41 protein-coding genes and 10 pseudogenes (1 of these 51 running past the window's edge) are annotated in these 45,898 nt (G+C 41.8%); 18 read left to right on the top strand and 33 right to left on the bottom strand.

Translation table 11 applies throughout. The features are described from left to right. The 3 genes in view from ACFVQB_RS06830 to ACFVQB_RS06840 are tightly spaced (at most 29 nt apart) and all read left to right on the top strand, a layout consistent with a single transcriptional unit that may run on beyond the window. A protein-coding gene (locus ACFVQB_RS06830; RefSeq protein WP_379435960.1) for a glycosyl hydrolase family 28-related protein crosses the window boundary here: on the top strand, window positions 1–157 show its end. Its footprint begins 1,178 nt before the window's first position; only the last 157 of its 1,335 coding nucleotides appear in the window; the start codon falls outside the window, past its left edge; the stop codon is at window positions 155–157. Between the two features lie 6 nt (window positions 158–163). Next, on the top strand, window positions 164–1,039 hold the full coding sequence (locus ACFVQB_RS06835) for a hypothetical protein (RefSeq protein ID WP_379435962.1): 876 nt from the start codon (window positions 164–166) through the stop codon (window positions 1,037–1,039). Between the two features lie 29 nt (window positions 1,040–1,068). Continuing rightward, the gene (locus ACFVQB_RS06840; protein ID WP_379435965.1) at window positions 1,069–1,224 is read left to right on the top strand and encodes a hypothetical protein; all 156 of its coding nucleotides are present in this window, start codon (window positions 1,069–1,071) and stop codon (window positions 1,222–1,224) included. A 340-nt stretch (window positions 1,225–1,564) separates the two neighbouring features. Here ACFVQB_RS06840 and ACFVQB_RS06845 read toward each other — a convergent pair whose 3' ends face one another. The 3 genes from ACFVQB_RS06845 to ACFVQB_RS06855 all read right to left on the bottom strand — a co-directional run bounded on the left by ACFVQB_RS06845 (window position 1,565) and on the right by ACFVQB_RS06855 (window position 7,734). Next, window positions 1,565–1,939: a DUF2750 domain-containing protein gene (locus ACFVQB_RS06845; RefSeq protein ID WP_379435968.1), complete on the bottom strand. Its 375-nt coding sequence runs from the start codon at window positions 1,937–1,939 to the stop codon at window positions 1,565–1,567. 19 nt (window positions 1,940–1,958) lie between these two features. Beyond that, window positions 1,959–6,863: a polymorphic toxin type 8 domain-containing protein gene (locus ACFVQB_RS06850; RefSeq protein ID WP_379435971.1), complete on the bottom strand. Its 4,905-nt coding sequence runs from the start codon at window positions 6,861–6,863 to the stop codon at window positions 1,959–1,961. Between the two features lie 310 nt (window positions 6,864–7,173). Beyond that, a complete protein-coding gene (locus ACFVQB_RS06855; protein ID WP_379435974.1) occupies window positions 7,174–7,734 on the bottom strand; it encodes a D-alanyl-D-alanine carboxypeptidase family protein in 561 nt (186 codons plus the stop codon). A 38-nt stretch (window positions 7,735–7,772) separates the two neighbouring features. On the opposite strand from ACFVQB_RS06855, the gene ACFVQB_RS06860 reads away from it, so the two are divergent. Continuing rightward, complete coding sequence (locus ACFVQB_RS06860; protein WP_379435977.1) at window positions 7,773–8,063, top strand: transposase; 291 nt, start codon at window positions 7,773–7,775, stop codon at window positions 8,061–8,063. Window positions 8,064–8,137: 74 nt separating this feature from the next. Here the strand turns inward: ACFVQB_RS06860 and ACFVQB_RS06865 are convergent, their stop codons facing one another. The 4 genes from ACFVQB_RS06865 to ACFVQB_RS06880 all read right to left on the bottom strand — a co-directional run bounded on the left by ACFVQB_RS06865 (window position 8,138) and on the right by ACFVQB_RS06880 (window position 12,108). Continuing rightward, on the bottom strand, window positions 8,138–8,350 hold the full coding sequence (locus ACFVQB_RS06865; protein WP_379435980.1) for a hypothetical protein: 213 nt from the start codon (window positions 8,348–8,350) through the stop codon (window positions 8,138–8,140). A gap of 72 nt (window positions 8,351–8,422) precedes the next feature. Next, a complete protein-coding gene (locus ACFVQB_RS06870) occupies window positions 8,423–10,147 on the bottom strand; it encodes a M28 family peptidase (RefSeq protein ID WP_379435984.1) in 1,725 nt (574 codons plus the stop codon). Window positions 10,148–10,256: 109 nt separating this feature from the next. Next, a complete protein-coding gene (locus ACFVQB_RS06875; RefSeq protein ID WP_379435987.1) occupies window positions 10,257–11,429 on the bottom strand; it encodes a sensor histidine kinase in 1,173 nt (390 codons plus the stop codon). Next, entirely contained in the window at window positions 11,419–12,108 is a 690-nt protein-coding gene (locus tag ACFVQB_RS06880) for a response regulator transcription factor (RefSeq protein ID WP_379435990.1), read from the bottom strand. Before ACFVQB_RS06880 ends, ACFVQB_RS06875 begins: the two co-directional genes overlap by 11 nt. 266 nt (window positions 12,109–12,374) lie before the next feature. On the opposite strand from ACFVQB_RS06880, the pseudogene ACFVQB_RS34535 reads away from it, so the two are divergent. Next, window positions 12,375–12,494: pseudogene (locus ACFVQB_RS34535) on the top strand (MFS transporter); the annotation flags it as partial. A 123-nt stretch (window positions 12,495–12,617) separates the two neighbouring features. Here ACFVQB_RS34535 and ACFVQB_RS06885 read toward each other — a convergent pair. The 11 genes and pseudogenes from ACFVQB_RS06885 to gap form a co-directional block, all read right to left on the bottom strand. Continuing rightward, window positions 12,618–13,478: a hypothetical protein gene (locus ACFVQB_RS06885; protein ID WP_379435992.1), complete on the bottom strand. Its 861-nt coding sequence runs from the start codon at window positions 13,476–13,478 to the stop codon at window positions 12,618–12,620. A 599-nt stretch (window positions 13,479–14,077) separates the two neighbouring features. Beyond that, a complete protein-coding gene (locus tag ACFVQB_RS06890) occupies window positions 14,078–14,710 on the bottom strand; it encodes a copper amine oxidase N-terminal domain-containing protein (protein ID WP_379435994.1) in 633 nt (210 codons plus the stop codon). A 299-nt stretch (window positions 14,711–15,009) separates the two neighbouring features. Next, a pseudogene (locus ACFVQB_RS06895) lies at window positions 15,010–16,184 on the bottom strand (IS3 family transposase). 113 nt (window positions 16,185–16,297) lie between these two features. Then, window positions 16,298–17,266, bottom strand: a complete 969-nt coding sequence (locus ACFVQB_RS06900; RefSeq protein WP_379435996.1) for a hypothetical protein — start codon at window positions 17,264–17,266, stop codon at window positions 16,298–16,300. Between the two features lie 347 nt (window positions 17,267–17,613). Next, window positions 17,614–18,534 carry a bacteriophage abortive infection AbiH family protein gene (locus ACFVQB_RS06905; RefSeq protein ID WP_379435999.1) on the bottom strand — a complete coding sequence of 307 codons (921 nt, stop codon included), beginning with the start codon at window positions 18,532–18,534 and terminating at the stop codon, window positions 17,614–17,616. Between the two features lie 401 nt (window positions 18,535–18,935). Then, window positions 18,936–19,283 carry a metallophosphoesterase gene (locus ACFVQB_RS06910; protein ID WP_379436002.1) on the bottom strand — a complete coding sequence of 116 codons (348 nt, stop codon included), beginning with the start codon at window positions 19,281–19,283 and terminating at the stop codon, window positions 18,936–18,938. After that, window positions 19,174–19,737 carry a hypothetical protein gene (locus tag ACFVQB_RS06915; RefSeq protein ID WP_379436385.1) on the bottom strand — a complete coding sequence of 188 codons (564 nt, stop codon included), beginning with the start codon at window positions 19,735–19,737 and terminating at the stop codon, window positions 19,174–19,176. The genes ACFVQB_RS06910 and ACFVQB_RS06915 overlap by 110 nt, the downstream gene beginning before the upstream one ends. A gap of 957 nt (window positions 19,738–20,694) precedes the next feature. After that, window positions 20,695–20,803, bottom strand: a pseudogene (locus ACFVQB_RS06920) (hydrogen peroxide-dependent heme synthase); the annotation flags it as partial. 227 nt (window positions 20,804–21,030) lie between these two features. Further along, the gene (locus tag ACFVQB_RS06925; RefSeq protein ID WP_379436004.1) at window positions 21,031–21,270 is read right to left on the bottom strand and encodes a NifU family protein; all 240 of its coding nucleotides are present in this window, start codon (window positions 21,268–21,270) and stop codon (window positions 21,031–21,033) included. A gap of 98 nt (window positions 21,271–21,368) precedes the next feature. Next, complete coding sequence (locus ACFVQB_RS06930; RefSeq protein WP_379436007.1) at window positions 21,369–21,731, bottom strand: MarR family transcriptional regulator; 363 nt, start codon at window positions 21,729–21,731, stop codon at window positions 21,369–21,371. 27 nt (window positions 21,732–21,758) lie between these two features. Next, entirely contained in the window at window positions 21,759–22,769 is a 1,011-nt protein-coding gene (gene gap, locus ACFVQB_RS06935; RefSeq protein WP_379436010.1) for a type I glyceraldehyde-3-phosphate dehydrogenase, read from the bottom strand. A 232-nt stretch (window positions 22,770–23,001) separates the two neighbouring features. On the opposite strand from gap, the gene ACFVQB_RS06940 reads away from it, so the two are divergent. After that, window positions 23,002–23,601: a TetR/AcrR family transcriptional regulator gene (locus ACFVQB_RS06940; RefSeq protein ID WP_379436013.1), complete on the top strand. Its 600-nt coding sequence runs from the start codon at window positions 23,002–23,004 to the stop codon at window positions 23,599–23,601. Between the two features lie 149 nt (window positions 23,602–23,750). Here ACFVQB_RS06940 and ACFVQB_RS06945 read toward each other — a convergent pair whose 3' ends face one another. From ACFVQB_RS06945 to ACFVQB_RS06960, 4 genes and pseudogenes are all read right to left on the bottom strand, one after another. Further along, complete coding sequence (locus ACFVQB_RS06945) at window positions 23,751–24,299, bottom strand: DUF420 domain-containing protein (protein WP_379436016.1); 549 nt, start codon at window positions 24,297–24,299, stop codon at window positions 23,751–23,753. Between the two features lie 88 nt (window positions 24,300–24,387). Further along, window positions 24,388–24,981 carry a response regulator gene (locus ACFVQB_RS06950; RefSeq protein ID WP_379436019.1) on the bottom strand — a complete coding sequence of 198 codons (594 nt, stop codon included), beginning with the start codon at window positions 24,979–24,981 and terminating at the stop codon, window positions 24,388–24,390. 133 nt (window positions 24,982–25,114) lie between these two features. Next, a pseudogene (locus ACFVQB_RS06955) lies at window positions 25,115–25,959 on the bottom strand (amino acid ABC transporter ATP-binding/permease protein); the annotation flags it as partial. An 8-nt stretch (window positions 25,960–25,967) separates the two neighbouring features. Next, window positions 25,968–26,096 (bottom strand): annotated as a pseudogene (locus tag ACFVQB_RS06960) (glyceraldehyde 3-phosphate dehydrogenase NAD-binding domain-containing protein); the annotation flags it as partial. 524 nt (window positions 26,097–26,620) lie between these two features. Here ACFVQB_RS06960 and ACFVQB_RS06965 point away from each other — a divergent pair. The 4 genes and pseudogenes from ACFVQB_RS06965 to ACFVQB_RS06980 form a co-directional block, all read left to right on the top strand. After that, the gene (locus ACFVQB_RS06965) at window positions 26,621–27,064 is read left to right on the top strand and encodes a DUF2306 domain-containing protein (RefSeq protein WP_379436036.1); all 444 of its coding nucleotides are present in this window, start codon (window positions 26,621–26,623) and stop codon (window positions 27,062–27,064) included. A gap of 172 nt (window positions 27,065–27,236) precedes the next feature. Then, window positions 27,237–27,329, top strand: a pseudogene (locus ACFVQB_RS06970) (sugar ABC transporter permease); the annotation flags it as partial. Window positions 27,330–27,413: 84 nt separating this feature from the next. After that, window positions 27,414–28,604, top strand: a complete 1,191-nt coding sequence (locus ACFVQB_RS06975) for an MFS transporter (protein WP_379436039.1) — start codon at window positions 27,414–27,416, stop codon at window positions 28,602–28,604. Window positions 28,605–29,267: 663 nt separating this feature from the next. After that, window positions 29,268–29,695 (top strand): annotated as a pseudogene (locus ACFVQB_RS06980) (IS110 family transposase); the annotation flags it as partial. A 31-nt stretch (window positions 29,696–29,726) separates the two neighbouring features. On the opposite strand, the gene ACFVQB_RS06985 reads toward ACFVQB_RS06980, so the two are convergent. Together ACFVQB_RS06985 and ACFVQB_RS06990 are read right to left on the bottom strand one after the other, a co-directional pair. Then, a complete protein-coding gene (locus ACFVQB_RS06985; protein ID WP_379436042.1) occupies window positions 29,727–29,966 on the bottom strand; it encodes a NifU family protein in 240 nt (79 codons plus the stop codon). A gap of 664 nt (window positions 29,967–30,630) precedes the next feature. Next, a complete protein-coding gene (locus ACFVQB_RS06990; RefSeq protein ID WP_379436045.1) occupies window positions 30,631–31,230 on the bottom strand; it encodes a TetR/AcrR family transcriptional regulator in 600 nt (199 codons plus the stop codon). A 412-nt stretch (window positions 31,231–31,642) separates the two neighbouring features. On the opposite strand from ACFVQB_RS06990, the gene ACFVQB_RS06995 reads away from it, so the two are divergent. The 4 genes from ACFVQB_RS06995 (at window position 31,643) to ACFVQB_RS07010 (ending at window position 34,003) form a co-directional block, all read left to right on the top strand. Next, window positions 31,643–31,840 (top strand): response regulator, encoded by a 198-nt coding sequence (locus ACFVQB_RS06995; protein WP_379436048.1) that lies wholly within the window; start codon window positions 31,643–31,645, stop codon window positions 31,838–31,840. Then, a complete protein-coding gene (locus ACFVQB_RS07000) occupies window positions 31,806–31,955 on the top strand; it encodes a hypothetical protein (RefSeq protein WP_379436387.1) in 150 nt (49 codons plus the stop codon). The genes ACFVQB_RS06995 and ACFVQB_RS07000 overlap by 35 nt, the downstream gene beginning before the upstream one ends. Continuing rightward, the gene (locus ACFVQB_RS07005) at window positions 31,945–32,592 is read left to right on the top strand and encodes a DUF2306 domain-containing protein (RefSeq protein ID WP_379436050.1); all 648 of its coding nucleotides are present in this window, start codon (window positions 31,945–31,947) and stop codon (window positions 32,590–32,592) included. The genes ACFVQB_RS07000 and ACFVQB_RS07005 overlap by 11 nt, the downstream gene beginning before the upstream one ends. 211 nt (window positions 32,593–32,803) lie before the next feature. Next, window positions 32,804–34,003 carry an MFS transporter gene (locus ACFVQB_RS07010; RefSeq protein WP_379436053.1) on the top strand — a complete coding sequence of 400 codons (1,200 nt, stop codon included), beginning with the start codon at window positions 32,804–32,806 and terminating at the stop codon, window positions 34,001–34,003. Window positions 34,004–34,159: 156 nt separating this feature from the next. Here ACFVQB_RS07010 and ACFVQB_RS07015 read toward each other — a convergent pair. After that, a pseudogene (locus ACFVQB_RS07015) lies at window positions 34,160–34,393 on the bottom strand (DUF420 domain-containing protein); the annotation flags it as partial. Between ACFVQB_RS07015 and ACFVQB_RS07020 the strand changes: the two are divergent. Next, window positions 34,372–34,791 (top strand): annotated as a pseudogene (locus ACFVQB_RS07020) (SDR family oxidoreductase); the annotation flags it as partial. The pseudogenes ACFVQB_RS07015 and ACFVQB_RS07020 overlap by 22 nt on opposite strands. 253 nt (window positions 34,792–35,044) lie before the next feature. On the opposite strand, the pseudogene ACFVQB_RS07025 reads toward ACFVQB_RS07020, so the two are convergent. Both ACFVQB_RS07025 and ACFVQB_RS07030 read right to left on the bottom strand, forming a co-directional pair. Next, window positions 35,045–35,455, bottom strand: a pseudogene (locus tag ACFVQB_RS07025) (TetR family transcriptional regulator C-terminal domain-containing protein). 496 nt (window positions 35,456–35,951) lie between these two features. Next, on the bottom strand, window positions 35,952–36,110 hold the full coding sequence (locus tag ACFVQB_RS07030) for a hypothetical protein (RefSeq protein ID WP_379436056.1): 159 nt from the start codon (window positions 36,108–36,110) through the stop codon (window positions 35,952–35,954). A 267-nt stretch (window positions 36,111–36,377) separates the two neighbouring features. On the opposite strand from ACFVQB_RS07030, the gene ACFVQB_RS07035 reads away from it, so the two are divergent. Next, window positions 36,378–37,154 carry a MerR family transcriptional regulator gene (locus ACFVQB_RS07035; protein ID WP_379436058.1) on the top strand — a complete coding sequence of 259 codons (777 nt, stop codon included), beginning with the start codon at window positions 36,378–36,380 and terminating at the stop codon, window positions 37,152–37,154. Between the two features lie 100 nt (window positions 37,155–37,254). Then, window positions 37,255–38,055, top strand: coding sequence for a CPBP family intramembrane glutamic endopeptidase (locus ACFVQB_RS07040; protein ID WP_379436060.1), 801 nt, complete (start codon window positions 37,255–37,257; stop codon window positions 38,053–38,055). 371 nt (window positions 38,056–38,426) lie between these two features. Here ACFVQB_RS07040 and ACFVQB_RS07045 read toward each other — a convergent pair whose 3' ends face one another. From ACFVQB_RS07045 to ACFVQB_RS07055, 3 genes are all read right to left on the bottom strand, one after another. Then, on the bottom strand, window positions 38,427–38,780 hold the full coding sequence (locus ACFVQB_RS07045; RefSeq protein WP_379436062.1) for an AbiH family protein: 354 nt from the start codon (window positions 38,778–38,780) through the stop codon (window positions 38,427–38,429). Window positions 38,781–38,877: 97 nt separating this feature from the next. Continuing rightward, a complete protein-coding gene (locus ACFVQB_RS07050) occupies window positions 38,878–40,062 on the bottom strand; it encodes an RES family NAD+ phosphorylase (protein ID WP_379436065.1) in 1,185 nt (394 codons plus the stop codon). A gap of 978 nt (window positions 40,063–41,040) precedes the next feature. Continuing rightward, window positions 41,041–41,322, bottom strand: coding sequence for a DoxX family protein (locus ACFVQB_RS07055; protein WP_379436068.1), 282 nt, complete (start codon window positions 41,320–41,322; stop codon window positions 41,041–41,043). 292 nt (window positions 41,323–41,614) lie between these two features. On the opposite strand from ACFVQB_RS07055, the gene ACFVQB_RS07060 reads away from it, so the two are divergent. Continuing rightward, on the top strand, window positions 41,615–42,454 hold the full coding sequence (locus ACFVQB_RS07060) for a methyltransferase domain-containing protein (RefSeq protein ID WP_379436071.1): 840 nt from the start codon (window positions 41,615–41,617) through the stop codon (window positions 42,452–42,454). Between the two features lie 249 nt (window positions 42,455–42,703). On the opposite strand, the gene ACFVQB_RS07065 is transcribed toward ACFVQB_RS07060, so the two are convergent. The 3 genes from ACFVQB_RS07065 to ACFVQB_RS07075 all read right to left on the bottom strand — a co-directional run. Next, window positions 42,704–43,765, bottom strand: a complete 1,062-nt coding sequence (locus tag ACFVQB_RS07065; RefSeq protein ID WP_379436074.1) for a hypothetical protein — start codon at window positions 43,763–43,765, stop codon at window positions 42,704–42,706. Window positions 43,766–43,811: 46 nt separating this feature from the next. Continuing rightward, on the bottom strand, window positions 43,812–45,095 hold the full coding sequence (locus tag ACFVQB_RS07070) for a vWA domain-containing protein (protein WP_379436076.1): 1,284 nt from the start codon (window positions 45,093–45,095) through the stop codon (window positions 43,812–43,814). A gap of 529 nt (window positions 45,096–45,624) precedes the next feature. Next, window positions 45,625–45,898 (bottom strand): hypothetical protein (locus ACFVQB_RS07075; RefSeq protein ID WP_379436079.1); only part of this gene is annotated, 274 nt, incomplete at its 5' end.

Consider the following 45,898-nt stretch of genomic DNA (forward strand, 5'->3'; position numbering starts at 1 on the left):
TTTATATCAATTTATTGGCAATGATAATCTCATTAAGAATAGTAAGGCAATAGGAGCTAGACATAGCTTCACATATGCCAACTTCTCTGCGAACGGGAATGTGCTGCAAGGTTCGTATTCTGAGAAGCCTTCATTATTGACTGATTTTCATATGTAATTGAGCATGGCGAACCTGATCGATAACCTGGTCGTTAACGGGGACGGGATCTCTGCCATTACACGGGATTATGGATCATCCGAAACGAATCGTCATGGGGTGGTGACCACTGAAAGTGTGTTCTGGAATACGACCGGTCAGGCGGTACACCCTAGTAAATCCGGCATTATTGTAGAATCAGAACAATTCGGGAATGGATATGTCATTGGAACAAAAGGAAAGGACACCAGCGTGAACGTCAACATTGTGGGTTCCATTCCGGATGCGAATACGCAGCCATTTGATATGGCGGAAGGCATTGGGGAAGGAGATCGCTTATCCCCGCAAAGTTTATATCAGGATCAGAGCAAGAAGCGCATCAAAGATATTCATCTGGGGCTTCAATCCCTATTGGTGAATGGTGAAGCTATAGCGGGTATGCAGTTCTTAAGAACGGATTACGTTCACACTTTGTCTTATGGTACAACCGAAACGCCGATCATCTCTGCAAAACCTTTTGAGAAGGATGCGAAGGTTAAAATTAAGCAACCGCAAGGAACAAGTGGAACTGGAGAGGTCACTGTATCGTATCGGGGTCATACCCAGAACGTGCAAGTGAAGTTTAAGGTAGCTGATACACCGATACTTCCAGAGAATATCTCCATAAGTCCCAATAAAGCAGTACCCGGCTGGAGAGTCGCAGGTAATGCGATCAGCGCAGGCGGAAGTGGAGAATTAACCTCGTTTCTAACATTAGATAATGGTGAGATCCTAAACATTACAGAATTGAATGTTCCTGTCACGTATACGTCAAGTGATGAGACGATTGGATATACGGAGGGAACTACATTCCATGCGGAAAAAAGCGGGAATTGTGGACGTCATGGTGAGCTGCGTCTTTAACGGAGTAACAGTCGAGGCACGGGAGAAATTTGAAGTCAATAGTCAAAAAACAGGCTGCCTATGAAACATTTGAATTTGAACCGGTTCAGGCTAAATTCATTGGTTATGTCGGACAAGGGAACGCATCCAATACCTGGAACAGCATTATTGAATTTTTGGGTGCACGGGAATTAAAAATGACTTAGGATAAAATCAAAAGAATTCAATATCAAATATAATATGTGCTCAGTCTAAAGAGCTCGAATGAGTGCATATTATATTTGGATAGCATATTTATCCATACGAAATTAAAAGTATCTCGGGGGTTATAAAAAGAAAAAGCCACATTTATCCATGGGATGGATCAGCAATGTGCAATGTTCGCTGACCAAAATTATAACAACTGTTTCACAAAACTCGTATTTTGTACATATGTATATTTCTGAGGACAAGAACATTGTTACATATTCTTTCTCGACAGCAAACTTATGCTTCTGAGATAAACGACCGTCCCCGGTATTATGGGGACGGTCGTTTCAAATCTTGTTAGTATTTTTCAAGTTCTGTCTTTAAATCCTCAATTAGTATATCGACATCTAATACAGCAGAATCAGCATTATTAAAGAATATTGAAGGTTTAATACCCTCTTGTTTTAAATTGGGTAAAAACTCATCTATAAGCTCGTACAAATCCATACTTTTACTTGAATAAATTTCCCAATCATCAGTTGCACAGTATTCCGCGAATTCTTTCTTAGGCCAAAATGGAAGTAATTTATTACCTTTATTATCTTCGGTAACTGACCACCCATTCTCATAAAGGCCCCACACTTCTTCTGAATCTACTACTTTTTTGATGAAGTATTCATAACGAATATTTGCAGGGAGATTGATGACAGATTCAAATTCTTTTTGATTCATATTTCCTCCTAATAATGTTTTATCTTATTTTCCCATTATTATCGTATCTATGTTGTGTCTTATGGTTTTTTGTAATATTTAAAACACTGTGTTCGTAACCGTAACCCTTCCTTGCCTCGTAACCACGTTTGTGCTGCATTTGGTAACCCTGAGGGACTCTTACGTTTTTACGTTTCTTTCTTTTAATTTCGTTTAGATCACGTTTGATTTCTCCTCGCAATGAAGTTGAAACCTTAACATCATTTGCTATTTCTTTGAGTCTAGCTTGTTTTCCTGACCTCCCTGTCTTCTTTGCTACTGCAGATGATGTTCCCTTTTTGATTGCCTTTACTGTAGCTTTTTTCGCAGCCTTCTTGACTCCTGTTTTGACTACTTCCTTAACGGCAACTTTAACAACAAAAATAATGAGATATATTATATACGGATTGTTTCCATTATCATCTACATATGCAACTGGATTATTTAGTCCGTAGCTATATCCATTTCGATTCAGCGGGTTATCTAGATCCAAATCTTGTTCCGAGTCCAACGAGGTAAAGAAACCAAGTTGCGGATTGTAGTTTCTTGACAGAAGGTAATACAATCCGGTCTCTGCATTGTATCTATAACTAGCATAACGGTATGGGTTTTCATCCGCAAGCGAGCCACTTTGATTTACAATATTCCCCCATGCGTCATATTCATACCGAGCTACTTCATTGCCGTCTACGTTTGTTAAGCTAACGACATCTCCGTGGCCATTTAAATGATAGTAAAATGTTTGACCATCTTTGGTCAAGGCTACCGGACTTCCACTATCGTCCCACGTGTACTCTCGAAGTGTTTTGTTATTTCCGTCCGTTTCATAAATGACTTCATCGCCTTCATAGAAGAAATTCGTTGTTCCGGACTGACCAATCGACTGAATACGTCTTCCCTGTTCATCATAACTGTATTGCTGTATTCTCTGCCCAGATTGGTTTTTCACTTCAATTAATTGATCTAACGCATCATAAATATACGTTTGTTTGCCGTCATTTAACAGATTACCATTGTTATCATACTGATATTCTTGTCCGTTTACAGATGTCAGTTGATTGGCACTATTATGCGAATACGTTGTGGTTTGCTCTTGACCACTGCTAACGACCACCTTCTGCGTACGATTACCTACCTCGTCATAACTGTAACGAATAGTTGTTCCATCCGGTAGTGTTTCTTGTGTCAATTGGTCGAGTGTGTCGTACACATAGGCTGTACTACCAGCATCCGTTTGAATTGTTTTTACATTCCCATTGCTATCATACGTATAGTTGTACTCACGCAGTGCACTACCTGCGCTAGAGTAATCACCGTAAGTAAGCAACTGATCCCCTTGATCGTAAGTAGCTTTAGTTATAATTCCGTTGGCTCGATCGGCTTGTTGCATGGCGCCCGTATCATTGTATTGATATGAAATGAGGCTTTGATTATCTTTTGCAATACTTTTGACTTGATCTAACCCAGTGTATTCATAATTCACTTTAGACGAAACTGTACCAGTTGTATATGCGAGTTCCTGAAGGCCACTATTCGCATTATACGTGTACGTTTTCGTATGTCCTCGATCTACCTCTGTGGCAGGCAACCCATCAGGTTTGTACGTAAAGGAACGCATACCATTGTTTACTTGGAGAAGTAATCCATTGGAATCATATTGATAAGCCCACTTTTGTTGCCCATCTATGGTTATCGTTTTAAGTTGATCCAAAGCAGTGAAGCTACTAGAGATCATATGGCCATTAGGAGTTTTCGTCTGAATCAGGTTGCCATTAGAATCAAATGTATTCTCGGTAGCATTCCCCGTGGCATCCGTCTTTTTCGTTAACTGATTTTGCCCATTGTATTCATACTGAACTGTAATCTGTTTTGGGTTGGTGGTTTGCGTCAAGTTTCCGGCTGTATCATACGTATAAGTTGTCTTTTGACGATTAGCATCAATCACAGCTTTCAGACGATTCAACTGATCATATTGATACTCTGTGAGATTATTGTTTCCATCGGTATCTGCAATGATATTACCTACCGCATCTGTCGTCACGGTTGTTGTGTTACCTACTGCATCTTTTACCGATTTGATATCATTGCCTTTATCGTCGTAGCTGTACGTTTCAATGGACTGATCTGGATACGTCGTCTTTTTTAAATTACCATAGATATCATATTCATAACGGGTAACCTTTTGTTTGGCATCCACGATGGTTTCCAAATCACCTTCGGCAGTATACGTATAATTGGTGATATTTTGTTTAGGGTCAATTTCTTGAACCACGTGATTCAAATCATTGTATTTATACGTAGTGACATTTCCAACTTCATCCGTTTGAGTCAGAACATTTCCTTTACTATCATACGTCTGCTGAGCAGTTGTTCCATCTGGATTGGTTACCTTCGTTACATTATAATTGGCATCCAAAACATTCTGGGTAACCTCTCCTGTGGCATCTTGGATTTTCTCAGCCACGAAGTTAGAGTTAAGCGTATAGAACGTCTTACCGCCATTGGGATTGGTCACTTCTGCTGTACGAGCAACAATATCATACTTGTACTGTGTTGCCGGCCGGTCACTTGCATCCGTAACCGAAACGGTTGAAGGTTCCTGAACCTTGACCAAAAACTCCTGATCATAGGTGTAGGTCGTTAACCGATTATTAGGGTCAAATATGGTTTTAATGTAATTCCCACCATAACTAAATTGTGTCCGGCTGTAGGAACCATCCTCACTGTACTGGTCTACAGTAACTAGCTTGCCGTTTTGATAGGTATAGTCCATCTTACGCCCCTCAAGCGTGGCATAATCCACTAAACCATCTGTACTATATACAAATGTAAGGGTGCGTCCTGAAGGATCCTTAATGCTCGTTAATGCTCCATTTCCGTTCCGGGTATACGTGATGCGATTCCCATGCAGATCTTGCTCATAACTGAGTGCTGACTGGGTGATACTTACTTGATCATCATTTGAAATTGTATCAAAATGCATCAAGTAGCCATGAGGATCTGTCAGCTCAAAACCAGTCGTTGCTCCAGCATTATTTTTTATCTTTTTCAGCGTCAGATATTCACCAGCTGAAGAGGTATACGTATTTGACGATGCGTTATACTGAAATTCATAGGAGGATCCTGTGTGGTCTGTAAACAATACGGACCCTGTTTTATATGCTTCTACGATTGTTTCTCCGCCCGTGTAGGACCAGCCATAGCCAAAGGGCGAAGATTCACTTGATTTAGAGTTATACGTTCGTATAAAGTCAACGGAGGTATCTCCTCTACCGGTTAAGGAATAATCATTAAACTGAATGATATTGTTACCCGTGCCCAAATTGGTGTAACTTGTTCCATTCGCTATCGGATGACTATCATACGTCCAGTAATCTTTAAGACCGAGTCGGCTAGCAGAAGTGTAAGTCACACTTAAAAGCGGCGTGTAATCGGGATTTGAAGTATCATCACCGGATATGAATTTTTTATAGCTATTTGTTGTTTCCGAATTGCTTTTTAACATGAATCCTTTGTTTGATGTAGGATCATTAATCCACTTCTCTAGCATATTGGCAGGCAAGGACCACTTATAGTTTGCTGAAAGTGATGTTAAAGGACCAACAGAAGTTGTAGCCACTTGCGAAGCATTGAAGTCTCCTCCCAGTTTACTCCACAAGTTTGTAGCATCTGCATACATCCAAGATGCTGAGTATTCCGTCCATGCTTTATTGACACTATTTAGTGTGATGTCCACATTGGTATTATTCGAAACGGACGCTAACCAGAGGTTCAAGTCAGCTGTTAGAACCTTTGCTCCTTGTGGAATCGTCGATGTATCAAATTGAATGAGTGAACGAATGATATTAGAGCTGGTAGCGTCTTTATATAGACCTACTCCTAGTGTCGTGTCTGTTGCTCCAGTTTGTTTCGGAAAAGCACTACGTATATTGGTATCCGCTAAGCGGTATGTCGGTTGAAATTTGACAATGGTCGGGTCTATGGTGACAGGGTATACACGTGATGCGTCGTTAAGCCACGCCAGACTGGGGATTACATCAATGTATAACTGTCCCTTTTTTTCTTTCAATTCATAGTGAATATCGTAAGAAAGAGCTTCTTCAGGGTAAGCATTAACCCCCTCTACTTGCTGATAACCTTCAGGTATAAAGGAATCATACATCAACGGTTTGTCTATGATATATTCAGTATCGCCGGTAGATGGGTTAACCAAGGAAACCGAGCCATCCTGTTCCTGGCGATAATCCAGATTACCTAGAGTTAAGGCAAAGGAGTAAATCACTGACTTTTTGCCGGTCGGCTTTTTAGTGAGTTTAAGCTCTTCTTTGAGTCTGTCGTTTCCGAGGGTATAGATTAAATCAGTATCGGGATAAAGACCCTTATATTTCATTACATTATCCGTAACAATCCCTGCAGGTTTGGTGCTAGATAGGCTTTGCGTGGTTTTTACCGGATTTGTTTCCGATATGGGGTTTAAGCCAATGCTGAATTTATCCTCTTTGATCTCAACCAAATCGTCAGTAGTAGAGTGTTTTTTGTTCATTTCTACTTTGAATTCATGATCATTATTATAAGCCGTTTGACTCGTCGTGTTTAAACGATTATCAATAGGCTTCCACTCGTGATTAGAGGAATCCTGATAGTGAACTGGCGTTTCAGAAATTTGAGTCGTATATGTCCCATTCTCATTTAAGAATGTCTTCGATTTCTCACTTCGAAGCGAAGCGATCTCTTTGGGGGTGTTAGACATCAATGAGTTGTCAGAAATGTTGCTTTCTTGGAGCGTTGATTTTTCGGAGAGAGGGCTCCCCCAAGCGATGGTGTTATTAAGCGATGATGTAGAAATCAAGGAACCAGCAATCATTAAGCTGAGAACCTTGTTCCAAAACTTGTGTTTCTTTTGCATGTTGTATCCCTTGTCTATTTTTTGACAGCAAGAAGAGTTATACCATATATTTGGAATATTTACTAAATGAAAAATTTGCTAAATGTTATCCGTTCCCAAAATACTTATTGAATTTTAGGCTATACTTACTCAATATTTATTAGATATACACCTAATCGGTAAACGGACTATGTTCTTACGGTAATCGGTACAAGTTCTTGATCATGAAACTATTTAGGTAACTACCTAATCCAAAATGACACAATGTTCTTGTCCTTTTCGGCAAAGGAACCAAGTTCTTGTCCTCAGCTTGGGACTAGAACTTGGTTCCTTAAAACAAAAAAGCCGCTAAAATAGCGACTTCAATGGGATCATGGTCTTGATTGGATAGTTGTGAAATCCCTATACTCGGGAAATCTTGAATAATGTTTCTACATAGGATAGCTGCATCCAATGCTGACATCATAGTTTCTATGTCTTCTGCAGGACGATATTCTTCAGGCATATCCTCACGATTAAGCCCTGTAGTGTTAATATAATAAATATCCTTCGTCCCCATGCGTTGAGCTTCATCATTCATCAATTTTAAGAAATCGAGTTCCGACCCAGATATATATTCAGCCAACGCTACAGTAGCGTCATTGGCAGACCCTATCTCCATAGCAGTGTACAACTCTTTGACTGTATGTTTTTCCCCTTTTGTTAGGTAAACACGAGATCCAATACTCTTTGCAGCATTGTCTCCTACTTCAACAATATCTTCCCAACTAATCCTCCCTTGATTTACTTGCTTACCAACAATATATTCCGTCATCGTCTTAGTCATACTTGCAGGCGGCATAGCCTCACCTGCATTAACGTTATGAAGCACTTTCCCTGTAGAAGCTTCCATCAAGACAGATCAGGCGCAAAAGCGGGCAAAGCAAGCAAATGATCGGACGTTCCCGAGGTGGATTAAGCACGAAAATTCATGCAATAGTTGACGCATTAGGAAATCCACTGCGTTTCGACTTGACCGGAGGCGAAGCGCATGACTCTGTCCAAAGTTTCAACATCCTTAAAAGCACGAAACTGACCCGAAAGCAAGTTCTAGCCGACCGAGCATATGATACGAATGCCATTCGGGCCATTTTGAAGGAACAACAGGCCATACCGGTAATTCCCGGAAAGAAAAATCGCCGAATGACCCCAAAATTATTGTCGTTTGGCGACTCGTTATGATAAATTAGCGTGTACCTTCAAGTCTTTTTTGACCTTGGCATCCATATGAAATTTAATTTCATGTTGGATAATTTCTACTTTATTAAATGAAATAACAACTTTTTCTCCTCAGAAAGATAAAATGAATGATTATCTTTACCATAGCAAGCGGTATGATCTCTCATAAAATCATTTAATTCATCAAAATCAACGTGAATCTCAACCATGACATTTTCTGCTGGGATATTTCCATGATTATAAACTTCTAGATAAACACTAGATTTATCGTCTTGAAAAGATTCCTCCACACCACTTCCCCAATCCTCAAAGAACGATTGATGGAGTTCAACTTCAAATGTTTTAAACGAAATATTGACAGCCTATACTCTGGAATAGTTTCGTCCCGAGGAGGGATCTTTCGATACTGTCGCTAACAAAGCGGAAGCGATCGAAATCGGAATGACGCTTATCGCAACCACTATCGGGGTGAAAGGCAGCATGAACAGTACATAAATTAACCAACAGACAGGCGCATACAGAAAAACTATTAATGTGCCGACCACGACTGACGAAATCCATCTTCCGATTCGGTACCGATCCAGTAGGACAACAACTAGAATCCCCATGGTGACGAGCGAGAACAAATAGCTGATATCTTGGAACAGAATGGCGCTACCTACAACCAGCAGCAAGAGAAAGGGCAGAAGACCGGCAAGCGCTTCGTGCAGCGAAAGCTTGCTATCCCGAATGACCGCCATAGCAAGAGCGCACACGCCCACAGCGAGAAAGATGCTCAAGAAAACGGTATCATTATTCGTCGACTCGGACAGATGCAGCAATCGTGTTACCCCCGATACGATTACCCAGCTCAATACCGCCGCTCCGGCCATCCATCCGAGCAGCCGGCCCAATTCGGCAATCATTGTGCGGAGTCGTAAGCTGCCCGTTCGAATGTGAAAGATCATATACCATAGGGCGAACCCGGCGGCTGCGGCTGACAGGACATAAGACTCGGCTTTACTCATGATCACTAAATAGCCGGGCAATAAGGAAAAGTAAAGGCTGTCCTGTTTTCTTCCATCTTTAAATGGAACCTGCGCGGCATGATCAGCAATTTCCACGGCGGACTTCAGAAAATGGTATGCCGTACTGCGATCCAAATTTTCAAAGTTGTCCGATTTTCCGTGGTAGCTCTCGACCCCCTCAACTGCCGCGAAATTTAGACCAGAGTAGCCCGCCTTCAAATAACGGGTCAAATCCGTCCCATTGGGCATCCGGCGGTACAACTCGTTTGTAAACGAAAAAGCTAGCGGACGCGAGCTTGCAGATTGAAAGTAGCGCACCGCATCTAGATTGTCGTCAGAAGTCTCGAACATCAGCAGCCCTCCTCGATTGCCGCGCGCTTCGAAGTTAATGACCAAATCGATATTACCGAGAAGCTCAGTGTGCGATCGAACGAATTCCTTCGCTCCTAGCGTCCCTAATTCTTCACCATCCGTGAACAGAAAATAAAGGTCCGATTGCAAATTCAGGTTCATCGCCTGCTTGCGCATAGCTTCCAGAATGGCGGTAACAGAGACCATGTCGTCTGCCGCACCAGGGGTCGTCGGTTTGGTGTCGTAATGAGCCGAAATAAGGATACCACGATCTGTTGCGGGGGCGTCTAGCTTCACCAATATATTTTGCAGAATCAATTTATCATTTTCATCAAAATGGGCCCGTGTGCGAATGCCATTCTTGAAGTTATCCTCATGAGAAAGTCCGTTAGCAAGCGGAGGCAAATTCTGAAAGTCTGGTACGCCACTGCGCTCAAACATGTCAGCCATCACGTCTGTGACCGTATAAGTAACTTTTTCGACCTTCGGTTCCAAGCCCATTGCTCGTATTTGCTCCAACAGATAGGCTCGTACTGACTCCAGTTCTTTCGAGCCGGGTGGATGCTCCTTGACCGTCATCGCCTTTAGGTTTGTCAACATCCGCTCATATGCCGGATAATCAGCATCGGATTCGGATGGCGGCAAAGGCGGACGCAAAAGTTGCCCCGCCAATCCAATCCCCGTCGCAAGTACAATCATCATCAGAGCTATTGAAATGATTTTTCGCATATCTCGTCTCCCCCAATACATGGATATACCATTACTATACGGGAGGAAAGGTTAATTATAGGTTAAGCCTGGCAAGAAACGGCCCGACGCGAGTGCGACAGCCACCGATTCAATGAACGGTGTAGGCGTTAGGCAGTTGAACCTCGAATGTGGTGCCCATACTCACTTCGCTCTGGACTTGTATTGAGCCGCTATGCTTGTCGATGACCGCCTTGGTAATGGAAAGACCCAGACCGTTGCCCCCTAGCTCTCTGGAACGCGACTTGTCCACGCAGTAGAAAGGTTCAAAGATTTTGTCCATTTGATCCTCTGGGATCCCTATACCCGTATCGACGATGGTCATCCGCATTGTATCCGGATGACGTGTGCCAGTGATTTGTATGCTCCCATTCGGCTTATTATACTTAATGGCATTATGAAGAATGTTTGAGAATGCCCGGTGCAACAGATTCCTCTCTCCATAGACTGGTATATCCTCAAGGTGGACTTTGACATCGATATGCTTGCTTTGAATCTCCGCAGCAAGTTCACTTAAGATCGACTGGAACAGCTCCTTAGCTGAGAATGTCACACAAGCGGCCACATTCAAGTCCGCATTCATTTGGAGCAGATCGTGAACCAGGGTGTTAAGTCGCTCCACATTGCACTGCGTATCCTGCAGTGCTTCCTTATATTCTTCAAGTGATGGCGGGCCACCTAGCTTTACCACCTCAATCCTGGCGAGCATAGCGGCGATCGGTGTTTTGAGTTCATGAGCGGCATTGGCTGTAAAGTGTTTATGAGTCATGAAAGATTTTTCTAATTTCCGGGTCATTCGATTAAATGATATAGACAACCTCGCGACCTCGTCCTTGGACGGGGGAACCTGAACCTGCCTGTACAGATTATTTTCGTCGATCTCTTCGATCTCCTTGCTTAAGTCTGTGACAGGCTTCAGCGCTCCTCCTGCTACCCTGTAGGTAAGGACACTTCCGCTAGCGATGATCAAGATTACGCACAGGAAGCCAGTAGAAGCGAAGTTAATCTGCTGCTCAATCAAGACGGGCGGCACGGAGGGTATAGGAGGTGCAGACGGTATTGGAGGCACGGACGGTATAGGCACTAGAAGAGGCCCTCTCTCTATTTCTCCTGAGGTACTGACTCCAGGAACTAGCTGAGGAGCGACATAAACGACGCGAGCTGTATAGATTAAAGCGGCCATGAGAGAGAAGCATGCGATTGAGAGTATCATCGCCATTAATAAAGTTAGTCGCACACGCAGCGGAAGAGAATTAATATGCATCAAGCGGCACCTCCGCTATGTAATATCCAAGCCCTCTCCGGTTCTTGATCACTTCCTGTTCACCCAAAAGCGCCGCCAACTTCTTTTTGAGAGAATTGATATGAACCTTAAGAGAGTTCGAGAATCCGTCGAAGCTGCTGTCCCACAGGTGTTCCATGATTTCTTCTGCACTGACGACTTTATCTTTGTTAAGCATCAGGTGCTCCAGAATGCCATATTCTTTCTTCGTCAATTCCATTAGGTTGCCCTTAACGTACGCGGTCTTTAACGCGGTATCGATCAGCAGTTCGCCATGCGACAATCGCGTATCCGTCTGGGTAAATCTCCGGCGGAGTAGCGCCCGCAGTCTAGCCTCCAGCTCCTTGAAGTGAAAGGGTTTCGCCATATAATCGTTCGCTCCGGTGTCTAGACCAAAAATTTTGTCCTCTACCTCGGAACGTGCCGATAGAATTAAAATCTTGATGTCCTGGTTATTCTTGCGGATTTCCCTTAGGACATCGATTCCATCGATTCTAGGTAGATTCCAGTCCAGCACGAGCGCGTCATATTCGTGGATTTCGACCATTCGCAACGCCTCTTCGCCGTCCGATGCCACATCGACTGCATAGCTGAATTTTCGCAACCCCATGCAAACCGACTTCTGCATCGACAGATCATCTTCGACCACCAATATTTTCAACTTCGTCGCCCCTATCCTATTTGTTTGACTCATGATAGCTCATGATCAGTTAAGTTAAGCTTAAGATTCCATTAAGGACAAGATGTCCAGAATATAATATATAGCTCTATTTTTTCACATGAATGTTTATATACATCCAATTAAACTACTTTTTACATTCCCTGGTTCAAATATACGATTTCTTTGCAGAAATTAACACTATCTATTGAGCTTAACTGCCCGTTAACGTAATGAAGTTGCCGTTCCTTCGCGTGGCAGTTTTCATACTTCCTGAAGCAGGTGTTGGGACTAATATTATAGAAAACTTGGGCTCAAGCTTTGGTTCAGCTGTTATCGCAACCGTTGTCGCTACTACCCTACAAGGATTGCAGCCAACCATTGCAGATAGATTCATATAACTTTGCACTAAAGTGGGGTACAAAAAAATAGGTCAAGATATTTATCTTGACCCTTCCCCTTACGTTCGTCCCTATACAATTCAAACAAGTCTCTTATTTATCAGGTTCACATTATCTTTTAATGTAGAATATAAAAGCAAAAATAAGCGCTACTACTGATATGTTGTTTACCAGTAACGCAGAATACTCTGTATTATTAACGTAATACATTAAGATCAAACCCAAAATTACAAATATAATAATTTTGACAGTTGAATTAGTCAACCAATTTTGTATCTTTTTATAAAATTTAGATAGAACATTGTCCTCATTATCAATCAAAATTACTCCCATATTACTTTTAATAGCAACTCTTAGATCTTCTAATTGAGTTGCATGCATACTTTCAACATCACCAGTAAGTTGCATTGATTCTGCAGAATAATAAGCATTCTTCACCATATTTATAATTTGGACTACCTCATCCTTTTTTCCGTTTTTTATCATTATATTCATATCTTCTATCAGGAACTTTCGTATATCCTTAATCAACTGTATATCAAAATCAAAGCTATTAAAGATAAACACATTTTTCACGTTGCCTTCTAATGTATGTAAGTACCTTATAAGCCCCCTTTTTATCATTCTAATCTTAGATGGGCTCTTACCTTTCTGAATGTACTCGCTCATAAGAATACAATAGAACAATAATTTTTGATTCAGTCCCTTTGAAGAGAAAACATCTCTATCGATCATTAACATGAAGATAATCGCGGCAAAAATGGTTGTTATAGTGGTGACAAATGCAATAGTTGCAAGGGTTTCGCTAATAAAAATCGTAGCTAACATAGTTACCATTGACAGTACACAAATTATTAAAGAAGAAACTGCCACGTAAAAATAACACGCACTTCGTGTAATAAAAGACTCGAGACGCTCTTTGTCCTTATACGTAAAGATTTGTTCAACATATCTTTCTTCGTTTTTTATCATTACCATTAACCTCTCTAAAGTAACAAATTTGGTATGAAACAAGACCATTTCTACGTAAGTATCTGATACAACAGTTGGCTTTAACACACACTCTCTTCTAAATTACATTTAATTTCCTAAGTGAACAAATGTTGCTGGAATACTTCATTTAATTCATATCAATTCGAAAGTCAGCATCCTTTGGTTGTTATGGAGCTAAATAAAGAACTTGGCATTAAATCAGACAATGATATTATCACCCCTTTCTATCCCCTCCTTCAATTGCTCTAACATATCTTATGGTTATAGATTTAATAACTTTCTGATAGAGCATTTTTTACGAAAATGAACAATATATACATATTCACAAACTATAAATACCTTTAACAAAGGCATAAATAACCTCAGTCTTATAATCGCCAAGGTTGTTTAAGTCTTTCTACTCGAATGATGTACATTTTAATAGCAACTGTGGAAGGCGATCATATTTTACTAACACCAGGAGATAAATATCAGTGCTGTTTCAGCAACTTTAATGATCTTAAACACGTATATATTGAAGATAAAATCATACTTCAAAGTGCTGAATAAAAAGAGAGAGCCTCAGCCCTCCATTAGAGTTATATCCCAATATTTAATATGTTTTTACTTAAATTTAATTGCAAGGTTGCTCCTAATCCTTTAATGGATTGTACTGGAATGTACGTAATTCCGTTTATAACTTTTGGAGCCGTACTTAATGAAACAGATTTTCCGTTATAAAATACGGTTTTACTTCCCAGAGTGAGGGTTACCTTAAATTTATCTTTGGTTAATCCTATAGTTGCACTATTAGGATCGTATGTAAAAGTTGCATCCAACGCATCTGCAATGTCTCGTAAAGGAAGCAAATTACTTCCTTGATATTGTACCGGCTTATTTGTGAAATCAATTTTTTTGTCATTAACATAGACTTTTAAAGATGATTCCGTATACTGAGGTTTAGTTTTTTTTGGCTTTGATGGTGAACTGTTTTTTGTAGATGATGATGAAGAACTGCTGGATGAAGAACTACCAGATGATTTGCTACTTGAAGAAGAACTACCACCATTATGATAATGATACTCTCCGTACTCTAGCCCCCATTTGGCACAATTTGTCCAACAAGTATGACCTCCATTTGAATCTGTTCTCCCCGGATGAGCTAACACACTTGTCGCACTTGATACAAGAAACATAGACAATACGGAAGTAACAAGTACCTTTTTATTCATTTAAGCACTCTCCTACTGGTCCTTTTTTCCTATGCATCATATCATACAATATATGATAAAGAAACATATTCCTCCCACTTTAAACTACTTACATGTGGGATTCATACTTGCTGCAAAACACGCTCTGCCTAATCCTGCTAATTATTCACATACTATTTAATTTACTGCTTCTAACTTGAGTTACATGTATTTTTGTTTGCATTAAGCTAAGATGATGAAGGCGCAGAGATACGTTGTCCATTAATTTAACAAAGCAGCCGAACATAATGAAGTGCCCCCTTAAAGTTAGACAAATATTTTTATGCAATTTGTTGGGCATGAGCTCGGTATTGTACCGGACTCATGCCTTTTAATTTTGACTTGATGCGTTTGTGATTGTAGTAATCCATGTATCGTGCTAGCTCTTGCTTGAAGTGATCTACACTTTCAAATTCATGAAGATAAAAAAACTTTGACTTCATAATGCCAAAGAAGTTCTCCATTACTGCGTTACCATAACAATTCCCTTTGCGTGACATGCTCTGGGTAATCGCTTGTCCCTTTAAAGCCTGTCGATACTGCTTCATCTGGTATTGCCAGCCTTGATCTGAATGCAGGAGGAGTTCATCCCCGCTATATAAGCGTTTAAAGGCGTTATTTAGCATCTCGGAGACTAATGAATACGTGGGAACGATATTTCTTCATACGCACCACAGATTGCAGGCCTAATTCTTTCATGATACGCAGTACTTTTTTATGGTTAACTCGGTGTCCACGATGAACTAGTTCATCACGGATACGACGATATCCATAACGCCCCTGATGTTCCTCATAAATGGATTGAATAAGGAGTTTTAGATCTGCGTCTAGATCGGGCTTATCAAACTGCTTCACCCAGTAATAGAAGGTACTACGTGGGACTTCAGCGAACGCTAACAATGCAACCACCGGAATTCAAGCCTTAATTCATAGACGACTTGCGCTTTGTCTTGTTTGGTGATTTTTCCTTGTTTTGAACTAAGGCATTCAACTTTTTTAAGTAGGCGTTTTCCATACGCAAACGTTCTAATTCAGCTTGTAGAGCTTCAACCGATCCCTCAGCAGGTTCTTGCTTTTGAAGTCCTTTTTTATTCTTATCCGTCATACGATGACGCCCCTTTATCTTTGGTTTTAGGGCGTCGATCCCATTTTCATTGAACTGACTGCGCCACCTTCGAATAACCCCTGGAGAAGAGATATTGAAAATGACAGCAGCTTCATTTGGAGACGTCCCATTTTCGTTCATATAGTTGAGTACGTCTAGTTTATAGGTTAGAGAGTAAGCTGTATAGGTTTTTTCAAAAGCTTTTAAACTGTGATATTCGTATTGCTTGATCCACATACGCAGGATTTCATGATTAATTCCTAAGGATTTCGCAATGCTTTTAATCCCTTCATTTCCTGATAAATATTGATGAATAGCTTCTATTTTCAAGTCTAAATTAAATTTTGACAAAAAAACTGCACCTCCAATTGTTAGATGGTGTCTAACAATTGGGGTGCAGTTCAATGGATCAGCTGCTTTCTTAGTATTATTAAGCTAACGTTTCCCGTTAGTTTAATGATAAATTATTCAGTTAGTCGTTTAAATTTGAAGAGCTCGAGTAATGCATAGAAGAATCGAAGTGTATCTTCCTGAGATGTGATTCTATCTTCAAACTCCTCATACAATGCATTAGCTAAAGCGTGATTTCTATTTAAATTCCCTCCATAAAATCCATAAACTGCTCGTGAAATTGTCCAAGCAAATGAAGAACAATCAAGGCGTCTCTTTTGTGACGCTTTACCCGCAGTTGTTTTCCATGCCCAGATTTCTGCTAACGCGTTTAATGCCATCTCAGGAGTTTCTGAACTGAATTCCGGATCAAAGCCCTCATCGCTCCCCATCTGCATCACTTCATCAAGGCCTATCGGTTTTCCTAAAACCAAACTTAGGTCCTTTCGCATTAAGTCACGAATCAACGGAAAGTCTATTGTTGAGAAATTTAATAAATCCTCTTTCCAGAACCATGAGTCATCGGGGTCTTTTATCTTTGTGAAATCAATTTCATTAATTTCATTCAATTGGCCCGGTGTTAAATCAGCGAGCCTAATATTATTTTTTTTTAAAGTAGTTGTAGTTTGAGGTGACTCTTTATAATAGCAAACACCATTCTTACAACCAAATTCTAATATGTATCCGGTGTCTTCATAGACTAATTTCTCATCGAAGTCAGCAGGCCTTGCTTTCTTTACATATTCAACAAAAAATTGAGCTGCATTAAGAACTGAGGCTTCATTTTCATTGCCTGCTATCGCAAGTCCACTAGGTCCCTGATAAACTGTAATTTCATAAGAACTTTGAACATTGTCTGTAGCTGTGATGGTGTATTGAAAGGCATTCTCCGCATTGGATGTTTTATAATCAGGTTTTCCAAACAGCGTCAACAGAGCTCCTCTAAATTGAGCGAGTTCTTCCCTATCTCCAATCTCTGGGGTAAGTATCTTCGAACTTTCAGAGTCATTAATATTATTTTTACTTGCGATAAAATCATACATATTCCTTTAGACCTTTCTTTGTTTAATTTAATTCAATCATATTAAAGGATGAAATAAATAACAATAAATATTCACTTCAGATCACATTAGAACCTCGAGATGTTGTTAAACTAACCTGCCCGTTAGTTTAATGAAACGAAGAGCAAGATGCCGATTAGATATACGCCTAATCGGCAATCGGACTATGTTCTTGTCCATTCCGGCAATCGGTACAAGTTCTTGTCCTTGACTTGGGACAAGAACTTGTACCGATAAAATAAAAAAGCCGCTAAAATAGCGACTTCAATGGGAACATGTTCTTGTCCCTCGACAACGGAGTTTAATCCTTTTGTTCACCCTCAGCCAGATTACAAATCGTAGAACTCATCTGATTGTCTCATTTCAATCCGATCAGGGTCGATTCCACATTCAAGCAAACTGTTATACATAGCTTGCTTCTCACCTTCCCAATAATAATAAACTATCCACTTAGCCTGCTCCTGTGAAAGCTTATCTATACTGCTGAAATAAGGAAGATCCACACCGGCGATAGAATGACCGATAGAGATAATTTCATCGATACATTTCCCTCGTAATCTATCCAGTTTGTACATATAGTCTTTTATGTTCTTGTAGGTCTCCTCGTAATAACGTTGAATTGCCCCACAGATGCTCATCAGTTTTTCATCAAACTTCTCTTCTGCTTCACCTGCTTGTTCTTGGATCTCTTCCATTCTTGTAATATTACCATGCCCCAGTATCGGGTCATCTCCGAATGGACCATTATTCAATGACCCATGGATATGTACAATGTCTATATCGTCAATTTCATAGACTTCTTCCAATACAGCTGTATAGTTGAAATTCAAGTACAATGCGTTTTCAAATGAAAGATTAAATGATGTTTTCTGTTTCACATCTTTGAGATCAATAGTAGCAACCCATTCTTTTAAATATACGGCTAACCGCTCAATGTACTTATATTCTTCTTCAAAATATTGGTCTAAGGTATCTTTGATCCCGAAATCTCCGCTCTCAAGCCCCATATCCATTTGCACAGCGTTCTCAATGATTTCAATTGTATCAATATTAGCAAGATTGGTTTCTAAGTCATTCCATAGCATGGCTTTCTTCGCGTCATCATCATATCCTGGGTAAATTTCATAATGACTCTCAAAATCGTAAAGGAATTCAGGATAGTTGACTTTTAAAAATTCTCGGAAGTTCCAATAGCTTGTCGGCAAACGATGCCCTTGATCAAATCCATTACCAATAATAAATAATTTCATTCTTCTACACATCCTCATATTCATGATGGACCAGTTCTTTCAATATAGCGACTGTCTGTCTCGTACATCGCGCCATTCTCCAAAATGAAGGTGTAAGACTCCCGAGTCATTAAACTCCATCAATAGCCTTGATGTCTTCAAACTGTTTGCTAAGATAGAGAGAAAAGTTTTGACCTGTTTTCAATACGTTTACCAGCTGCTCAAGCTCCTTCACGTGTGCAGAAGGACACACAAATTCTTTTGACCGATGCGCACCTTCCGTAGCACTATCTATTCAGTAGTGAGGCTTGTTTTATAATATCCGTAGACATTTTCACTTAGCGCTTAGTCATGTTTATATCCATGCTCCCAAAATAATTACAGCGGACGGCACGGTGAACCGATCGTGTAGGTGCGGTCATTCATTTGATTCGCCCAGATGTCCAGTGTATACGAAAGACTATGCCCAATAGCCTGAATACCGTAGGTGAATTCATGCCACATCCCGATTCCTCCATATCGCACGCCATCCCATTCGAAGCTGTCTCCTTCCAGGAAGTGAACCCCTTCGATACTGCTGCTACTAACGCCTTCATCTCCACCCAACGGTTTATCGAGGTCTGCAGCTTGTAGCGTTCCTTGCTGTTCACCAGATAATAGTCATGATTGCCCGCAACTAGCAGAATATGAGTATAGTAGCGTTTGAGTGCACACAGTAGCGCATAGTTTTGCTTGTTGCGGTGCCCCAGGTCTCCGGTAATGACCAGCACCTGCGGAATCGCTTAAATTAACGGGGTGAGCGCCAAATACAGCACGTATATGCTTAAAATAGGCATTGTCATCTGTATGAAGATTGTCGTCAATAAATACATCCTTTTCACCACTGAAGGGAACCTCAGCTACATTAATTATTGTTCGATGTAATTGTTTAATTGATTCCCATACAATATCAATTGCTGATATGTAAGTAAAAACCTCCAACCCTATTGGTCCTAGTTTCCTGTCGAAGGAGAATTTCTCCATAGCTTCAACACCTACATCAATCCAATCCATGCATGCACAAATTATGTTCCAATAATTTATTCCGTCCTTTTTCCTATAGGCATCTAAAGTAAAATTGGAGTTTGCATTTACCTGTTTTCTGAATTCGTCTATTACATTAGAATTAATCATGACAATCTCCTCACTGGTAAGAAGATTTCTCCTCTCCCTTTTTTCTACCATTAAAGAACCTATGTCCTCAAACGGTTTGTTACCCACATGTTACATAGATACAAGCACAAGTGTTAATTCCGAAAACAGCGTTACATGCCCCTTATACCGGATCAAATATTAAATTAACTGTTTGTTTGGCTTACTTTTCAAATTGTACAATAACTATCTGACTTCCATCAGCTGGTAAACACTTTTCTTCAATAACTCGATTCTGATCATCGTAATTAGACTGCACTTTACTGCTATCAGGATAGGTCATGGATGTTTCCCCCCCCGTAGAAATCATACGTATAAAACAGAGTTTAGATATCGGCCTTAGAAACTTCAAATCAGATATTCATCTAATCGGTAATTAGACTCTAGATACTTGTCCATTCAGGCAAACGGTACAAGTTCTGATCTCTCTTCATTTGTATTAAAGTACGCTAACCTTTTTGTTGGCTTACTGGAACAGATTAAATATCACATTCGAAATTCCCACTATTTTAAGCAGTGGAACAGAGATTTTGCCTGTAGAGAGCAATTTCTCCTTTAATCTCATCACATTAGATCTGACATTATCTTACTAGGTAACAATCTAATCTGCAATGACACAATGTTCTTGTCCTTTTCGGCAAAGGAACCAAGTTCTTGTCCTCCGCTTGGGACAAGAACTTGGTTCCTTAAATCAAAAAAGCCGCTAAAATAGCGACTCTGAATGGAACAATGTTCTTGTCCTTGGACATTTCATGCAGTGTTGATGTACATTGACATAAAGTTCCCTACCAAAATGACACAAAGTTCCCTACTTTCATGCATTTATGCCCTTTGTCTTTAATTTACGGAGCAAATTTGGAACTTTTCTAGTCCTGGTAGGCAACTTTATGATGTCATTCTCCAGTCTGGTAGGCAACTTTATGTCACTCCTGCCTTCCATCCGGGATTCGACCGCCGACCATTCGTAGATAAGCATCATCAAATCATGCTTTGCAGTCTCGCGTTCCTCTGCGGTTGCACCTTTCCAGGCAACCCAGTCGATTGTGCGGAAATCATGCAGCGCGTACCAACCCTCTAGCGTTTCTGCTGCTTCACTCATCTTACTTCAGCCCCCCTGGTTGTTGTGGCTTATCCAATGGCTTTCTTTTTAGAATTTCATTATCTTCTTGAACAAGCTTAGCACCATTTAACAAGTCATAGGCGCCGCTGCATAGAAACAATCATATTCCCAATATATACCAATAAGGCATTTTATTAATTCCTCTCATTAGTGTTATTAACATGGGTTCTCGTAGAATATATCCGCTTCCCCCTACGGCCCTTTTTCTAGAAGACTTGAACGACTTCATGAATGCCATCCACTTCTTCAAAAATGGCACGTTCAATGCCAGCCTTCAATGTGATCGTTGCACTAGGACAGCCGTTGCACTCTCCCAAGAATTTTAATTTAGCCACTCCGTCCTTAACCTCAACCAATTCGGCATCTCCGCCATCGCGGATTAAAAAAGGACGCAGTCTTCTCAATACATCGTCTACCTCTTCGAACAATTCCTCAGAATCTCTCATTTCATGACTCCTTTCATAGAGGCTATGCTATCAGCTTCACTGTTCGCATTTCCTCTTAATCAAAGGCCTTTCTCTCTATCATTCTTTCCTCTAATACATCAATCATGACTTGATAAAAGCTTGATAAAGCTTAACTCTTCACTAGTGCAACGTTCTAGAAACCGGAAGTACCGATCTTGCTCCTGCTTATGCAGCTTTCCGTGCAGTACATATAATTCCTGCGCTTTTGCCGTTAATCTGAAATGGATTTCCTTCTTGTTATCGCTAAGACGGATACGCTTAATAAAACCATCTTCCAATAATGTGGTCATTATCTTTGTTATGCTTGCTTTCGTTAAATCCATTTTTTCGGCAAGTGCTGTATTGTTGATGGGCTCATTATTGCCAATACAGTCAATGACGTGTACAACTGTAAGGTTAGCAGGATATTCGGAAATCCCCTGCTCTTTTGACGCTTGCAACTAAAATCAAGAAGAATTGCAGCGATGTTACTTGGCGATTTTTGCGAAATATTCTAATGTTCTAACCAGTTGCGCGGTGTAAGACATTTCATTATCGTACCAGGCTACAGTTTTCACCAGTTGCTGGTCGCCAACTGTTAGAACTTTTGTTTGAGTGGCATCAAAAAGAGACCCCAATGTCATTCCTCTAACATCGGAAGATACGATCTCGTCCTCCGTGTATCCGTATGTTTCTGGATCTGATGCTTTTCTCATAGCGGCGTTAACTTCCTCAACCGTTACCTTAGTGTTCAAAACGGCTACGAGTTCTGTTACGGAGCCTGTTGGTACAGGTACACGCTGAGATGCACCATCAAGTTTGCCCTTCAGTTCAGGAAGAACTAGGCCAATGGCTTTAGCAGCACCGGTGGAGTAAGGAACAATGTTCTCTGCTGCAGCCCGTGCTGCGCGGAAGTTTCCTTTTGAATCTGGCGCATCAAGGGTATTCTGGTTGCCTGTATAGGCGTGAACGGTTGTCATCAACCCGGACTGAATTCCAAATTTATCGTTCAGAGCTTTAGCCATGGGAGCCAGACAGTTCGTTGTGCAAGAAGCACCCGAAATGACGGTTTCCGTTCCGTCCAGTGTTTCATGGTTTACGTTATACACGATGGTCTTCATGTCGCCTGTTGCCGGAGCGGAAATAACGACCTTCTTTGCTCCGCCTTTCAGGTGAAGCTCGGCCTTTTCTTTGGTGGTGAAGAAACCAGTACATTCGAGTACGATATCTACGCCGAGCTCGCCCCAAGGGATTTCTTCAGGGTTGCGGTTAGCCAGCACTTTAATTTCTTGACCGTTAACAGTAAAAGCTCCATCATGAACTTCGATGTCACCATGGAAAGTGCCTTGTGTAGTATCATATTTGAGCAGATGCGCCAGCATTTTTGCGTCAGTTAAATCGTTTATCGCTACAACCTCGATATTTTCCACCTCTTGAATTCGACGGAAAGCGAGTCTTCCGATTCGCCCAAAACCATTAATGCCTACTTTTACACTCATTGAATAATCCTCCTGTTTCGTTTGAAATCCATTCCACATAAGTTTGTCCAATAGAACTTAAAAGATAAGCACTGAGCCGAAGCCAAACAAGTTTGCCTTTGGAATGGGTTTATTATAAAATAAATGATACCGATCGGTATCTTTATTATATCAGGATTTAAGACGTTGGCAAGGTTTCGGCCGTAATATTTGATATAATGTTAGATTAGAATAAGATCATTCGGAGGAACCTATGAAAAAAGGAGATCGAACAAGAGAGCACATTATTATGAAATCGGCAGCAATCTTTAATCAAAGAGGTTATGCCGGTACATCGTTAAATGATATTATTGCCGACACCAGAATTAAGAAAGGGGGCATCTATCGACATTTTACAAGTAAAGATGAGATTGCGCTTGAAGCCTACAATTATGCTGCCAGTTTGGTTAGCGGGAAATTTGCTGAGGCGGTCGACCAAGAGCAGTCTGCGTCAGGGAGGTTACTTGCATTTTTTCGTGTATATGAAGATGTTGTCGATAATCCACCATTTATTGGCGGATGCCCCATGCAGAATACAGCTGTAGAAAGTGACGATACTCATGCGGAGCTTCGTGATCGGGCAAGGCAAGGGCTGCATACCTATTTGGTTATGATGAAGAGTATAATTCTTGACGGGATGAAAAGTGGGGAGTTTAAGGAAGATTTGGATGCGGATGCACTTGCTTCATTTGCCTTTTCCTTGCTTGAAGGAGGCATTTTGCTCAGCAAATTGGATGGGGATAATAAGCATATGCAAATGAATACAGCATGCTTTGCGTCCTATTTGCAGAATTGTTGTTTAAATATCAGTTAATCGGAAGCGTAAAACAGAATATGATGCCTTATATGATCTCCATAAAAAAGAAAAAAAAGGGTGTCCCTAAGTCAAAGGTTTGGACACCCTCTTTGCCGGTTTATATCAGAATTATTCGAATTAGTATTCCCCTCAATGAGCGAGTTTGTTCAGTAATATGGTTCCATCATTAAAAACACTACTACTCCAGTAAAACTGACATATAGCCAAATAGGCATTGTCCATCGAGCAATGCGCCGATGCTTTTGAATTTGATTCGTCCATCCCCAAACAAGTGTGAATAGGGCTAGCGGTACGATTATTGCGGCAAGGATGCTGTGCGAAATTAAAATAAAAAAATAAATGGGTCTGATCATACCTTGGCCGCCAAATGCCGCTGTTTCTGAGGACATGTAGTGAAAGGTTAAATAAGAAACCAGAAATAATAATGTCGAGGTAAAGGAAGCAATAATGAAACCTTTGTGCACCTCAATGTTTTTTCTCAAAATTGCAATTAAGCTCGATATCAAAAATATAAACGTAAAGCTATTTAAAACTCCATTTATTCTCGGGAAGATGACTAAATCAAATTTGATACTTCCTTTGTATCCTATCGGTGAAAAAAACAAAAGAAGTATAACAAAATTAATAATCAAGGACGTTACAATTATAGGGATCGTATAACTTTTATTATTGGCTGGTTGATCATTTGAGTTCATTTGATCCAAACGCTCCTTCTACAGGCATTACCCAATACGGTATTTTCGATCAATCAATACGGACAAAAGTGACAAGCTCAGTACGATTCTATAATTTCATCTTAATAAGAATATCATTCAGTATAAGCTTCACTTTATTTTTCGGTATTACTAACCGATATGCGATTTCTTCGATGTTAAATCCTCTGCACAGATTTCTTAATACAGCCGTTTCCTTTACGCTAAGAATGGGCTGTACGCCATATGGGATATTCTCGGTAACAAACTGTTTTAAAATTTGATATCCAAGCTCTCTCGGCAGAGTCGCATCCTCGATCAAGAGCGATCTCAGATACTCGTGAAAGGAAGCTGGATGCAGCGACTTGAGCAAGTAACCTTGCGCCCCTCTTTTCAGAGCTTCAAAAAAATACTCAACGTCAGCGCTTTCTGCTTGCAATACGACTAACATTTGGGGATTCATCTTTTTCATTTCTTGAATGATCTGTATACCCTTCATATCGTGTAATTCAACCGCAACAAGCGCAACCTCCGGCTTTAATGAATCGGCGAGTGATATCGCATCCCTTCCGCAGTCAGTTTCCGCTACGACCTCAAATAGCGGATCCAGCTCCAGTAGGTACTTAATCCGCTCTCTATGTTCTTGCGATGGTTCTGCAAGAAACACTCTGTTGATTTGGCTCACCGCTCCACAACCCCTTTTTGGAACCTTAAACCCTATGCCTGTTGCTATTATCGCGTTTTATGTGTTTAGTCGAATGGCCCGAAATGGTTATTTTCCTCGAAAAAAATGACCATTCAGTGTCAAATACTTAGTCCCCCGTTTCGATCACTCTTCCTTGCTCCACGACTACAATTCTGTCCATTCCTTCCAAGCCATTAAGCCGGTGACAGATTAGCAGAAGCGTATCTTCGGACGCCTGTTCGTATAGGTGTGTCAAAACACGTTGCTCTGTCACATCGTCCAGCGAAGAGGTCGGCTCATCCAGCAGCCATAGCTTTCCATTACGAAGCATGGCCCGCGCCAAGGCCAATCGCTGTTTCTCGCCATCTGATAGATTTTCTCCTTTTTCGTACACGGGGTCGGTTAATGAAGTGGTCGGCAATTGCACTTTAGCGAGGATATCCAACAGGTCGCCGTCAGAATGGTCCTCACCATCCATGAGCAAGTTATCCCGGATCGTTCCCCGGAAAAAATGGCTTTGCTGCAGCACGACATTAACCGTTCTCCAAATGCTCGACTCCTCCAGCTCTTGTACCGATATGCCGTTCAGTCGCAAATCCCCGGCCGTCTGAGTACGCAGCTTGAGCAACAACTCAATCAGCGTGAACTTTCCTGAACCGCTAGGTCTGACAATCGCCGTTTTGGATCCTGGTGGAATTTGCAACGAAAAGTTCTTCAACGCTGGCCTCCACTCCCCTTCATATTGAAAGGAAACGCCGGATAACTCAATTGAAACGGCATGGTCGGTATTCAACGTGCGACTTGGCTGCATGTTCGCTATCTTGCTTATATGCTGGCAAAGTGGCCATAGCCGCTGCTTCTTCAAATACAGTTAATGAGGCCATGACAAGCATAGCCAGATATACGCCAGCTAGCGTTCCATCCGTTATCAGATAAGCACCAAGTGCCAACACCCCCCCAGGAAATCAGATAGGTGACATTCTTTTATGATACAAATGATTAACGTTCGTAAGGTCGTTAATTGCTACAACCTCGACGCCTTCCACATCTTGAATTCGGCGAAAAGCGAGTCGTCCGATCCGTCCAAAGCTGTTAATACCTACTTTTACAGTCATTCACAAGTCCTCCTATAAGTTTTATTTATTCCAAAGAGGCGAATACCTCTCAGGAAATCAAAATGGCTCGGCGCTATTTCATTCTGGACCGTCTTGTGCTAAAATAAAAGATACCGTACGGTATCTTTTATTTTAGCACAATTCTAGTGAATGGCAAGGCCGTAATTGTATGATGGTAAATCATCATTTCTAATGCACGACAGTTCGACTATAGTCTCGTTATTGGATTCAGCAATGCCTTATCAGGATGGAATCACTCTTTGCTCTAAGATCAAGAAAGATAATGAGATGCCGGTTATCTTGGTGACTCATAACGACCATTAGATGCTGGAGAGTTTTCAAGCTGGCGCTGATGACTCTAAACAACATGTAAAGGAGTTGCGCCATGACGATTAGTCTCAGTCTCTTGTTCTCGACCTAATTGCTGGTTTTTCATTTCACTGTTCACATTCGCCGTTTCCGTTTTGCCCGGCTGCGCAGTCAACGTGACTCTCGCCGATTGATAGGTAACGCGCCTCAGGCTGATGAACGCTAAAAGTGCTTTCCGCCTCCTGATTACCGTTGCTGCAGCCTTCGTCTTCTGGACGCTTTTGAATCGTTTCGTCCTGGATCCGGATGCGTCGGTTTTTTTGAGCTACAAGACCAAGCTCACCCGTCAGATGAATTTACCTGTCTGGCTAACTATGCTGAACGTTCACGTCATCTTCGCCTGCATCGCAATCGCTGCGGGAGCCATAAACTTTGCTAGTGCCAAGCTCCGTAAGTACCGGAAGACGCATCGTATTCTCGGCTACGTCTATGTCGTCGACGTACTGGCCGTATGTATCACATCAGACTATATGGCTCCTTTTGCGACCGGAGGCAAGGTCGTGAGTGTAGCCTTCAATTTGCTTAATATCATTTGGATATTTATAACAGCGAATGCATACTTGGATAGACAAGGACGGGTTGAAAACCACCGCCGCTGAATGATCCGCAGTTACGCGTTCTGCTTTACAAATCAGATGATACATACGCTTAAGCTTCTCTTCATCAACGCGCTGGGAATGGGCTATGAGGTCGGATATACGGCGAGTGTTATAGGAACGATCGTACTTCTTTTCTTGGCGGCGGAATAGACCATTCGGAGACGAAAAGCTGGCGAGCAGGCTTCGTAAAATATGGCAAATTACTTTGCCTGGGATTAAGCCTACCATTGTTATTTTGCTAATTTTACAAATCGGGAAGATGCTCTGATGAATCTTTGATTATAGATTGATTCCTAATCAAAAAATACCAGTATATCTTTTTTCAATAATATAAATAGGAGTGAATATTGTGTCTGTTACCAAATCAAAAGCATTTATTATTTTCATCCTAGCTTTCGGGATTTTTGGAATCATTAATACAGAGATGGGCATTATCGGGATATTGCCACTCATTGCTGAAAACTTTGGAGTTAACGTTTCAACTGCAGGCCTGCTTGTTAGCCTATTCGCACTCGCAGTTGCAATTTCAGGTCCTATCTTGCCATTGTTATTCTCAGGATTTAACCGTAAAGGTGTTATGCTTCTTGCTATCGGGCTATTTGTGGTTAGTAACGTTGTTTCTATGTTTGCCCCCAATTTTACAATAGCCTTAATAGCAAGAATTGTTCCTGCATTCCTACATCCGGTTTACGTGTCTGTTGCCTTTACTGCAGCTGCTTCCTCAGTTAGTCCAGAAATGGCTCCAAAAGCAATCGGTCGTGTATTCATGGGTCTCACCGCGGGTATGATTATTGGAACTCCAATTGCCTCTTTCATTGCGGACTATGCGAATCTTGAGATAGCGATGTTATTCTTTGCTGTTGTAAATGCTTTGACATTCTTGGCCATTCTTCTCTTTGTCCCTTCCCTTCCCGTGAAACAAAAACAGTCTTATGGCTCACAGGTTCGTATTTTGAAGAAAGGTGTTGTTTGGGCAGCCATCTTTGGTGCAATCTTTAACCTTTCTGGTATGTATGCAACATTCAGCTTCTTTGCAGAGTACCTTGGGCGTGTAACGGAAATGTCTTCAAATACGATCAGCTTAATGCTTATTCTATTTGGTTTATCAGGGATGATAGGTAATTTACTCGCAGGTAAATTACTTACAAATAATGCGTTAAAGACTGCCTTTGTCTATCCACTCGTGTTTGTTGGTAGTTATTTGGTACTATTCTTGCTCGGATCGTTTACTGTTCCCATGATACTTCTTATTGCTTTCTGGGGCGTATTGTTTACTTTTGGCCTTAATATCTCCCAGTACATGATCACTTCATCCGCGCCCGAAGCACCAGACTTCTCTAACGGTCTGTTCGTAGCGTTTTCAAATCTTGGAGTTACCATTGGCACAATGGTTAGTGGTGCGTTTATCAATGACATGGGTATTCAAAGCGTCATATGGGTAGGAATTGTCTTCTTGTTACTTGGGTTCTTATCTATCCTATTATTTATACCTCTTACCCGTAAGTCCAATATAAAAGATGCATCCAAGTTAGCAGCTTAATATCTCTCCAACAAAAAAGGTCTTGAGTCGTTTGGTATTCCAACCTAACGATTCAGGACCTTTTATATTTATCAATCAAACAAGATTTTTAATAAGATCCTCAGAAATTTTATCTAAATAAGCTTGCAATACATCTCGTTGAAAAGTAATGTTCATGAATTTGGCTTCACAAATGCTCTGTATTAAACCCGCAATTTCAAGTTCCTTAATATGGTAGGAAATTGTAGCTGCACTCACGTTATGTGTCTCAAGCAAAACACTGCACGGCAGAGGTTCAGAAGCCTCTCTTATTTCTTTGAATGTGAACCCGCCTAGGTTCAGCGAGTGCTCTAGATATTCTATTAAATTGCGATTCCGTTATATCCGACATTACCCACGCCTCCAATGCAAATAAGTGTAGTAACGCCAAGCGCCTGCCTTGCTCAAAACATTAGAAAGCTAAAATAATGCGTAATTTCCGATTAATACTGTAAGTGAACTAGCATAATTAGAGTAATACATTGCATAGAAACAGTTCCACACTTTTTAGTCAATAACGTGTGTTCAATTGATTCTGTGCTGCTTTCGTTTTTTTAGAGAAGAACATTTTTATTAAATGCGCGCTAATAAAAATGGCGTTCACCCAATAGAGTGAACACCAGGTATTAACAATAATGAAAAAATAATATCCTGCAGGAGGCCCATGTTGCTAGAGCCGTTAACTTCCGTGGGGTCCTCTCTGCAATCCTTTAGTTTTTAGTAATGACGAAGATGGATTCAAATCCCTCGACCGTTGGATTCGCGACTTGTTAGCTTCATTTAAGCTATCCCAAGTTATCGTTGGTATAGAACCGACTGGACATTACTGGTTCAGCCTTGCTGGTTGGCTAAAAAACAATGAAATTGAGGCCGTACTTGTTAATCCTCACCTTGTTAAAAAGATTAAAGAAAACCGCGACAATACACGCTCTAAAAGCGACAAAAAAGATGCTTTGGTTATTGCCGACATGGTGAAAAACGGCTACTATTCCCCTGTCCGTTTCCAATCCTCTGAGTACGAGGAACTGCGAGTACTCATGGCTAACCGTGAAACTGTCGTTAAACGACTTGTAAAAGAAAGCTGTTTGTTGGTCACCCTTTTTTCTAGAAGACTTGAACGACTTCATAAATGCCATCCACTTCTTCAAAAATGGCACGTTCAATGCCAGCCTTCAATGTGATCGTTGCACTAGGACAGCCGTTGCACTCTCCCAAGAATTTTAATTTAGCCACTCCATCCTTAACCTCAACCAATTCAGCATCCCCGCTATGGCGCATTAAAAAAGGACGCAGTCTTCTCAATACATCGTCTACTTCTTCGAACAATTCCTCGTAATCTCTCATTTTATGACTCCTTTCATAGAGGCTGCGCTATCAGCTTCACTGTTCTCATATCCTTAATCAATGGCCTTTCTCTCTATCATTCTTTCCTCTAATTCATCAATCACTCTTGGTAAAACTTAACTCTTCACTAGTGTAACGTTCTAGAAATCGGAAGTACCCGATCTTGCTCCTGCTTATGCAGCTTTCCGTGCAGTATATATAATTCCTGCGCTTTTGTCGTTAACCTGAAGTGGATTTCCTTCTTGTTATCGTTAAGACGATACGCTCAATAAAACAATCTTCCAATAATGTGGTCGTTATCTTTGTTATGCTTGCTTTCATTAGATCCATTTTTCGGCAACTGCTGTATTGTTGATGGGATCTTTATTGTCAATACAGTCAATGACAAATGGGCCATCTGCTTCGTTCTCGAGAGCAACTGGCCATTTTTTATGCTACAGAATCATTAAGTCTGAAAAAAAAACTAAGTTCTTCAGTGGCCTCAGAATTCCTCGGCGGTCTTTTTCTCGTTTTCGATTAATACACCGAGCTCATCCCTTGTAGACGTTATCCTCGACAATGTGTTCGGGACTAAAGGGAGGCAAAAAGATAAGTTCAAGACAGTCGCGCTGCTTCTTAAGGAATCGCTCGAGCACCTTGGCGTGATGTGCCAGTTCACCACAGTTTAACTGGTCTTTAAGCAGCATTGCTGCAAATAGGACGAGAAGATTGTTATATTCATTAGCATGTGCTTGTTATCCCCATCCAATTTGCTGAGCAAAATGCCTCCTTCCAACAAGGAAATTGCAAATGAAGCAAGCGCATCCGAATCCAGATCTCCCCTAAACTCCCCAGCTTTAATCCCGTCACGAATAATACTTTTCATCATATCCAAGAAGGTATGCAGCCCCTGCCTTGCTTGACCATAAAGCTCCGAATGAGTATCGTCACTTTCTACAGCTGTATTCTGCATGGGGCATCCGCCAATAAATGGTGGATTATCGACAACATCTTCATATACACGAAAAAATGCAAGTAACCTCCCTGACGCAGACTGCTCTTGGTCGACCGCCTCAGCAAATTTCCCGTTAACCAAACTGGCAGCATAAATGTAGGCTTCAAGCGCTATCTCGTCTTTACTGGCAAAATGTCGATAGATCCCCCCTTTCTTGATTCCGGTATCGGCAATAATATCATTTAGCGATGTACCGGCATATCCTCTCTGGTTAAAAATTTCAGCCGATTTCATAATGATATGTTCCCGTGTTCTGTCCCCTTTTTTCATGAGCTCCTCCGTATGAACCTTATTCTAATCATTTATTGTAAACAAATTATACAATATCGACCTTGCCATTCACTAGAATTATGCTAAAATAAAAGGTACCGTTCGGTACCTTTTATTTTAAACCAAGATGGTCCAGAATGAAATAGCGCCGAGCCATTTTGATTTCCTGAGAGGTATTCGCCTCTTTGGAATAATAAAACTTATAGGAGGACTTGAGAATGACTGCAAAGTAGGTATTAACGGTTTTGGACGGATCGGACGACTCGTATATAGCCCCATTGAGTTATTCTTGTTTTTCGATTCGTATCGCATAATGAATATGTAGGGTAGGCAAGGACAAGGAAGTGATTATTGCTCGTGATAGACGCATTCAAATGCTTCTTAAATCAAATCTTGAGAAGGTCTCGTTATATTGGATTCAGCAATTCCTTTTCAGGATGGAACCACTCTTTGCTCTAAGATCAAGAAAGATAATGAGGTGCCGGTTATCGTGGTGACTCATAACGACCATCAGATGCTGGAGAGTTTTCAAGCTGGCGCTGATGACTCTAAAAAACATGTAAAGGAGTTGCGCCATGACGATCAGTCACAGTCTCTTGTTCTCGCTTAATTGCTGGTTTGTCGTTTCACTGTTCACATTCGCCGGTTTCCGTTTTGCCCGGCTGCGCAGTGAACGTGATTCTCGCCGATTGATAGGTAGCGCGCCTCAGGCTGATGAACGCTAAAAGTGCTTTCCGCCTCCTGATTACCGCTGCTGCAGCCTTCGTCTTCTGGACGCTCTTGAATCGTTTCGTCCTGGATCCGGATGCGTCGGTTTTTTTGAGCTACAAGACCAAGCTCACCCGTCAGATGAATTTACCTGTCTGGCTAACTATGTTGAACGTTCACGTCATCTTCGCCTGCATCGCAATCGCTGCGGGCGCCATAAACTTTGCTAATGCCAAGCTCCGTAAGTACCGGAAGACGCATCGTATTCTCGGCTACGTCTATGTCGTCGCCGTACTGGCCGTATGCATCACATCAGGCTATATGGCTCCTTTTGCGACTGGAGGCAAGGTCGTGAGTGTAGCCTTCAATTTACTTAATATCATTTGGATATTTATAACAGTGAACGCATACTTGCATATTCGACAAGGACGGGTTGAAAACCACCGCCACTGGATGATCCGCAGCTACGCGTTCTGCTTTACAAATCAGATGACTCATACGCTTATGCTTCTCTTCATCAACGCGCTGGGAATGAGCTATGAGGTCGGATATACGGCGAGTGTTATAGGAGCGATCATATTTCTTTTCTTGGCGGCGGAATGGATCATTCGGAGACGAAAGGCTGGCGGGAGTACAGTGTCGTTTCGGCGATAATAAACATCCACCGCTTCTTTGTGGACGGACTCACAAGCCGATGATTAAACCGCTGGAGGTACGCATTCTTTATGAAACGGAGAATCGATGGGAGGAAAAAGCTATAAAATTCAAGTGACTTGTTGAAAAACTAGGGTAAAGGTATGGGGCTGCTATTTGAAATAGTGGGCCCATGTTTTCTTTTTGAAAAAATAGATAGGTGGTTTTTTATTTGGATGCAGGAAATATAGAAAATAAACCAGCAAGTAAAAGCTCGACTTTGGCGTTACTAGCGCTAACACTAGGGGCATTTGCGATTGGAATGACTGAATATATTATTATGGGGTTACTTCCTGAAGTGGCCAAAAGCTTGCAGGTGTCCATCCCCTTAGCGGGGCTGCTCATTACCGGATATGCACTGGGTGTGGCTATAGGAGCTCCCATCATCACAGTTGCCACTCATCGAATGAAGCGAAAGCAGTTGCTTCTCTTTCTTATGATTCTGTTCATAGCAGGTAATGCATTGGCTGCTCTTGCACCCAACTATGGAATATTAATGGTAGCTCGTATCGTGGCTGCATTAACTCATGGGTCCTTTTTTGGTGTTGGATCTGTTATTGCAGCTGGACTGGTTCCTAAGGAAAAACGGGCTGGAGCTATTGCCATCATGTTTACCGGTCTGACACTTGCAACTATTCTTGGCGTTCCTATCGGTACATTTATTGGTCAAACCTATGGATGGAGATCCTCCTTTTGGACGATCACTATAATAGGACTGATTGCTTTGATTGGGATTGCCATACTCGTTCCAAAAGTAAAGGCATCTTCATCAAGCCTAAAGCAGGAGCTTGGTGTACTGCGTCGACCAACAGTTTATGTTGCTCTTTTGATGACGACGTTTGGTTTTGGAGGAGTCTTTACAGCGTTCACGTATATTTCGCCGATTTTAACTGATATTACTAAGTTCCCGGTAAGTTCCGTTTCTTACATCCTTGTTTTGTTCGGAGTCGGCAGCGCGCTTGGAAATATTGTTGGGGGCAAACTGGCTGACCGTAAATTAATGCCATCTCTCCTTGGGATACTCGTTGTGTTGGCCATAGTTTTAGCAATATTATCAATTACGGATCAGTATAAAGTGCCTGCTTTGATTACTATTTTTGTATTGGGAATGGCCGCTCTTGGAACTGTACCGGGATTGCAGCTCCATATGCTGAATACGGCCAAAGAAGCTCCAACGCTAGCGTCGTCTTTAAATGTTGCGGCTTTTAACCTGGGTAATGCGCTTGGTGCGTATATCGGAGGCTTGGTTATAGATTTACAATTTGGGGGAGGACTAACAGCCGTTCCTTGGGTTGCTTCCATCGTAACCGTCGTGGGAATTTTATTTACGCTCTGGGGTGCTCAACAACAAAAGAAGAGTATTAGGCTTTAATTTTGGGCTGTCCCAAAGTCATGATGACGGAGGGACGCCCCTTTGCCGGTTTATATCAGAATTATTCGAATTAGTATTCCCTTCAATGAGGGAGTTTGTTCAGTAATATGGGTCCATCATTAAAAACACTACTACTCCAGTAAAACTGACATATAGTCAAATAGGCATTGTCCATCGAGCAATGCGCCGATGCTTTTGAATTTGATTCGTCCATCCCCAAACAAGTGTGAATAGGGCTAGCGGTACGATTATTGCGGCAAGGATGCTGTGCGAAATTAAAATAAAAAAATAAATGGGTCTGATCATACCTTGGCCGCCAAATGTCGCTGTTTCTGAGGACATGTAGTAAAATGTTAAATAAGAAACCAGAAATAAACGAATGGAACCGAATGGTTGATGTCAATATCCGCGGAGTTCTGCATGGGATTGCTGCGGGTCTTCCCGTTATGAAAGAGCAGCAAGCCGGTCACATGATTAACATAGCATCCATCGGTGCCAATGCGGTCTCACCGACGGCAGTGGTATACTGCGCAACCAAATAAGCCGTCCGTGTCATCACCGAAGGCTTAAGGTTCTGACATTCGGGTAACACTTATTTCTCCCGGCGTGACAGCTTCCGAGCTCGCGGATAGCATTTCGGATGTCGAGGCCAGGGACTGATGAAAACTTACCGACGCGATGCCCTTCCTGCTTCCGCAATCGCCAGTGCCATCGCTTATGCCATTGGGCAGCCAACAGACGTCGACGTGAACGAGTTGGTGGTCCAGCCCACAGCCCAGCTTGCGTGAAGCTAGTATGGATTAAATTCATGTAATTAAAATGAATCAGACAGCGTCAATTAGTGGGCTGCCATCTTTGCTTTTAAAGTATACCCGATCCGTTAGAGTAAAATCCTATGGAGCTTCATTAATTTTCGGGGATCGCGGGATTGTATAAAGGTTCTTGTCTTAATACAGCTCTGTATATAAGTTCCGAACCGATGGATAAAATACAGTCGCTGGGGGGATTTTTTACTTTCAAGTCGATGGGAATATCATTTGGCTAACGGATCTTTAAGCAACATTGCTGCAAATAGATCGAGAAGCTTGCTGTATTCATTTGCATATGCTTGTTATCACCATCCAACTTGCTAAGCAAAATGCCTCCCTCCAACAAGGAAAATGCAAACGAAGCAAGCGCATCTGAATCCAGATCTTCCTTAAACTCCCCTGCTTTAATCCCGTCTTGAATAATACTTTTCATCATATCCAATTAGGTATTCAGCCCTTGCCTTGCTCGATCACGAAGCTCCAAATGTGTATCGTCACATTCTACAGTCGTATTTTGCATGGGATATCCGCCGATAAATGGTGGATTGTTGACAACATCTTCATAGACACGGAAAAAAGCGATCAGCCGACCTGACGCGGACTGCTCTTGATCGACCGCCTCAGATAATTTTCTGGAGTCCAAACGTGCAGCATAATTGTAGGCTTCAAGCGCAATCTCGTCTTTACTGGCAAAATGTCGATAAATACCCCCCTTTTTAATTCCGACGATGTACCGGTATATCCTCTCTGGTTAAAAATTTCTGCCGACTTCATAATGATGTGTTCTTGTGTCCGATCTCCTTTTTTCTGGGCTCCTCCGAATGAACTTTATTCTAATCTACTATTATATCAAATTAATATTCCTGCGCTTACGCTAGACGCTCCGCCAGCGCCGCTTGCAACGGCTCCAACTCGGACTTGAAATGGAGAAAACAGGCATCAATATACTGGCACATCATGATGCCGTAGATCCGGATGTACCACATTTTGGTGGAGCGGCTTTTCACACGCCTTACCTCAATTCAGCCCCGACCGCCCCCTTACCAATATGCCAGCAAGAAAAAAGGATTGCCCAAGCTAAGACCAGGAACCAGTCAAAGGCAATCCTTTCTTGTAAACGAATAGCTAACGCCTTGCACTTATTTCGACCAAAGCTCAACGCGTTCCTTTACCATCTTTGTAACTTCTTCATTCAGCTTCGCTACGCCTGCGTCTTCCAGGTCCTTCAGGAACTGATCATAGATCTTATCGAAATCTTCCGGCTTCGCCAGAATCGCTTCCGGTATGCGTTTCTTCATAATATCCTGCGTTTTCTGGAAAATAACGTTCGCCTTATCTTTCATACATACGCGTGTTTTTTGTTGCTTTCATCGCTTTTGTCAACATCTCGATCTCTTTGTTCATGGGTCATTTAAATCCCCGCCTTTTTCGGATCGTTACTATTCTTTACCCGAAATATGCGGTTCTTAAATTTATGAGTTCAATCTATATAGAGTAAAAAAAAAGGACTTGAGGTTAAAGTAACTTTAACGTTTATACTAATACTAGAAAGGGGCTAATAAACGATGAGTAAGAAGTATTATACCGTAGGTTCATTCGCTAAACTGACCTCAACACCGAAACCTACGCTGCGCTATTATGATCGCAAAGGGCTGCTCAAGCCAAGCGGATACACTGAGGGCGGATACCGCACTTACACCGATGATGATTTGTTACGGCTCCATCAAATATTGACTTTAAAATATTTAGATTACCCCTTGGATGAAATTAGCAAGTACTTGGAGCAGGACGGCAAGGATTTTCATGCTTCTCTGGAGCTGCAACATGAACTGCTATTACAGAAGCAGCAGCATATCCAGCACGTTGTGGCTACGATTGAACGGGCACGAGTGATTTTTCAGGATAACGATTACATTGATCCAGGGCTTATTATGCAAATGATTCGTTCCATTCAGCATGAGGAGGAGCAGAAACAGTGGCTCTCCGACCGTTTGCCGGATGCACTCGTACAATCGATGTCATTGAGTGGATTAAGCTTGGATGAACGGACTCAGGTAGAACGTAAGATCATGTTAGCGTTCAATGATCTGCTCCTCATGTCCAAGCAAGGGCTGCCACCGGAACATCACCTTGTGCAGGAGTGTGCACTTACTCTAAAGCTGATCATCGAGCAGATGTTTGGACAATCGCTACAGGAACCGGGGACAATTGAAACGTTACAAACGCTAGGGGAGTGGGATCCGCAGCTCTTCCCGAAATTTGATCCAAAACTTATAAACTACTTGATTGAAGCGTTAGGCCATCTACTCACTCAGGGCGCACCACCCCACAATACGTTATAAGTTCAACTAATGATTTTAGGCTCAATGAGTTCTGAGAGGAAGATTCCGATATCTCTAACTAACTCTTGAAAGAAAATATTAATTTATAGTGGGAGTGTTTATGATGTCAATCAATAAAAGCATGCTGCAAGAGCCTTTGAATCCCGGCCTTCGAGTTCGTCCCCGCGTACGATGGGGTGTTCTCGGATATTTCCTCTACATCGCAGTCTTCTACAGTATCTTCGCGCTCAACGGCGTTGACTACCCGCGAATAGGCGAGAGTGAGCATACCCTTCTTCTCTGGTACGTATTGCCGCTATCCGGCGGTGCCGTGCTGGCCTTCACAATAGTTACGATCTACGGATGGTGGCGCCCCGGCCTGGTTGAAAAGCGGCGTCTTTCAGGGTGGACAATGACTCTCCCGATCATCATGATGGTCATCGCAATCGTGAACATGCTGATCGCTGATTTCACCCGTGTTACGCCCCTCATGTGGGTGTATCTCATCGTCGGTAGCATTCTGGTCGGCTTCAATGAGGAAATGATTCACCGAGGTCAGTTAATAGTCGCTCTGCGCAGCCGATTCGGCGAAACTGGGGTTTGGCTGCTCTCAACTGTGATGTTCGCAGTCTTCCACCTGCCGGGCTTGTTCCTGGGCCTCGGGGTGAGCGTCCTGTTCCAGGTACTGATCGCTTTTGGCCTCGGTTCGATCTTCTACCTTGCCCGTCGGTCTACCGGATCGATCGTGTTCGGAATGCTCCTGCACGGACTCTGGGACTTTAGCATCTTCTCTACGTTTAGCTCGTCGTCGTTTCCAGTCGCTGGTTCACTAAGTCCGTTGTTGGCGATCGCTGCCGCGATCACGGTTCCGATCATCCTCCGTCGTGAAAAACGACGTGATAACACCCAAAGTGTGTCATGACCAGTCAGCTGATTCATTTCTACTCCACATTTAATGTGAAAATGCACTGAATTTTTGAAATTAACGGATAAGGAGTCATACCAATCCCTCCATTGAATGTTGTTCAGGCAACTCCATTCAATATGAGAATGTTGGTATGGCTCTTTTTCTCTCTATGATCAAAAAAACGCTTGCGCTAATTAAAGGGCGTTTTATGTGTCTATAGCACCTGCTGCATATAGACAACAGTGCGAAGAAAAGTCCTGTGCTTGCTCCTCCGATCAGTAACATGGCCAAATTACCGCCAAGTACCGACTTATTGTGAAATATGCTTAACGGCATCAACGGGTTCTTGGCGAACTAGTTAAAGCTAAAGATAAAGCGAAATCTGATTATAGTTCTTTTATGTATTGATATTCTCTCATGTGATGGAATTGCAATGTATCAATAATATCATATTCATACTCCAATCCTAGGTTCGTGCGAACTGCGTCATCAATAATACGTTCTAAATCAATATTTGCGAGATTTGTTTCCAGTTCGTTCCATAGAATATTCTTATTTCTAGTATATGTTTCTCCATGATAGTAAGGATCAGATGTGTCAGCTGGGTATATAGAAAAGCTTTCCTCAAAGGAAAATAAAAATTGTCCATGTTCATCCTCAAGAAATGTTCGAAAATCCAAATATCTAGTAGGTAAGCCGTGCCCTCGATCAAAACCATTACCTATCACAAAAAGTTCCAAATTAATTACCCCTTCGAATATGTTCAAATTTTTATAGATCTATTATTAAGGAGTTAATACATCTAAGGAATACTATCGCATCTTATTTTTATTTTATCTAATTTTCATCATGGTTATATGTTTCAATCTTATTTGAAAGGAAGTGGAGATTAATATCCTGAAAATAGTTCAAAAGAGCAATATTAAAACTATTTTCTTGTTTCACACTTTTATATTTGATCCCATTTATCCCAGCCTTCCCTGCACATTGAGCAAGGAAGTTTGGGAACACGTATTCCTTAGAAATGGTGCTGTGATTTAACGATGGGAGAGAAACAAATTCATCTAAATCCAAATTATCAATATCCCAAATAGTTATAGGTCTTAAAGTTATGAAACATCCAATTTCTGCTGTCTGCCCGTCTGTTAATCCAATTTCTTTTAAGGCAGTTGTTTTAGTATCAGTCAAATATAAAACAGGAACACCGCTAGGATTATACCGTCCCTGCCCGGGTACTCCTTCTGGTGGTGCCCACAATTCAGATTCAACATATGGGACATGTCGTTCAATATTGTTTCTTTTTCTTCCTCGATAAAGTACAGTTCCTGCTGGATACGACACTAGACCTTTTACACTTTTCGCATTGAAGCTTTCATAAATCTTACGTCCTACCTCATGCTCTAAGGCCATCATTGGATATTTTATTAATAATTTGGTGAAATCCTCAGCCTTTTCACTTTCAATGTCAAACGTACTTATTATCTTTCCAGAAAAGTCACCCTCGAATTCTTCTCCGTACCAAAAGTCAACTTCACCCTGTGTTAGATATGGTTTATCGATATCTAAAATTGCGCCACATTTACATTCTATAAGCCCATCAATCTTACTTCTAAGTTTTTCTGGAACTCCATATTCATTAAATAAATCCCATAAAGTATTCAGATCAGCAGGATCGCCATATTTCTGGGTTGAGGGAATTTCGCCAGAGTTACAAGCATCACATTCACATACCTCATCACTTAATAACTCCACTGCCCTTGCTTCAGTCCAATTTTCAAAATCATATGTATCAGTAATTAAACTGGAGTCTAGTAAAAGTTTATTCTTACATGAAGGGCACTTTATTTCAACTCTAGCCCATGTTTCAACTGGTATATCAAGATCAGACAGCAGATTCCAAACAGGAATGCATATCTCGCTTGGCACATCCTCATTTTGTTCATCCAAAAATTCAAAATAATCTTTGTTGCATAATTCACAAGACTCAATGTTATTATCAACAAACTCCTGAAGTTCAATCATTCTGAGCACTCCCTATCGTTAATCTATAATCCATATAATATGTTCTACTCTTTGATTGAATCCATCATACTTAACTATCGAGATTATGTCCTCATGTTTCTACTGACTTGTATGATAATAGAGATTGGTAGTAATTCAGTAATAGCCCGGCCAGCTAGTGCGCTGCGCTCAAGTACTCTTTGTCCCCCAAGTAAGATTATTGGCTTGTGGGCTATGGGATTTGGGGAATATTTCCTCATGAGAAATGACGGCGTTCCATAGTTTGCCTTTCGCTGGTAAAAATCGTTAAGTGATTATTTGGTTTTACATTTGAGAATGTTCCCGAAAAGCACTGCTGAATAGCCTTACTCCATCAATAGTCGATTAAGTTATGACAGACAGGTAATCTAGAATGAATATAAGAGTAAAGTATAACTAATCACATTATAGAACAACATCAAACTTGAGTTATGCGTAATTAAGAGTCCTTGAGTTAACCTCTCTCCTCATGACTCGTGGCTGGTATCATCTAGCTCTTGTAGGACACATTCACGAACGTATTCCGGGAATTCATAAGTTTTCAGGAACCTGGTTATCCGTAATGTAGCGATAAGCGGATACATATATTCTTAAGTGATACTCCTGGAAAAAATCAGGCATGCTATGGACATGATCGGGCATTTGTGTGTTTCTTTTTGAGCCTGAACATCTCAATTGTATGGGAATGGTCATGGTGGTCAAACCCTTCATCCCTCCACCCGCATGCGGGTGTTTTTTTGTTTCGCGCGTTTCACGCACTCAACTGGCTAAAGCCATAATAAAGAAAACCGATGAACTTTACATATCGTAAACGTTCATCCTTTTAATTTTTTTGGAATGCAATTATTGGTCTGTGTGTTTTGTCTCATAACTACCATTTAAACCCAGTTGAAATTATAAGTTCAGATACACTGTTCAGAAATAAGAAGCTTGCTACCACGCCGATTAATATAATAATGATCATATTTTTAAATGAATCTTGTATGCGTATTTGTGCCACGATTCCCCCATTAGTACAATGAGAAGCGCACCTGTCGCTACCCAACTTGCATACCAATAACCGATAATTAGAGCAGCTGCGGAAACGAGCTCGACGATACCTGTGACTACACGGAACCATTGTGGTAATCTCAATTTCTCGAATTCTTCAATTGGCGTTTTAGCACCCCTCAGTTTCCCAGAGCTCGCCATTAGAAACATAAGGATTAACAACGTTTGTAAGGTGATCGAAACAATGCTCAAAATTAACACTCCTATTGTTCATGAATGTAGCTGTTAAACTGTAATATTAGACACAGCAAGCCCGCCTCAGCAAACGCTGAAAACCGGGCTCCGCTTCTAACATAGCATGTGGAGGTTGTGTATTCCATATGGGCTTGCCGTAGTTTTATTCCCTTGGAAAATAATTTGATAGGGTTAGAAGATCGGCATAATCCACGGGAATATGGGTGAATACACGAGGGCAAATACATACACGGCATTAAATAAGTGGAATATTATAGGTTTAGGTTTAGAGAGGAAGGGAGGGAATGGCTTGAGAATTGATCTCGGTAGCGGAAAACAAAAATTTAATCATTGTATAGGTATAGATCGAATCGCTTATCCAGATACTGATTTGGTGCATGATTTTAATTCTCCATTACCATTTGAAGATAACTCCGTGGAATTCGTGATGGCTTCGCATAGCCTGCAATATGCTGACGATCTTCAGTCCGTCTTAACAGAGCTATACCGGATATGCCGTCACAAAGCAATGGTTTGTATTGTGGCGCCCTATGCTCATGTAAGCTCTCATATGATTAACCCTCAGTTTAAACAACGGTTTAATGAGCATTCACCGCGGTTCTGGACGCCCTCTTCCCAAACGGTTATCGCGAAAGATGAGTACCTCCTATCGCAAAATAGCACTTGGTCCTTGCTAGAGGAGGATGCATTGTCTATTGACTTCAGGGTGCTTCGAATGGAGTTTTTTTACTTCCCGGCCTATCAAATCGGTTATGATCCATTTGAGTTAGCCCTGCTCCGGCAAACGCAACTAAATGTTGCTTACCAGATTATGTATCATCTATTAGTTGTTAAACAACCAGTATCTATGAGGGAAATGCTTCTTTATAGCGAGACAGGGCAGTTTGATGAGCCGTACTACGTGAAAGAACAAAGGCTCCCTCCCCAAAAAAACGAGGAAACCCAACGTCTTCTTTTCTTGGATCATATGGAGCCTGTTGTACAGTATCGGGATTCATTATGTCCCCTGCCTCAGCAGTCTGAAGTGGAAAGCACACATCCGAATATTCGAAAACAAAAAAACAAAAGACGAGGGAATTTGCATAAAATGCATGCCCATTCTCCAAAAGAAGCTAAGTCCTATAAGTGATCTGATTTTACACTTATGATAAACCATTCTAAGAGATCTGGACACTTAACACGAATCGTCAGCCCTTACATTCATCGAGGGCATAATCCAGATCTCAGTTCCCACACTTTTCTGCACTATATTTGTTTGATTGCCCAGCTGGTCGTTGCATATAATTTCCTACAAAAAAAGACTCTTCAAGGAAGAGCCCTATTGGAGAGGGATGGTCGGAAGAACTGGACCATTGATTAGCCATGCATTCAATTCACTTTACTCTGCTTCTTCCTCAATTTGAATGTCGGCAGATGCCGTAGCGTCCCCCAGAACGGTACATACTGTGGCATATATCGTATAGTGCTTAAAAAGATTGTCATGCGGTGCGGCAAGACGGAAGCAGATCGTTTCCACTTCTTCGGGCTGGTTAACGCCGAGATCAATATTATCAAGCTTTTCCACCAAATTTAACCGTTTGCTGTCAACCAGTGACCCGTGAATATATTGAAATCCTATGGGAAGATGAATGTGCAACCGCATTTCAATGGACCTGTCAGCCTTATTTTGAACAGTAACAGTAACCGTTGTCTCTTCTCCCGGAGGAACGTTTTCCGGTTCCACGATGATGTCCACAACTGGAGGCTGGGGCTTGGCTCCTGGAGGAACTTCGGGCTCTACAATAATTGGAGGCTGGGGTGTACAGAATGCAGGCACGAACACAAAGGCCGGAGGGGAACTTAACGTCCTCTCCACATCTGCTTCCATCCATCTTACAGAGGCTTCAATATTAGTTGGAATATCAGGCACGTTCTCGCCGCTTCTGGATATTACACCCGGATTCGGTATGAGATTAAACGCGATAATCGCCTTGAAGAAGCGTCCCTCTTGCAGAACTGCCTCCTCCGGGGCCCACAGGTTGCCAGCATGCAAAACAATGATATAACGATCCTCCTCCAGGGTCACACTGACAAGTCCGTTGCTCAAGTTGACAGGCTGAAATAGAAGCGGACTATTGGGCGTATGTTCAAAGGCCACTTGGAGCGAATTCATATCCAGCGTGAAGGTGCCGTCAGCCAGCTGAGAAGGCGTTGCAATGGAACGACGGGGAACCATATCCGTAATTACGACATTTTCAAAAAAAACCAGCTCTGCGCTGGTGACGGCAAGCATCTGATCACGCAGCGCATCCTGAGCGTTGGTAATTTCGAGTGGAACGATAAACGCTTGACCGGAAGACGCTGTCGCATCCAAATATTCTGGCAGCAGTACATTGTGGCCGATTCCGATCGTATCAATTCTAATTCCGTTGGCGCGGATCGCCTCCGAGGCGGCGATCATAAACCTCTTGGCTTCGTTGCTGGCGAAGATATTCCGGCTGGTTTGCTCATAATAATCGATAAGGCGGGTTTGCGAAATTTTTTTCGTCGGTGGCGAAGATCATCAGCTCCGTCTCGGAGTTGTCGAATGTGACCGTCTCCAGTTCGCGACCGTCCTGACTCTGAGGAAAAAAGACGTCTTCATATACTGGCTGAATCGGAATACCCGTGTCCGATTGCGAGAATTGCCAAATATCGTTGACCCTTGCGAAGAACGGGCTGCGCTGATAATAATAATAATTGGCCGCAAATCCAATTCGTCCGTTCGACCAATAATAGCCGTTCAACGTAATGTCGTTGAGCAAATTGGGGATGGCGGGAACTCGAGTCGCATTGTCGCTATTTCTTCCATCAAAGTTATGCCATTCACCGGCAAACGGATTGATAACAAGCGAACTGGTAGCAGCGGTAAAGAAAGCTTCACTTCTGACCAGCGCACGCAATTTGAGACTGACGGTTTGCAGCGGTGTGAAGGTTGCCGGGTCGAAGCTGTTCGGATCGATTCCTTCTCGGACTAAATCCTCGTTCGTAACCGGCGCGCGAATACCGTTGTAGTCGGCAAAGAGTGCGCTCCCCTCTTGTACGAGTAATGCCGCATTGATTCGGTTTGGAATATCGGCTTCATTATAGTAGGCATAAAATGTGGAGGATGCTGCGCTTTCACCATCCGTCACGAGAATGATTAACTTGTGCGCTTCGACGGGAACACCTTCTAACAGTTCACCTGCAAGGAGAAAACCCGATTGAATGTTTGTATTGCTGTACCGGCTGATATTATCGATCATCGTTTCAATTTCTGCTTCATTCTGATAGAAAAAAGCAGTTTTGTCCGTTACGCTCTGAAAGCTGGCTAGCGCTGCTGCTGCCTGTGCCGGATCATAGCTATTGGCACCAATGTAATGGTCTTGTACCGGTGTACCACTGCCGGCTGATAATGTTAAAGGATTCGGGTTGACTAGACCGATAAACTTTCCTTCTGCATCTGCCTGCGTAACATGTACCCTGGCACCGTTTCCAAAGGTTACAAGGGCGATATGCTTGTCGACGGAAGCATATTCTTCCGAAAAAATAATGTCCAAGAAGCCGTGAATCGCTTGAACCGCTACCTGAAAACGCGTTTCTGTATTATTGTTAACATCCTGTGTGCCCATCGACGAAGTTGCATCAATAACGAACACCAAATACAAAGGCAAATCTAATGTTGCTAGACTGCCTTCCGCGGAGAGCTCGACCCGGAATGTACAAGGGTTCTCCGGGCTACTGCTCGCCTCCTTCCGAATGTCTAACGCCAAAGCACTCTCCCTCTTTCCACTTGTTTCATCAAAAAACTTCCGCTTCAAGATTGAATCCTACATTCATCATATGAGTGAATTCGATTCTTATGAGCGTTTTAAGTGCATATGATCAATGTTTAGATATGAATCTAATCGGCAATCGGTACAAGTTCTTGTCCCCCGACACATGTCGGACTTACTCGTCACAAAGAAGCCCCCGAATTGGGTCATGGGCTAATAAGTCGTAAAATTTATCCAGAGGTAGGACAAGAACTTGTACCGATAAAATAAAAAAGCCGCTAAAATAGCGACTTCAATGGGACCATGTTCTTGTCCCTCGACATCATTCTCCAGTCTGGTGGATAATTTTCTGTCACTATCAATATCACCTCCACAAGTTACCTATCCATGTAGTTTACAGCATTTCTCTCATTTGGTATCCAATAAATAACGATTTTATACACCTGCATTCAACGAAAAATGAGCAGCGTGCTAAAAACTGCAAACCGCTCATTGCATATTAAAATTTCCGTTTACGTTTCTTCATTTATTGACGAGATATCATTAAATTACTGGTATATATCTTCCACACAAGTTTATTATCAGTGAAAGTTCCTATCCACCAGTTATTATCGCCCGGAAAATAAAACAGAATATCTTCTCTTCCGTCACCATTGAAATCCCCTACCCAGAACGGCCGACCGTCGTTGATCCCATGTCCAAAGCCAACAGTGTTACCGGCAAGATTCCACTTTAATTCTGATCCATTGTAAGAGCCAAGCCACCAGTTATCATCACCTGGGAAGTAAAATAGGATCTCA

This window comes from Paenibacillus sp. NPDC057886, assembly GCF_042796655.1.
GTDB lineage: Bacteria > Bacillota > Bacilli > Paenibacillales > Paenibacillaceae > Paenibacillus.

Excerpts from the sequence above, each read along its gene's own strand:
- ACFVQB_RS06835 (WP_379435962.1), top strand. The coding sequence starts at position 164 with ATGGCGAACCTGATCGATAACCTGGTCGTTAACGGGGACGGGATCTCT.
- ACFVQB_RS06845 (WP_379435968.1), bottom strand. The coding sequence starts at position 1,939 with ATGAATCAAAAAGAATTTGAATCTGTCATCAATCTCCCTGCAAATATT.
- ACFVQB_RS06850 (WP_379435971.1), bottom strand. The coding sequence starts at position 6,863 with ATGCAAAAGAAACACAAGTTTTGGAACAAGGTTCTCAGCTTAATGATT.
- ACFVQB_RS06855 (WP_379435974.1), bottom strand. The coding sequence starts at position 7,734 with ATGGAAGCTTCTACAGGGAAAGTGCTTCATAACGTTAATGCAGGTGAG.
- ACFVQB_RS06860 (WP_379435977.1), top strand. The coding sequence starts at position 7,773 with ATGATCGGACGTTCCCGAGGTGGATTAAGCACGAAAATTCATGCAATA.
- ACFVQB_RS06870 (WP_379435984.1), bottom strand. The coding sequence starts at position 10,147 with ATGCGAAAAATCATTTCAATAGCTCTGATGATGATTGTACTTGCGACG.
- ACFVQB_RS06875 (WP_379435987.1), bottom strand. The coding sequence starts at position 11,429 with ATGCATATTAATTCTCTTCCGCTGCGTGTGCGACTAACTTTATTAATG.
- ACFVQB_RS06885 (WP_379435992.1), bottom strand. The coding sequence starts at position 13,478 with ATGATAAAAAACGAAGAAAGATATGTTGAACAAATCTTTACGTATAAG.
- ACFVQB_RS06890 (WP_379435994.1), bottom strand. The coding sequence starts at position 14,710 with ATGAATAAAAAGGTACTTGTTACTTCCGTATTGTCTATGTTTCTTGTA.
- ACFVQB_RS06900 (WP_379435996.1), bottom strand. The coding sequence starts at position 17,266 with ATGTATGATTTTATCGCAAGTAAAAATAATATTAATGACTCTGAAAGT.
- ACFVQB_RS06905 (WP_379435999.1), bottom strand. The coding sequence starts at position 18,534 with ATGAAATTATTTATTATTGGTAATGGATTTGATCAAGGGCATCGTTTG.
- ACFVQB_RS06915 (WP_379436385.1), bottom strand. The coding sequence starts at position 19,737 with ATGGTAGAAAAAAGGGAGAGGAGAAATCTTCTTACCAGTGAGGAGATT.
- ACFVQB_RS06925 (WP_379436004.1), bottom strand. The coding sequence starts at position 21,270 with ATGAGAGATTCTGAGGAATTGTTCGAAGAGGTAGACGATGTATTGAGA.
- gap (WP_379436010.1), bottom strand. The coding sequence starts at position 22,769 with ATGAGTGTAAAAGTAGGCATTAATGGTTTTGGGCGAATCGGAAGACTC.
- ACFVQB_RS06940 (WP_379436013.1), top strand. The coding sequence starts at position 23,002 with ATGAAAAAAGGAGATCGAACAAGAGAGCACATTATTATGAAATCGGCA.
- ACFVQB_RS06945 (WP_379436016.1), bottom strand. The coding sequence starts at position 24,299 with ATGAACTCAAATGATCAACCAGCCAATAATAAAAGTTATACGATCCCT.
- ACFVQB_RS06965 (WP_379436036.1), top strand. The coding sequence starts at position 26,621 with ATGAACGCTAAAAGTGCTTTCCGCCTCCTGATTACCGTTGCTGCAGCC.
- ACFVQB_RS06985 (WP_379436042.1), bottom strand. The coding sequence starts at position 29,966 with ATGAGAGATTACGAGGAATTGTTCGAAGAAGTAGACGATGTATTGAGA.
- ACFVQB_RS06990 (WP_379436045.1), bottom strand. The coding sequence starts at position 31,230 with ATGAAAAAAGGGGACAGAACACGGGAACATATCATTATGAAATCGGCT.
- ACFVQB_RS07000 (WP_379436387.1), top strand. The coding sequence starts at position 31,806 with ATGACGATCAGTCACAGTCTCTTGTTCTCGCTTAATTGCTGGTTTGTC.
- ACFVQB_RS07005 (WP_379436050.1), top strand. The coding sequence starts at position 31,945 with ATGAACGCTAAAAGTGCTTTCCGCCTCCTGATTACCGCTGCTGCAGCC.
- ACFVQB_RS07030 (WP_379436056.1), bottom strand. The coding sequence starts at position 36,110 with ATGAAGAAACGCATACCGGAAGCGATTCTGGCGAAGCCGGAAGATTTC.
- ACFVQB_RS07035 (WP_379436058.1), top strand. The coding sequence starts at position 36,378 with ATGAGTAAGAAGTATTATACCGTAGGTTCATTCGCTAAACTGACCTCA.
- ACFVQB_RS07040 (WP_379436060.1), top strand. The coding sequence starts at position 37,255 with ATGATGTCAATCAATAAAAGCATGCTGCAAGAGCCTTTGAATCCCGGC.
- ACFVQB_RS07050 (WP_379436065.1), bottom strand. The coding sequence starts at position 40,062 with ATGATTGAACTTCAGGAGTTTGTTGATAATAACATTGAGTCTTGTGAA.
- ACFVQB_RS07065 (WP_379436074.1), bottom strand. The coding sequence starts at position 43,765 with ATGATCGCCGCCTCGGAGGCGATCCGCGCCAACGGAATTAGAATTGAT.